The following is a 57,671-nucleotide window of genomic DNA, read 5'->3' as shown; positions in this document are numbered from 1 at the left end:
CACGGGACGTTCTGGCTCTAATTGAATTATAGCTCCGACCCTAATGGCAACTTCGTCCAGCTCAAGAACCTCTTTGGTGCTGGAACTGCCTACATCTAAATAGTATTCGCCCATGGCATCAATTGAAGCCACAACCGGTGGTTTACTATCAGCAGGCAATGACTCCGCCGCACCTTGAGGTAGATCGACCTTAACGCCTTGAGTGACAATTGGCGCTGTCACCATAAAGATAATCAACAGTACCAACATCACATCGATATAGGGCACCACATTAATTTCAGCAACCGGGCGACGGCGCTTCCTTTGGTAGCCTTGATGCATTATGCCTGTTCCTTCTCGCTATACGCTTGGCGGTGCAAGATGCTAGAGAACTCTTCCATAAAGTTGGCGTAAGACATCTCTATCTTTTCAACTTGAGTCGAGAAACGGTTGTAGGCGATTACAGCAGGAATAGCCGCAAATAGACCCATCGCGGTTGCAATCAATGCTTCAGCAATACCTGGTGCAACCATAGCTAGCGTGGCGTTCTCAACAGCGCCTAATGCGATAAAGGAGTTCATGATCCCCCATACTGTACCAAACAAACCGATATACGGGCTGGTTGAACCAATGGTGGCCAACAGTGGTAAATGCGTTTCGAGTTTTTCGAGCTCTCTTGAAAGTGACACACGCATTGCTCGGTAGCTGCCATCCATAACAGCTTCAGGGACGCGGCCATTAAGTTTGTTCAGTCTGGCGTACTCTTTAAAGCCAGTTACAAACAGTGCTTCAAGACCTGCATTACGATCTTGGCGTGCCGACAACTCTTGATAAAGCTTGTTGAGATCAACGCCAGACCAAAACTTATCTTCAAATTTAAGTGCTTCAGTTTTTGCTGCTGTTAATAATTTACGGCGTTGAAGGATCACCGCCCAAGAAGCAATAGACAAACTAAGCAAGGTCAGCATAACAAACTTAACTAAAAGACTTGCTTGTAAAAATAATCCAATAAACGAAATATCAGCTTCCACCGTTAAACTCCTGGGCAATATTTAGGGGAATGGCTTTGGGTCTCATACGCGATAATGCGATACAGGCAACTAATATTTCTGCCTCGCAATACGTAACGCCCTGCTCATCAATTAAACGCTGTTTAAATGTCAACGACGCTTTCTTAAGTTGTATGACCTCGGTTTCAACCATAAGGTTCTGTTCAAAACGCGCTGCTTTACAAAAATCGAGTGCTGCGCGCTTAACAACAAAGGCAATATCATCGGCGAGTAGTGCTGTTTGACTGACGCCCATGGACCTCAACCACTCCGTACGAGCGCGCTCAAAAAACTTCAAATAATTTGAGTGGTAAACAACACCACCGGCATCAGTATCTTCGTAGTAAACGGAAATAGGCCAACGAAACATAAAATAAGATCGCCAATTAATGAGACAAAATAAGAGGCCTACTATACCTAGCCAATATGCAATTGTGAATGGCGATATGTGATAAGCCTTAGCCATCTTCATAAAATTTTGTTAATAATCTTAAGGGATTATTACATCTGTCTTCAAAAGAGTTAAAAATGCGCACTTGCTCGGCATGTACTGGCTACCAACAGCCACAGGTAGAGTGATATTAATCTAGTGAGCACTTTACTGAAACACGACATATTCAGAGCATAAAAAAGGCAGCCTAAGCTGCCTTTTTCATTCAGTTGCATCTCACTTTATTGCGCGATTTTAGCCGGCACAGTCAAGCCAAAGTTGTGCCAAAGGAAACTATAAATATCGGCAAACTCATCAATCTTCATCGCTGTCGGTTTACCAGCGCCGTGGCCCGCTTTAGATTCAATGCGCATTATCACAGGCGCATCGCCTTGTTGCTTCTCTTGCATCATGGCGCCAAACTTAAAGCTATGCAGCGGCACAACTCTGTCGTCGTGATCTGCTGTCATCACCATAGTGGCTGGATAAGATTGAGCTTTAACATTGTGGTACGGCGAGTATGCATATAATGCTGGGAACTGTTCTGCATTATCGGCACTACCATACTCACTGGTCCAAGCCCAACCAATAGTGAACTTTTGGAACCTAAGCATATCCAGTACACCAACAGCAGGCAACACAGCAGCAAATAGTTCAGGACGCTGAGTTAACGCCGCCCCCATTAATAGGCCACCGTTACTACGACCATAAGCACCAAGCTTTGTGCTATTAGTGTAGTTCTGGTCGATTAAGTATTCAGCAGCGGCATAATAGTCATCAAATACATTCTGCTTTTTATCGAACATACCTGCTTGATGCCAGCTTTCGCCATATTCAGCGCCACCACGTAAGTTTGGCACTGCATAAACACCGCCCATATCCATCCAAGCTATATTGGCAGGACTAAAGCGTGGCGTTAATGAAATCGCAAAGCCGCCATAAGCATACAAAAGCGTCGGGTTATTACCGTCTTTCTTCATGCCTTTCTTGTATGAGATCATCATCGGTACTTTTGTACCATCTTTACTGGTATAAAAAACCTGCTCAGAAGTGTAGTTGTCAGGATCAAATGATACGGTAGGTTTTGAATAAAGTGTTGACTCACCCGTCTTAAAATCAAACTTATAAGTCGTTTGTGGCTGAGTGTAGCTATTAAAAACGTAGTAGAAGTAATCTTTACTACGCTTACCATAAGGGCCTGCAACCTTACCTTTTCCTGGCAGTTTTACATCTTGGCGTTTATCGCCATTCATGCTGTAAATGGTTAGCTTGCCTAGTACATCATGCAAGTAGCTGACGACGATATGATCATTAACAATCGCAATATTGCTGATTGGATCTTTCAGCTCAGGAACAATGGTCTTCCAATTGTCCTTGGCGCTGTTGTTAACATCAATGGCAATCACTTTCCCATTAGGCGCATGATAGTCAGTCTTGAAATAGAAAGTAGACTTGTCATTGCCAATAAAGCTGTATTCCGCTTCTAAATCAGGAATAAGTTCAACCACTTCTGCTTGTGGTTGTTTAAGCGACTTATAGAAAAAACGATTACGGCTGTCTGTTCCTTGAGAGATATAAAGCAATAAATAATCGCCTTTATCAGTCACTTCAATACCAAAACCCCAATCTTTGTTTTGCGGTCTTTCATAAACTAAAGTGTCTTGAGACTGCTCGCTGCCGATCTTATGGAAGTACACTTTTTGATTAAAGTTAACATCAGCAAGCGCGTTACCACCCTCAGGTGCATCATAACGAGCGTAATACACGCCGCTGTTATCACTGTTCCAAACTGCGCTAGAGAACTTGATCCAATCTAATTGATCGTTGAGCTTTTTGCCTGTCGCTATATCGACAAAGTGCCATGTCTGCCAGTCTGAACCCGACTTCGACACGCCATAGGCCAATGTTTTACCGTCGTCACTCACCGATGTACCCGAAAGCGCGATAGTGCCGTCAGCTGAGAAAGTATTTGGGTCGAGCAGCACTTTTTCATTGCCAGAAGCATCTTTCACAAACAAAACAGACTGTGCTTGCAGCCCGTTGTTGCGATAATAAAAAGTATTACTCCCCTTTTCATTCGGTGCAGAGATTTTTTCAAAATTCCACAACTCTGTAATACGGTCAACAATCGCTTGCTTGTTTTCAATGGCGGATAAATAAGCTTTACCCTCTTGCTGTTGTTGCTTCACCCATTGATGAGTCTTGTCTGATTCAACTTCTAAATAGCGATATGGATCTGCAACCGCTACGCCGTGAATAGTTTCAACGACGCTGTCTTGGTTTTGTATAAGAGTGTCAGTTGTAGACTCATCAACAGATGGCGTCTGACAACCTGCTAACGCTAAGCCAAAGCCGAGAGCCAATAACGGCTTTTTAGCTGATAAAGTATTAATTCGCATGGTTTGTATCCCTGATTCACCTATCCGTAGTCACACCTAACAACAATGTTTACTAGGTAGGCTTTTTTATTAAGCTGGCATTATTAGCCATTTTCAAAATGCACTATACAAATTAAAAAAAACCAGCGCAAAATTTTGTTGTCGCCCTAGTTTCATTTATGTCACTGTTCAGCCATTAATAATTTAGTAACATAGATTAATTTTATATTAAGTGAAATTATGCAGGAAACGTGATTAACGACTCACAAATACGCTAATAGGCTGCGAAAACCAGCAAACCCAGCCTTTTCCAGCATTAGCAAAACTAATCCATATATTAAATTATTCTAGTTTGTCAGTAATCAAATCTGGCTCTATAATTCGTCTCGTTTTCAGGAAGTGTCTGCCTGGCAGATTTGGAAACAAAGAACTCTTAAACTTTGGTGGTTATCCACGGAAGTTTCATCCCTGGTTCTTAGCTTGACTTCCTTCCTTCAATTTGTTGATTGCAAATCAAATATTTTTGCAGCCCGCTTACTTATGTAAGCGGGCTTTTTTTTACCTAAATTTTACTGCCACGATTAAAAATGCTTAAGGTATAAAAAAGCCCTGCAATAAAGGCAGGGCTTAACTAATTGATGCACCGAATGCTGGTTTACAGAGGTTTACTTATTCTAATCACCACGCGACGGTTTCTTGCACGCTCGTCAATGGTTTGATTTGAGGCCACATGTCGACGCTCACCGTGCCCCATTGTATGAATACGACTTTGGGGGATGCCGCTAGCGACAAACAGATCTTTAACCGAATCAGCGCGTTGCACCGACACCCGCTCGTTAGCGCTACGGCCACCATAGCTATCGGTATAAGCATCAATCAGTACTAAATCTACATTTTGATCGTAAGCTAAATACTCTTGTACTTTATTTATTTGTGCTTTGGCATAACGGGTCAGTTCAGTACCACCAGATTCATAGGTCAGCACCGTAAAGGCGATATCTTCGAAAGAGTATGGCAGTAATGATGATAGACACGATTTGAACTGCGCATATTGGCGTCTAAAATTCACCGCAGATAACCCCACGGCAATCTTATTGGTTTGGTTGTACCAATCGGCGTAATAGAAGGTCGGCTGCATGCCACTTTCAAGCTCTGCCAGCATTGACCATGCAGCATTACGCGGTACTTCGCCGCTAAAGTACTTTTGATAAGTCAGCTCAGTGATCTCTTTAGATACCACGCCCGGTCGCCATGCTGGTGCCATGCTCATTAATTTAGCTTGAGTCACTTGATCTGGTTTAACCCACATATCAAGGGTGAAATTGAGGTTATGGTTTTTACCAGCAATGCTGGTAAATACCGCTTTACCATAAGAGGGAATATCATGCTCCAAGCGACACATCACTGGATTATTACCACTTACGCGCCACTGAGACTCTTCTAGCGAAGCAACATATTGCTTGAGATCCGCGTTGGCAAAAAAAGGTAAGCAAAGTAATGATGCAAAAAGAACACTAAACCGCATAAAACCACTCTCCATAATTGGGTTACTTCTCTCTATCGGCAAAGAATTATCTTTCTTTAGCTTATAAATCCAGCAAACGCACATGACAGTCATTATCAGTTGCCCCATAATAGGCACCTGCTAACTTTTTGGATAATTTAATGACTGACATCTGCGAGCACAACAAACTGAAAAACCGCTTTAGAGGATATTTTCCGGTGGTTATCGATGTTGAAACCGCCGGCTTCAATTCAAAGACCGACGCGCTACTAGAAATTGCAGTCACTATGTTAAAGATGGATGATGATGGTGTGCTTCAACTAGACAAGACACTGCATTATCATATCGAACCTTTTGAAGGTGCAAATCTTGAGCCTGAAGCCTTAGCGTTTAATGGTATTGATCCAACGAATCCATTACGCGGTGCGGTTAGCGAAAAAGAAGCGTTTTTAGAGATTTTCAAAGAGGTCAAAAAAGCACAAAAAGCTTCTGAATGTCATCGCAGTATTATTGTGGCGCACAACGCCGCCTTCGATCACGGCTTTGTCAGCGAAGCCATCGAGCGTAATGGCCTAAAACGCACACCATTCCACCCTTTCGCCACTTTCGATACAGCCGCACTTGCAGGTCTTGCTATCGGCCAAACAGTGTTAGCGAAAGCCTGTGCAATGGCTGGCATTCCATTTGATAACCGCGAAGCCCATTCAGCCTTGTATGACACCGAGCGTACCGCAGAGCTGTTCTGCCTAATCGTAAATCGCTGGAAGTCACTCGGTGGCTGGCCATACATTGCCGATGAATCTAAGTCAGAAGAACTAGCGGAAACTGAAGTCAAACCTGAAGATTAATCGTAAGGTTCGCTTGTAATACTAGATACAAAAAAGCCGCAATCAATGCGGTTTTTTTATAATTGAATTTAGAGGAATAAATAGCTTTTATATAGAACAGAGTGAGCTTCACTACTGAACTAAATTGTCTTAAGCTCCACCACTCTCATAAACTTGTTACAGGGCTGAATGGCGGCACTTTTGGTAGATAGCACGGAGCAAATTTACCGTAAGAAAATACATTGGCACATTCAGTAAAATCATGAAGCCGATATAAATGTAATCGCTAATCCCGCTGATTTAACCATCCAAAGCAATTCAGCCAACCATCATTGGCCACAGTATAATCGTCAATTCGGAAAGCTCTAATCCCACAGAGAGTATGATTATCGGTAGCAAAATACTTAATAAAAGGGTGAATTGGTTTAATTTACTAATAAGCTAACCTAGTCCATTTAGGTGTTTGTTTGCTGTTTGCTGTTTGCTGTTTGCTGTTTGCTAACACGAAACCGAGTGGAATATTAATACAATCATCTCAAGTTATGGTTAAGCGTATTGACGAGTTAAAACTAAACTGACTGCAATCAGTGATAAGTTTACCAATGCTCGAATCAGCCAACGATACTCACCGTATGAAATAGCAAACTTCTTTGTAAGTAAAACAATAATACCCATTAAGGAAAACCATGGTGTAAAAAAGAACGTTAGTTGCCACTTAACCAAAGTTATCGCTAAATCGTGCAATGCTCCGCTCACAGCGAAAGTTAAAATAATGGCTAACCATAGAGGCAACCGTTCGCTTAATGGCTTCATTATGTTACGCGAAAGATAGTAACCCCAAATGGGGTTCCAATACTGCCAAAATAGATAGAACGAACTCGCACCTAACGAACGTTTCAACATATTAACCATTGAGCCTGATGCGCCAAGAGCCACGCCATTACGTTTTTTTACGTACTCTGATAGTGTAATCGTTCTATGCATGCCAACCTTATTTCTCTAATAATTTATTCATTAGTCGCTTGATCATGTTATTGGTAACTAAGTGCTTATCGTACAAGCTAACACTGCTAAAGCATGACTGTAAATTAGTCGTCTCTTTTTAAAAGTCAAAATTAACGTATTTGTTAGAAACAAAACACTCACAGATTCAACCCTGAGCCATTGCTATTTACTTAGCGACTTTAGAACAGAGTTTCATCTCTTCGAGTAAATCCCATTACTTGCCACGTAATACCAATAGGAATATGAAGTTGATCTACTCAGAGTGTTTTAGCGAACGAATTCAAGGCGGGTAATCCAAAAGAAGCCAAAAATGCTCCTTACCGGCGGGTTTTAGCAGTGGATCGAAGGGTAACCATCCATTAGCACCAAATCGCAGACACAAAAAAGCCGCGATTAAACGCGGCTTTTTTATCAACTAACAGCTAAACGCAGCGATTAAAGCTGATCAGCGTTGTCGCTTAGGTAAGAAGCAACACCTTCTGTAGATGCGTCCATACCTTTGTCACCTTTTTCCCAACCAGCAGGACAAACATCACCGTGCTCTTCGTGGAACTGAAGTGCGTCGATCATGCGAAGCATTTCGTCAACGTTACGACCTAGTGGAAGATCGTTAACCACTTGGTGACGAACTTGGCCTTCTTTGTCGATTAAGAAAGAACCACGGAAAGCAACACCAGCTTCTGGATGCTCTACGTCGTATGCTTTACAGATTTCATGCTTAACGTCAGCAACAAGCGTGTATTGAACTTGGCCAATACCGCCTTTGTCTACTGGAGTGTTACGCCATGCATTGTGTGTAAACTGAGAATCGATAGAAACACCGATAACTTCAACGCCACGTTTCTTGAACTCGTCCATGCGGTGATCAAATGCGATCAGCTCTGAAGGACATACAAATGTAAAGTCTAGTGGGTAGAAGAATACGACGGTTGGCTTACCCTTTATCGCTTCAGAAAGGTTAAAGGTATCTACAATTTCACCATTACCAAGTACCGCAGCTGCAGTAAAATCAGGAGCCGGACGGCCTACTAATACACTCATTTTATTTCTCCATCTATGGATTGCTAAAAACGCTTTTTCGTTTTAAATCTAAAGGCATTATAGGCAGTGTTTGACTTCATTCAAGCTATTTGAGAGCAATATCACTTTTTTGAATATTTATTCTGTTAACTGAACATTATGCAGCCAGCAAGTCCACATAGCCGGTAGTGGTATTCACACTTTGACAGCAATTAGCCCTACACTCAGTTCACAACTCGCATCCAAATCAATATATCGCCCTTTCACGCTGGACATCACGCTGGTTAACAGGCAAAAATAGTAGCAACTTTGAATATAAGAAAAAGATAAAGCTTATTATGAACGCAGTCGTTATTGCCGTTTGCTTGATGCTAGGATTGAGCCTTGCACGAGTGAACGTTGTTATTGCTCTTACCATTAGCGCATTAGTTGCTGGTTTGGTTGGCGGCATGGATCTACAACACACCGTAGACGCCTTTAATACCGGTCTAGGTGGAGGCGCTCAAATCGCCCTGAGCTATGCCTTGCTAGGTGCCTTTGCTGTTGCCCTATCTCATTCAGGTTTAACCACCTTAATTTCCCGTAAAGTGATTGGTGCACTTGGTGGAGAGCAATCTAAAACTAACTACAACCGTGTTCGTTGGGTTTTATTGCTGTCTATTTTGGCTATGGCAGTTTCATCGCAGAACTTGCTCCCGATCCACATTGCATTCATCCCAATATTGATCCCACCATTACTTCATGTGATGTCGAAACTGTCGCTCGATAGAAGGTTAGTCGCCTGTGTACTGACCTTTGGTCTAGTCACTACTTATATGATTTTACCCGTTGGCTTTGGCGGTATTTTCCTCAACGACATTTTGCTTGCTAACCTTAATACCAATGGTCTTGAAGCCGTACGCTCGCAGATCCCACAGGCAATGCTATTACCGGCATTGGGCATGATTTGTGGTTTGTTGGTGGCAGTGTTTATCTCGTACCGTAAACCTCGCGAGTACAAAGAGGAGCTTATTCTGACTGCTGAACCAGAAGAAGGCGTTAACCCGCGTAATATAGCAATTGCTGTTGTGGCAGTGTTAGCAACATTAGCAACTCAGCTATACACTGGTTCGATGATTTTTGGCGCATTGATTGGTTTTATCATTTTTAGCTTTTCTGGCGCACTAAAGCACGTAGCTGACCAAGATGTGTTTAACCAAGGTGTGCGTATGATGGCCAACATTGGTTTTATCATGATTTCAGCAGCCGGCTTTGCAGCAGTGGTGAAAGAGACGGGTGACGTCAGCACTTTGGTTAGCTCATTAGCCGATATTATTGGTGACAATAAAGCACTGGCTGCTTTCTTAATGTTATTGGTAGGCTTGTTTATTACCATGGGGATCGGCTCGTCGTTCTCGACCATTCCGATTATTGCCACTATCTACGTGCCACTCGCACTGACATTTGGTTTCTCAGTTGCAGCAACAATCGCACTGGTTGGCACAGCAGCGGCGTTAGGTGATGCAGGGTCGCCAGCTTCTGACTCCACATTAGGCCCAACGGCAGGTCTTAATGCCGATGGTCAACACGACCACATTAGAGACAGTGTTATTCCAACGTTTATTCACTACAACATACCGCTTCTGGTGTTTGGCTGGATTGCGGCAATGGTGCTGTAGTGACAAGTTAAAAATCGCAAACAAAAAAGGAGCCAATTGGCTCCTTTTTTAATATTTGTATTTTGAGTCAGTTCATTGGCTCAAAGCACATAGATTTGCTGTATTACTTAGTACCGAAGATCTTATCACCCGCGTCACCAAGACCCGGTAAGATGTAGCCTTGCTCGTTGAGGCAGTCATCGATTGACGCAGTGTATAGCTCAACATCTGGGTGCGCTTTTTCTAGTGCAGCAACACCTTCTGGAGCCGCAACAAGTACTAACGCTTTAATCGCAGTACAACCACGTTCTTTCAGTAGGTCGATCGTTGAGATCATTGAACCACCCGTTGCTAGCATAGGATCAACCACCAATGCGATACGGCTTGGCATATCACTTGCCAGTTTTTCAAAGTATGGCACTGGCTCAAGAGTTTCTTCGTCGCGGTACATACCTACAACTGAGATACGTGCACTTGGTACGTGCTCAAGTACACCGTCCATCATGCCAAGACCTGCACGAAGAATAGGTACCACAGTCACTTTCTTACCTTTGATTTGCTCAACTTCTACAGGACCGTTCCAGCCTTCAATAGTGACTTTCTCAGTTTCGAAGTCTGCTGTTGCCTCATACGTCAGTAGGCTTCCTACTTCTGCCGCTAGCTCACGAAAACGCTTAGTGCTTACGTCACCTTCGCGCATTAATCCAATTTTATGACGGACTAAAGGGTGCTTAACTTCAACGACTTTCATCTTGATCTCCTGATTTTCTAACGCATTTTTCACGGTAAATTTTAACGATTCTAGTAGATTTGTTCGCAGAGGAAAACTTAAAGTTTTAAAAAGGCGTTAAATCGTGAGCCTTGTCGCTAACTTTATTGAAAAACTATGCTTTCGAGGCTAGTCACAAGCTGTTAGAATAGCGCCGCATAAAATCCTATAACGATCTACCCGTACCCGAAGAGGATCTCCGTGAGCACTCCTACTACCCCACTAAGCTATAAAGATGCAGGCGTTGATATTGATGCCGGAAATGCACTAGTTAACAACATCAAGTCAGCAGTTAAACGCACCCGTCGTCCAGAAGTTATGGGCAACCTAGGTGGGTTTGGTGCACTTTGTGAGCTACCAACTAAGTATAAGCATCCAGTACTGGTTTCTGGTACTGATGGCGTCGGCACTAAGCTGCGCCTTGCTATTGATTATAAGAAGCACGACAACGTAGGCGTAGACCTTGTTGCTATGTGTTCAAACGATTTAATCGTATCTGGTGCTGAGCCGCTATTCTTCCTCGATTACTATGCGACAGGCAAACTTGATGTTGAAGTTGCCACTGCAGTGGTTAAAGGTATCGCTGAAGGCTGCGTACAATCAGGCTGTGCATTAATTGGCGGCGAAACAGCTGAAATGCCAGGCATGTACGAAGGTGATGATTATGACCTTGCAGGTTTCTGCGTAGGCGTAGCAGAAAAAGAAGAGATCATCGACGGCACTAAGGTGCAAGATGGTGACGCCCTTATCGCATTAGCTTCTAGTGGTCCTCACTCAAATGGTTTCTCACTAATCCGCAAGGTATTAGAAGTGAGCAAAGCTGATCCTGAGCAAGAGCTTGCAGGCAAGCCGCTTATCGATCACTTGTTAGAACCCACTAAAATATATGTGAAATCGCTGCTTAAATTGATTGAAGAGCACGATGTTCACGCCATGTCGCACATCACTGGTGGTGGATTCTGGGAAAATATCCCACGTGTATTACCAGAAGATTGCAAAGCCGTAGTTAAAAGCGACTCTTGGCAGTGGCCTGTGGTATTCAATTGGTTAATGGAAAAAGGTAACATTTCTGAATTTGAAATGTACCGTACCTTTAACTGTGGCGTGGGCATGGTTGTTGCCTTGCCAGCGGACAAAGTTGAATCTGCACTTAAGCTATTGAATGCTGAAGGCGAAAAAGCATGGCTGATTGGTGACATTGCCAAGCGTAGCGGTGATGAAGAGCAAGTGGAGATCTTGTAATGTCGCAGAGCTGCCGCGTTTTAGTATTAATTTCAGGTAATGGTAGTAATCTACAAGCCATCATTGATGGTTGTGATGACAACGTACAAGCCGAAGTCATTGGCGTAATAAGCAATAAGCCTGACGCCTATGGGTTGGTGCGTGCTCACCAAAATGAAATTGATACCAGCTGCGTCATCGCTCATAAAGGCGAAACAAGAGCTGACTATGACGAAAGACTTTTTAGTGCGATAGAAAAGTATCAACCAGACCTAGTGGTTTTGGCGGGCTTTATGCGCATTTTAAGCGACGACTTCGTCATGCGCTTTGAAGGTAAGATGATCAACATCCACCCTTCTCTGTTACCTAAATACACTGGTTTGCACACACATCAGCGCGCGATAGATGCTAAAGACAGTGAACATGGTGCTAGCGTGCACTTTGTCACCCCTGAGCTCGACTCAGGCCCTGTTATTTTGCAAGCGAAAGTGCCTGTCTATGAAGATGATTCTGTAGAGGGACTTGCAGATCGCGTTCATGAGCAGGAACATGCTATCTATCCACTTGTTGTAAAATGGTTTAGCCAACAACGATTGGAGATGGTAGCAGGCAAAGCGCAGCTTGATGGTAAGGTGCTTGCCGAACACGGCTACGCCACTGACTAACGCATATGCGCTGTTGAAACGCTATGCTTTAGTTCAAAGGCACTATTTCAGATAGTGCCTTTTTTATATTTTAAAATTGAAGAACATAGATGTACGGGTACGCGAAGGCACAACTTTAAATACCTCCACGTCAATAGCCGCTGCCATGTACCTGCTATTAATAATGACTATATCGCAAGCATGACTAAGATAATGATAAGACATAATAGTGTCAGTATTTTTTCTAACTTATTTCCCTTTCTTTTTCGATGCCAGCTAGCTTTATGTCGGCTTTTCATCTCTTATCCCCAAGTCCTTTTAGGTCGTAAGTTTACTAGTGAAACAATGCGTTAAAATTCAAATGTTTAAGCTCATCCCTGAAAACTCAAGCTTTAACAATGCCTTTAAGGCAAACATCGGCTATCTCAAAGTCGCACATTAGCCTAAATGATAAAATGTCACCGCGAAGCATCTTAGCTAAAAGCTAATATGGCATATTATTTTTACATTTTTAATCATTAACTCAAGTCCAAATGAATAAACAGTAATAAAATCTATCCCTGCCCATCAACAGTCAGCCATTTCACTTACAATGTCATGTCTCCTGCAGGTGACGTTAGCATTGCTTTTGCCTGCACCAGCTAACTAACCCAATTGCATTCAATGTTAGCTTTTAAGCACCATCTACAGATAAAGGAGTTATCTGCATCATTAGCAACTGGATAACGGTGATTCATTTTACTCCTTAGTATCCTAGATCTAGGTTAAGCCCCAGCTAGCCGTAACAAACCAGACAAGTATTTGCTACAAAGTTGATCTGCATCATGTTTATTAAACGCCCACGATTAACCGTGAGAATCAAAGAAGACACACCACAGAAACAAGCTCGCAACCAACTGTATTCATTTATTAAAAATTATTAAAGTCTATTCTAGAGCTCTCTAAAATGGGCGATATTTTACAGGATATACAGCGCTTTCTACGGGAAAGCCCTTAGCCCCTCTAGGTGCAAATACGGATAAAAAAAGCCTTTCTAAAGCCATATGGTTAGCTGCAGACAAACCATAAGTTTGCAGCGGAGCGGCTCTTAGCTCACTCCTCAAAGCAAACAACAACCCTAGATAAAGGCATCTTGATGAATAGAACAACTAAAACGGCATTATTAGTGACTGCACTTTTCTCAGCATCTTCTATTGCTGGCTATGAAGTACAAATCGATGAGAACTCAAAGTTAACCTTCGGCGGCTATTTCAAAGCCGACTTACGTAATGTCAATGGTGATCAGGCATATCGAGATTACTGGATAGGCACCAGTACTGGTGCGCCAGAGACCAATCAAACTAGCCTTCAAGCCAAAGAGTCACGCTTTAATGTAAAGTTTACCACTGGCGCAGTGACAGGGTTTCTAGAGTATGATTTCTACGGCGGTAGCGGTAATGCATTAGTGTCTAATTCATACACACCACGTATGCGCCATGCATTTATCTCTTACAAGAACTGGAAAGTTGGCCAGACATGGTCAACCTTCATGCCATTGGTATCGATTGCAGATGCACTCGACTTTGGTGGTGCACACGTTGGTCAGGTATTTATTCGTCAAACCCAGATCCGTTATACAAATGGTGGTCTAGAACTGGCGCTGGAAAACCCAGCCAACGCTACTGATGCCAATCAAAGCATTCCAGATGCTGTGGCTCGCTATACCTACAAAGGTGATTTTGGCCAAGTGGCTGTTGCCTTACTGGCGCGTACCTTTGATAACAATGGTGTAGCAGGCAATGCAGATGGTACGCAGTTTGCCTATAGCGTAAGCGGTAAAGTCTTCACCTTCGGTAAAGATGATTTCCGTTTTGCCTATAATGAAGGCGCGGCTGGTCGCTATATTTCGCCTGGCCACAACCCCGGCGACAAGGTCAATACTGATGGCAGTGGTGATCTGCTGACAACCCAAGCCTATACCGTCGCTTATCGCCACTTCTGGAGTGAAGCCTGGCGCTCTAGCATTTACTACGGCCACGCTGAAGTTGAAGACTTTAACGGTGTGAATGCCGATTCAGATCGTAACCACTACGCTATTAACTTGATTAAGCAGCTCAATAAGCAACTCAGTGTTGGAGTTGAAGTGGGTAACTACGATGCAGACATCTCTGCCACTGACAGTGCCAACTCTGATTACATCCAGCTTTCGGCCAAGTATGTGCTTTAACCTAAGTTCGTTAGCCAAAAGTTAAGCATGATACCGAGCATGCATGTGTCTTTTAGAAGTGAGGCAATGGTAGCAAACCATTCAGCGCAATGAATGGCTTTGCCATTTTGAACATTCATATTAAGAAAAAACGATTAGCATGCCTTAAGAGGGCAAATCTATGATGTTTCACCCGAAGCTTAACCCTACTTCGGGTGTTTTTAATTACTACAGCCAAATAAAAAAATCGCCTAAATCGTCTTAACGGTCCAAACCATGATCGATAGCATAACGCACCAAGCCCGCGGTACTGTCTATCATCAGTTTTTGTTTAATATTACGCTTATGGGTCTCAACCGTACGCACACTCACATCCATCTCCTGTGCAATACGTTTATTATTCATCCCCAGCGATATCAACCGTAACACCAACTGCTCTCGCTGAGTCACTAGAACTTGCTTACCACTGGCAAGCTCCTGCGACAAAGTATCTATCACGTCTGCACTGAAATAGCGCTTACCAGCGGCGACTTTCTTTATCGCTTCAATCAACTCTTTACCTGGCACATCTTTGAGAATATAGCCATCAGCACCGTAGCGCATGGTCGCCATAATATATTCTTTGTTGTCATGCATGCTCAACATCACCACTTTGCATGACATCTCCTGCTCTTTAATTAGCTCAAGCAGGTACATGCCGTCCATTTGAGGCATATTGATATCGGTTAGCACCAGATCAATTGGCATACTGTTGAGGATTTCTAATGCCTGCTTACCATTATCGGCTTCAGCCAACACCTCAATATCACTGTCTAGACTTAGACGATAACGCAACCCTTCGCGAAACAAGGGATGATCGTCTACCAGAAGTACGCGGATCATAATAGGCCTCCAGTAGCACTATCAGCTCGGTAACGTAACTCACTTTGAGGGATGCGGGCCACCAGCTTCACTCCTTTTCCAATTATTGAATCTACTTTGAGTTCACCGTTATAGAATTTCACTCTTTCATTCATATTCCTCAAACCTATTCCTTCAAACGGCGTCGATTTTCGCTCAAAACACTCGTAGTTAAATCCTTTACCATCATCGTGGATCTCCAACGTCAGCCATCCTGGTGTCAGTGCTAGCGATATCAACACATTCTTTGCTTCTGAGTGCCGCTCAATGTTGGTCAGCGACTCTTGTACTATGCGATAAAGCGCGCAGCTAAGTTCAGCAGAAAGGATTTTACGCACTGATAATCGCTGCACTTTGACGTCAATCCCCGTGCGCAGGGTAAACTCTCTGCCCAATTCGATTAACGCTGCACCGAGACCATAGTCTTCAAGAATGGCTGGGTGCAACTGATGGGAAATATTACGGATTTCAAGCATAATCTGTCGCGTCAGTGTTATCGATTTCTCCAGCTCCTTGGCAGAATCGTCGCCATACTCTTGCTTTAGCTGAGCAGTCTCCATGGCAAATAGCGCCGCGGCAATGGTTTGACTCACGCCATCATGCAGCTCTCTGGAAACACGTTTACATTCCTCTTCCTGAGTTTGATAAATTCGCTCGTTGAGCGTTCTAAGCTTAGCATTCGCGAGACGTTTCTCACCAACGCGCATAAAAATACCACCAATAAACACCGCACTGACGGCTAAAATGCCTATCGTTAGCGTCATTAGCGAAGTATAACGAATATGACTACTGATAGAGGTGCTCAATAATGCCGCTTCTTCATTGATATCATCAATATAGACGCCAGTTCCAAACATCCACTGCCACTGCCCCAACACTTCGGCATAGGCCATTTTTTGTCCCAATTCGCCGTCATTAGAGGGCTGATTGAATAAGTAGGTGAGATAGCCACCGCCCTTCCTAGCGCCTGAGATTAACTCTTGAATAAAGTGAACCCCGTTGTCATCGGCCAAGTCTAACCAGTTCTTACCTACACGCCACTCCTGATCGGGCAACACCAGACTCTTACCGTTAAGATCGTAAGCAAAGAAGTAACCATTTTTACCAAAGCGCATCTCGGCCAACATAGATTTAACTTCTTGCTCAACATCTTGTTTATCATCACTGTTATTTTGATGTAGATGCTTAATTGCGACATTGGCAATAGCCAAATAATTTTTAAGCTCTTCTTTGCGGTGATCAATAATGCTCTGTCGATATACGTCAACCACTTGTTGGGAGAGTTCTCGATACTGCATTTGTGTCACAAACAACACCAGCATTAGAGATAAAATGAGTGGAAGTACGGTGATAAGCTGTAACTTATGATTAATGTTCATCGCTGATTAATACTCCGCTATATTAGGGATCGCCCCCATAAACGGTGGCTATATTAACAGTTAATCAACGCAAAAATCACAGTAAATGCCCGCAAGTATCCGAGCCAGATCAAAGGAAAGGCAGATAACCTATCTTACCAATTACATTGCAAACGGCTAGAACTGTCATCAATATTTAAATATGTCGTTGGATTCATTAACAAACATAAAGTAAATGCCGCTTTACGCTTACAAGCAATGATTGCGTTCAGTTTTAACCATTATTTTAGTGTCATTTGCCACACTTCGATTGTACTTTTCCTGCCAGTGTTAACACTGTTCGGGGTTAATCGTTACAAAGTTGATCTATATCATGTCGCTACGCGGCAAAAAACCTCTCACAACAGTACAGCACCTTGCCCACTAACAAGAAAGCTATAAGTAACTGTAATTAAGTAATTAAAATCCTTTAAGTCGAATTAAGCAGCTGCAGAAGTTGCCAATTTTAGGATGAATAAATTGCCTTTTCTACGTGAAAACCCTTAGTAGCCTTAGGTGCAATCACCGATAAAAAAAGCCCTTATAAAACCATACCATTAGTTGCAAATGGACAGCTCGTTTGTCAGCCACGCCCTCTAGCCGTTTGCTTTAGGCAAGCTGCAGTAACTAACGAGCCAGCCGATCCACTATTAGCTATAAATAACTCTAAATACAAAAAGGTAATAAGAGGCCCTCATGAACTTAATTCAACTACTCGCGAGTTTAACGCCGGTGATCAGCGTAATGCTATTTTTAGTATTGCTGAAAATGCCTGCATCACGGGCTATGCCCATTTCAGCGGTCTTGACTGGCCTTGCTGCTGTATTTGTCTGGCAAATGGACACCACCTTCCTTGCAGCATCTGTGGTTGAAGGTTTGCTTGCTGCACTGACCCCCTTAAGTATCATCTTCGGTGCAGTGTTCCTACTTAATACACTGAAGTATTCAGGCGCGATGGATACCATTCGTGCAGGTTTTACCAATATCAGTGCCGATGCCCGTGTACAGGTGATCATCATTTGTTGGTTGTTCGGCTCATTCATTGAAGGCAGTGCAGGTTTCGGTACACCAGCAGCCATCGGCGCACCTTTGCTGGTGTTATTGGGGATCCCTCCGATTGCCGCAGCTGTTGTGGCCTTGATTGCTGACTCGGCCTCGGTATCGTTCGGTGCAATTGGTCTACCTGTGTTATTTGGTATGGAGCAAGGGTTAACTTCTGGCGGCGTCAACATGGCGGCAGAACAGATTGCTCAACATGGTGGCAGTTTTGCTGATTATGCGCAGTTTATCGCGATGCATATGATCACCATAGATCTAGTGACAGGCACCCTCATCCCGCTAGTGATGGTGTCACTATTGACTGGCTTTTTCGGTCGTAATAAGTCATTTGCAGAAGGTTTTGCCATTTGGAAGTTTGCGCTATTTGCAGGACTCGCATTTACGATTCCAGCTTGGGTCATTAACTTCGTTGCTGGCCCTGAGTTCCCATCAGTTATTGGCGCACTCGTTGGTATGGCGATCGTGATCCCTGTGGCTAAGAAAGGCATTATGTTGCCTAAGACGCCATGGAACGATTTTGCTGAAAACGACGGTCAGAAAGAATCTAAAATGGCTTCTACCGCTAAGTTCTCACAAGTAGCCGCATGGACGCCTTACATCATCATGGCCGCTTTATTAGTGCTGTCGCGTGTTATTGCGCCGCTAAAAGCATGGTTACTGAGCTTTAACATCAAGTGGACCGGCCTGCTAGGCACCGAGCTAGGTGCTGGATTTAAAACTTTATATGCACCTGGCGCGTTCTTTATTGCCGTGTGTATCTTAGGTTTCTTCCTGTTCAAAATGAACAAAAAGGCCATCAAAGAATCCATCACGGTATCGTGCAGTTCGATGATCCCGACCATTATCTCGCTGGGCGCGTCAGTGCCAATGGTAAAGATTTTCTTAAACTCAGGAACCAATAGTTCTGGACTGGCTTCTATGCCTGTCGCACTCGCCGATACTTTGGCTAGCAGCATGGGAGCTGTATGGTCCTGGGTTGCCCCGATTGTGGGTATTTTTGGTGCCTTCCTCTCTGGCAGCGCCACGTTCTCAAACATGATGTTCTCAGGCTTGCAGTATACCGTCGCCGACAGCATTGGCATGAACCAAGCTATGGTACTGGCACTGCAAGGTATTGGCGCCAACGCCGGTAACATGATGTGTGTGATGAACGTTGTTGCCGCTGCAACCGTTGTGGGTATGGCGGGCAGAGAATCTGAAATTATTCGTAAGACTATGCCGGTTGCCTTGGCCTACGCCATGACTGCGGGCACTATCGCCTTCCTTTGGGGTGGCTTCTAAAAAGTGATAGTCAATTAATCAGAGCCGCCTATTTCGGCTCTGGTTGAGCTTAATAATAACGAGTAAAGAGATATGTCCATGTCGATAAATTATAAAGCTGTAGTCAGTGATTTACGTAGCCAACTAGGTGAGAAGCCGGTAACGGATGAGTATGTTCGTCGTTTCGCTTGGTCAACCGATGCGAGCTATTTTAGAATTGTTCCAGAAGTGGTTGTTCATGCCGAAAATATGGATCAAGTTAAGCGCACTCTAGCGATTGCCCGTGAGCATAATGCACCCGTGACTTTCCGCGCAGCAGGCACCAGTCTAGCTGGTCAAGCTCTCGGTGAAGGGATATTGCTTATTCTAGGCCATGACGGCTTTAGAAAGATTGAAGTGAGCGAAGACGCGAATCAGATAACCTTAGGCTCTGCCGTCATAGGCTCAGACGCTAACGCAGTATTAGCGCCACTCAATCGAAAAATTGGTCCAGATCCTGCCACCATTGCCTCAGCCATGATTGGTGGTATCGTGGCTAACAACGCCTCAGGCATGTGTTGCGGCACCGCGCAAAACAGCTACCAAACCATCGCCTCTACCAAATTGTTATTTGCCGACGGTACTGAGCTTGATACCGGTTGTAAGAAGTCTAAAGTCGCCTTCAGCAAGTCTCATGGACAAATGCTTGAGCAAGTACACGAACTGGCACATAAAACGCGCCATAATTTAGCGCTATCTGAAAAAATTCGTAAGAAATTCTCAATCAAAAACACCACCGGCTACGGCATTAATGCCCTAATCGATTTTTGCGATCCTTTTGATATCATCAATCACCTCATGGTCGGTATGGAAGGCACATTGGCCTTCATCAACGAAGTCACCTACCACACGGTCAATGAAGCCAAGTTTAAGGCATCGGCACTAGCGGTATTCCACAATATGGAAGACGCATCTCGCGCCATTCCGCTCATCGATGGCGAAAGTGTTGCGGCGGCAGAACTTCTCGACTGGCCATCTATTAAAGCGGTTACCGGTAAACCAGGTATGCCAGATTGGCTATCAGAACTGCCACCGCTATCGGCTATCCTATTGATCGAATCTCGCGCCGATGACGCCGATACCTTAGATAGCTACACCAAAGATGTCATCACCAAACTGCAAGGGTTCGATTTTCTGCGTCCAATCAGCTTTACCGATGATGCTGCCGTATATGGCGAGTACTGGGCAATGCGTAAAGGTTTATTCCCCATCGTTGCGGGTGAGCGCCCTAAAGGTACCTCAGTTATTATCGAAGATGTGGCATTTGAGCTGGAACACTTAGCGGGCGCCGCCCATGACATTACCGCGTTAATGCACAAATTTGGTTACCCTGAAGGTTGCATCTATGGCCATGCGTTAGCGGGTAACTTCCACTTCATCATCACGCCTGCCTTCTCTACCCAAGATGATATCGATAATTTCCATGCCTTTATGGATGAAATCGCCGATATGGTGATCAATAAGTACGACGGTTCAATGAAAGCGGAACACGGCACAGGCCGCGCCGTCGCACCTTATGTTGAGATGGAATGGGGCCAAGATGCTTATCAGCTGATGAAAAGCATCAAGCAACTGTTTGATCCTCAGGGCATATTAAACCCAGGGGTTATCTTAAACGATGATCCTAAAATCCACGTTAAGAACATCAAACCTTGCCCAGTCGTCGATGACTTTGTCGATAAATGTTTAGAGTGTGGTTTTTGTGAAAAGACCTGCCCAACATCAGCGCTAAACCTCACTCCGCGTCAGCGTATTGCGACCTTACGTGAAATTGCCCGTTTAGAGCAAATTGGTGATCACCTTGCAGCCGATAGCATGCGCGCCGCGGCGAAATACGATGTTATCGACACTTGTGCCGCCTGTCAGCTGTGTACTATTGCCTGCCCTGTCGATAACAAAATGGGCCAGCTTGTACGTAAACTAAGAACCCCGTCTATTAGCAGCGGTCAGCAAAAATTCCTTGATTTTCAGGCCAATAACTTTGGCGCTGTCAATGGTGTGATCAGTGCTGGTTTCGATATGTTGGGTGTGATCCATAAGATCACTGGCAACGGTATTACCGCAACAATGATGAAAGCAGGCCGACTGCTCAGCAGTGAAGTGCCTTACTGGAACCCTTCTTTCCCTAAAGGTGGCAAGCTACCAAAGGTATCAGCGCCAATTCCGGGACAAGAAACCGTGGTTTATTTTCCGGCGTGTGGCGGACGTACGTTTGGACCGACACCTGTCGATACCGATAAGCGACCACTGCCAGAAGTTGTTGTCACGCTGCTAGAGCGTGCTGGCTATAACGTGATCACTCCACCTAAGACCCGCGATCTTTGCTGTGGTCAAATGTGGGAGTCAAAGGGAGACTTTAAAAATGCCGATGCTAAACGTCTCGAGTTGATTCAGGCTGTGTCAGCGATGACACAAGATGGCAAGCTGCCCGTTATCGTTGATGCCTTGTCATGTACTAAGCGCACGTTAGCGGGTGATCCAACCCTAACGGAGAAAGTAGAGATAGTGGATCTAGTTCAGTTTATGCACGATAAATTAATGCCAAAACTGACCATTAACAAAAAATCTCATGCGGCGTTGCACCTTGGTTGTAGCGCAAGAACCATGAACGTTGAACCGATAATGACTGCGATTGCCGATGCTTGTTGTCATCAAGTCATTCGTCCTGCCGGAATCGAATGTTGTGGTTACGCGGGTGAAAAAGGCCTTTATAAGCCAGAGATCAATGCCAGCGCGCTGCGCAATATTAAAAAACTGATCCCTGTAGATGTGAGTGAGGGTTATTACGCTAACCGTATGTGTGAAGTGGGTCTAACTGAACATAGTGGCATCCCTTACCGCCATTTAGCTTATCTGCTTGAAGAGTGTAGCCGTGGTTAAGCACCATTAAAAATTGCGATAAAAAAGGGGCTAATTCAGCCCCTTTTATATGCCTAGAAAAACCCTTAGTAGTTAATCGTGTATTCCACTGCTAAACGACGACCGTAACCTGAGAACTGGTTACGGTATACTTCCCAAACCACCTCTTTATTCATTTGCGACACTAACGGCTGATAATCTTCATTCAATAGATTATCGATACCAAAAGTAAATAAACCAATCTTGCCGATAAAAGAATGCGCTTATATATTGAACATTTTGGCTGATATTACAGAAATATTGCTACGAGATGCTGTTTTAAGAGAGCAAAGCTCAACTTTATAAAAAATGACAAAATAGCGAAATAAATTAAAAGCTGATGTATTTCGCTCTAAAACCCTCTAAGTCTGAATGATTACTCTAAAACATCGCTATTTTCACTATAGGCTGGCGCGTTTTCGATACAAGATGCAATATCGAGTAACACTTTCTTCAACCGCTAACTCTTGTCAACATAGGCGCCTTTCCGCCATTATTGCATCTATAGAACAACAAAATCTCAACACAAAAGTCTAAAACAACAATAACAGGACATATAAATGCGCGCTTTACTTCCAGTTTGTGCCCTTGCGCTACTCAGTGCTTGTAGCCAACATACGACAGATGTTGTCACACCAGAAAAAGTCACCTTTGATGAATCAAGGTTCCGCCAAGATATTAAAACCCTTGCATCAGATGAGTTTGAAGGCCGCGCGCCAACAACAAAAGGCGAGCAACTAACATTGGATTACCTTAGCAAAGCATTTGCTGAGATGGGCTTAGATAAGCCAAATGGTAAAGATTATCTGCAAGCAGTACCTATGGTGACCTATACCGCTTCAGAGCAGCAATCAATACAGCTCGGTGATATGCAATTACAGCATCGTAAAGATGTGGTAGTTGGCAGTCGCCACGATGTAAACAAGGTTGATATTGCCAATGCTCCACTGGTATTTGTGGGTTATGGCATCAACGCACCTGAGTATGATTGGAATGACTATCATGATCTCGACATGGCAGGAAAAATCGCGGTCATACTGGTGAACGATCCCGGCTTTGCTCTACCTGAATCAGGAAAATTTAACGGCAAGGCAATGACCTATTACGGACGCTGGAGCTATAAATTTGAAGAAGCGAGTCGTCAAGGCGCACTCGGTGCCATCATTATTCACGACACAGAGCCTGCTTCCTACCCTTGGTCTGTTGTCGAGAATAGCTGGACTGGTGCGCAACAGGATTTAGTCCGCAGTAAAGAAGAGCAAGCAAAGTGGATTGAGGTTGAGGGCTGGATGACACTTGACGTTGCCACTAAACTATTTGATAAAGCAGGCCTGTCGCTAAGTACTGTGTCTGACCGCGCAGCGAGCAGTGCAATTAATATCCCGCTAAATCAAACCGCTTCCATTGCATTCGAGAATAAAGCTGAATATGCCAATAGTTATAACGTGGTAGCAACGTTGCCAGGGCAAAGCCGCAGCGATGAGCACATTCTGTTTACTGCTCATTGGGATCACATTGGGTTAGACCCGAGTAAAGATGGCGATCAGATCTATAACGGTGCACTCGATAATGCATCAGGAACTGCTGGCATCTTAGAGATTGCTCGTCAATTTGCTAAACAAGCAAAAAATGGTAATCCATTGGCCCGTTCAGTGACTTTTGTCGCCACCACAGGCGAAGAGCAAGGTTTACTCGGCTCACGCTATTATGCAGCCAACCCAATATATCCATTAGACAAAACTGTGGCGGTATTTAACTTAGATAGCACTAATATATATGGCCGCACCACCGACTACACTATCGTAGGTAAAGGCAAGTCTGAACTCGAAAATTACTTAATCGCCGCAGTCGAGACTCAAAATCGTACAGCCAAGAGTGAAAAGTACCCAGAATCAGGCGGCTTTTTCCGCTCAGATCATTTTAGTTTCGCTAAATACGGTGTACCTGCAGTATTTGCTGGTGGCGGAAGTATTCCTGTTGATGAAGCGACTGCTGAATATAAAGCCATGATGAAACAACAGATGAAAGGCTGCTATCACAGCGTATGTGATGAATATCGTGAAAATTGGGACTTAAGCGGAGCGCTGGAAGATCTAGCCGTTTACTATGATGCAGCGGCCGTATTGGGCAACAATAGTGATTGGCCGGGCTATTTCAGTGGTACTGAGTTTCACTCATTAAGACCTGCAAAATCAGATAAACAGTAAAACAACAGATTACAAATAATAAAACGCTCAAAAGTCATCCACTTTTGAGCGTTTTTGTTTAAAGAGAAACGACTCGCCCCATTACACTAAATACAAACACTGATTAACAGCGGCAAGCAGTATTGTGAAAAACATCACTTAATCCAATAATTTTGGGTAAGTAGTGATTTTACAATGAGTGCATTGGTATTTATCCACTAAACCCCACGCCACAAGCCACGCAAATAGACAATTGTCATAAATGCACACCTTAAAATGAATTATCTGCATTTATGAAATGAAAAAAACTTAAAAACCCACATCAAAAACACCTAAATACTGACAATTCACCATTATCGAGTTTGTAAGTTATCTATTTCAGTGGCAGAGTAACAATCAATTGAGATTAAGACTGACATTTTTTGGAGTGACCTATGTGTTCAATTTTCGCTATTTTAGATATTCAATCAGACTCGACGCCGCTGCGCCAAGTCGCTCTGGAAATGTCAAAGCTACTGCGTCATCGTGGACCAGACTGGTCAGGGATCTACAGCAGTGATAAAGCTATCCTTGCCCATGAACGTTTAGCCATTGTTGATATTGAACACGGCGCTCAGCCGTTGCTAAGCCAAGACGAAACTATCGTGTTAGCCGTTAACGGCGAGATCTATAACCATAAAGAACTTAAAGCTGAATTGGGTGATAAATACAGCTACCAAACCAACTCAGACTGCGAAGTGATAATAGCGCTATATCAAGAATACGGTACTGAATTTTTAGACAAGCTCAACGGTATTTTTGCCTTTGTGTTATACGACAAAGCCAAAGACACCTATTTAATCGGTCGCGATCACATGGGGATTATTCCGCTTTATACTGGGCGAGATGCAGAAGGCAACTTCTATATCTCTTCTGAAATGAAAGCCCTGATGCCAGTCTGTAAAACTGTTGAGACCTTCACTCCCGGTCATTACCTATCCAGTAAAGTGGGTGAATTAACACATTACTATCAACGTGACTGGCGCGAATTTGCTGCGGTTCAAAGCAACCCTGCCAGCAGTGAAGAAGTGCGAGATGCACTGGAAGCAGCCGTTAAACGTCAGTTGATGTCTGATGTTCCTTATGGCGTATTACTGTCTGGCGGATTAGACTCATCTGTTATTTCGGCGATCACCCAAACCTTTGCTAAGCGTCGTATTGAAGATGACGGTGAAACCAGCGCTTGGTGGCCGCAGTTGCACTCATTTGCCGTCGGGCTTGAAGGTGCACCGGATCTGATTGCTGCGCAAAAAGTGGCTGATGCTATTGGTACTATTCATCACGAAATTACCTTTACCTTCCAAGATGGCATCGATGCGATTAAAGATGTGATTTACCATCTTGAAACCTACGATGTCACGACCATTCGGGCAGCAACCCCTATGTACTTAATGGCGCGAAAAATTAAAGCCATGGGCATTAAAATGGTATTGTCTGGTGAAGGTGCTGATGAGCTATTTGGCGGTTACTTATATTTCCACAAAGCGCCAAATGCACAGGCATTTCATGAAGAGTTAGTGCGTAAGTTAGATAAATTACACCTGTTTGACTGCTTACGTGCCAACAAAGCCATGGCAGCTTGGGGACTAGAAGCCCGCGTGCCCTTCTTAGACAAAGAGTTTATGGATGTAGCAATGCGCACTAACCCAGAAGCTAAAATGTCTAAAGACGGCAAAATTGAAAAGCACATTTTGCGTGAAGCCTTTGAGCACAAATTACCGAAAGAAGTAGCTTGGCGTCAAAAAGAACAGTTTAGCGATGGTGTCGGTTATTCTTGGATTGACGGTCTTAAAGATCATGCTGCAGCTAAAGTTGACGACTTACAGCTAGCCAACGCTAAGTTCAGGTTCCCATACAACACGCCTGAGACTAAAGAAGGTTATTTCTATCGCACTTTCTTTGAAGAACTATTCCCGCTTGCGAGCGCGGCTGAAACGGTACCAGGTGGTAAATCTGTAGCTTGCTCAACCCCAGAGGCACTAGCTTGGGATGAAAGCTTACAAGGTATTATTGACCCGTCAGGTCGTGCAGTGCAATCAGTCCACGACAGCGCTTACTAATACCAACTAGAGAAAGTCGGTCAGAGCAGCATCAAAAAAGCCACTCCCTAAGAGTGGCTTTTATAAATCAAGAGTTTATAACCATTCAATTAATCATCTTAATATAATGCTGCTTATTAATATCAACTATTTCCATCGTTACGCTACTCACAGAATTGGTAATGAGTGAAATAGCCTCAAATACTCGCTCTAGTAGCAGCGCTTTTTGCTCATCTGTTCGACCAGGCATAATGGCCGTATGGATGTGCACAAAGGTATTTTCTTGATCTTCACCAACTCGAAAGTGTTCAACCCCATGGGCGCGAGTTTTCACCGCTTGCGGCTCAAATAGTTGCGAGTCAATCAAAGCTTGGTGGGTCGCCTCGACCAAGGCTTCGATTGAAATAACGTGCTTTAATGGTTTAGCGTATTCAATAACACAATGTGGCATGTTCAGCCCTTCTTCTTTTAGTTATATCGCGTTGGCTACTCAGACCAAATCGCATATTCGTTGCCATTAGGATCTAAAAAGTGAAATCTTCTTCCGCCAGGAAATTCGAATACCGGTTTACTGATAGTACCGCCAGCATCGGTGACTTTTTGCAAGGAATTAGCGAGCTCATTTGAATAAATCACTAACAAAGGAGAGCCCTTTGTTAACGTAAAATCTTGCTCGGATAGATAGAATCCGCCAGTTATTCCAGCGTTTAGAAAACAACTATACTCAGGTCCATAATCGACAAATTCCCAACCGAACACTTGGCCGAAAAAATCTTTTGTCGATTGGATATCCTTAACAGGCATTTCCAAATAATTTATTGTGTGGTGTAGGCTCATCCATTGCTCCCAGTATCTAAAAATACTCTTATTGTATAAAACCATAGCACGTTCCGTATGCTCTCTGTAAATTTTACCCATAAAAAAGGGAGCCTTAGCTCCCTTTAGAATTTATAACCAGTACAACCATTAGCCTTGAACCAGCGCCGCGACTAAACCAATTAAGCCACCAAAAATACCACCCCAAACCACTAACCAACCTAAGTGTTTCTTGATCATGTCCTGCACTATCTCTTTGACCATTTGTGGTGTTAATTCATTTAAACGTTGGTTGACAATATCCTCTATTTTCACTCGCATATCATCGATAACATTGCTCTGTTCCAGCTCAGCTTTAAGTAACTCATAAAATTGATCGGATTGAGAGATATCGCTAAGCGATGTTTTCATTTTTTCCATAAACGGCTCACGCAACGGTTCAATCGCATCGGTACCGCCAAACATCGATAACATGCCACCGAGTGAGGACTGAGAAACAGTGCTGACTAACGCGTCAAATGCAGGAGACAGATCTAACTTCTCAATCACAGGTTGCAGGTCGATATGCTGCTCAGCATTCCCCTGCTGCGATAGAAATCGCTCAATATTTTCTTCAGTAAAAAACTGCTTCATCATCAGATGAGCAATCCCTTCTTTAAATTCTTCAAAGCGAGATGGCACCACACCAGAACCGTAGAGGCCCGGGACTTTTTCAAACAGCATGTGAATAGCGAGCCAGTTAGTGACCGCACCTGAAAGTGCAAACAAACCAACAGTTAGAAGAACAGGCTGCGCTAATAAGTAGCCGGCTAATACTGCGAGTGCAGCAATCAAATTGGTAACAACACTTTTATTCAAGCTAATTCCCCGTAAGCATGATCGAAAACGGGCTATGTTACCTCCAGGCAAACTCACTAGGCAATAGAATTATGCTATTACGACCAAATCTGCCACAGGGGTAACAATGGGAAAATACCATTAGCTACCTAGATCTCTTTATCAATTTAATAGCTAAACAATTCATTCACAGCACCTAAAATATGCCGATTGACTTCAACACTTTAGACTATGTAAGACATTTTAGAGAGCCAAAACTGTGCAATATTAGCTCTTAAGGCTAGGTTAGAAGCTACACTTGTTTGAGCAGTTCCTAGCAAGGAAACCCAATGAAACCCACCTCTGTCAATTCAGGCTCATTAAGCTGGCATGAGTTAACAGCTAGCAGTAGTAAAGAGGCCATGGCCTTTTACAGCCAAGTGTTTGGCTGGAAATTTAAAACCATTGTTGTAGCCCACGCGCCCTACCATATTATTATTAACGACGGCGTTGATATTGGTGGTATCGCACAAAGCCCAGCACCAGCCATGCCCAGTAATTGGACTGGATACATCACGGTAGAAAACGTTGATGCTATTGCCGAAAAGGCTCATGAGCTAGGTGCAACCATTCTATTTGGCCCTGAAGATATCGTTGGCATTGGCCGTTTTTGCTGGCTAAAAGATCCTCAAGGAGCGATTATCGCCGCAATTAGTTATCTTGCACTATAAGGGGCTAGCCTCGTTTTACTGAGCGAAGATCTTTATATTCAAATGGCAATACATGAATTTTTGCATACTCAAATCCATCTAAAAATGCTTGTTGCTGAGCTTTTACAACCGCTTCAGGTTCACCACAAAGAAACACTCTATTGTGCCGAGTAATGGGATGCTCACTTGCTGCAAGCTCAAAGGGTTGGATTTGTTGACAGCGCAAACCCGTCAAATCAACTTGAGCCGCTGCTGTAATACAAGCCCGATAGTGGACGTTTTGATGGGCTAGCATTAACGACAAACATCGCTTTTGCAGATAAAGTTCTTCAACTGTTCGGGCACCGTGATAGAGGTATATCTCAGCTTGATGTGACATCGCTAACGCTTGTTCAACAATTCCCAATGCAGCGCCAATACCCGCTCCATGACCAATCAAAATCAGCTTATCTTGTTGATACTCGGCCTTATAAACACATTGCCCTAAGGGCCCTTGAATAAGCAGTTGTTCACCATTGCTGGCAGTATTAAATAACCAACCACTAAATTGGCCATTGTACTTTCGAGTAACATGCAGCTCAATGACATTGCCGTCGACTTTAGCGATGGCATAACTACGCGTCAGACCGTCATAGCGTCTAAGGTTAATATATTGCCCTGCTAGACAATTGAGGTTTTCAGAAACCTTCACCACGACTTTCATCATGTTATCCGTCATGAATACTCGTTCAACTAATTGGGCAGATACAAACAGGTCTTGCTCAAGCACCGTTTTCAGTTTAAGCCCTTCAGCAGGGATACACTGGCATGCGCACAGATAATGGTTCGCCTTGAGGCGAGCACTTAAGCCTCGCTGAGAACCCGTGGACAGATCCCCACCAACATGTTGTAGCAAACACGTTTTACACGCTCCTTTCTTGCAGGAGTAGTTGAGTGAATTGCCACTGCGAATAAGGGTCTCAAGTACCGATTCATTTTCATCGGAATCAAAAGCTTGGCCATCTAAAAAGAAAGTTGTCATGGGCTAACGTTGTTTCTCAATTAATAACAAAAAATAATATGATCTCAAGCGCATTTCTATAATAATGTAGCTAAAATTATAGGAGTCTATTTTTGCTTTGTAACGCTTTTGTAACCGCCAAAGGTTTCTACTCCTTGGGTTACGGGCTAGCAAAAATGAGCGACTCATTCATTAAAGAAGAAGTAAGGTCTGTATGACTATCGTCCCAAGATCACTTGTTGGATTTAGAGATAAATTTCGCCAACTACCTCGCTACCAGCGTCTACTCTCGTTCGCTGCTGCACTGTACCTTGTGTTTACCGCAATCTTAGGGTTACTAATTCCCTACATTGCAGTGAAAAAAGTGCCACAACAGCTGTCGAGTATGTTGCAACGCCCTGTGATCTTGAACGATGTTCGAATCAACCCCTTTACTTTAGAAGTGGCTATTGAGCAATTTCAAATTCAGGAAAGTAAGACTACCCTAAACAGCGACGAATTTTTTGGATTTGAACAACTTACTTTTGAATACCGCTTTTGGCACTCTATTTTTAATACCGCTTTTAGTATTGCTGATGTGACATTGCTGAACCCTACACTGAATGTTGAGAGACTCAAAACCGAAGACTCATTAACTTTCAATTTTAGCGATATATTAGACACTCTGGCAAAAAATAGCAGCCCAGCAGAGGAAACACCTGAGACTGCAACAGGCTTGCCTCACTTTATGGTTGAGAATTTGGCGATTGTTGATGCAGATCTTAACTTTATCGATAACATCACCGAAGGCAAGTTACGCTACCCCCAAGTAAACCTGAACATTAAGTCATTTGACTCACAAAATGCATTATCTGTGTCGATGCAAAGCAAACAGGGAGTACAAAACAACCACTACGCTATCCATCTTGTGGGCAATAATGGTGGAGAGATTGCGACTCAAGGTATTGTGCAACTCGAACCACTTTCTATTGTGGGTGATATTCAATTGACCGATATTCAATTGCCACAGTTTTGGTCTTTTGTTGATAAGCAATTTATTGCTAATTTAGCCTCTGGCAGATTAAGTGTCGACAGTCAGTACCGTCTAGAAGAGAAGAGTGACTATTTCCAAGTCACCAGCAATGAAGGCTTAATCAAGTTCGAAGACCTTACGCTAATAGATGACAAGGCAACGGTTGCCAGCTTACCTATCTTTGCTATAGAAGGGATAGAGTTTGATCTGCATCAGCAATCCGTTAGCGCCGCTAGAATTCGATCTCAGGGCTTAGTTGTCAACGCTACCCTCAATCAAAAAGGCAGTAACCTCGAAAAGCTATTTGAGCCAAAGTTGGCGGCCACTCCCGAAACTAAGCAACAACAAAACGACGTTATTGATAAAGCTGATAAGGAGACACAAAGCTTACCTTGGACCGCGGTATTAAACGCTGTCGACATCGAAAACTACCAAGTGAACCTAACTGAAAAAATTCTCACCCAAGGGACTCTTTGGCAGATAAGTGACCTTAAATTACACACAGATAAAATCAATGCCGACCTATCCACCCCCATCGATTACCAACTGTCGCTTAATATCAATCAGCAAGGCACCTTATCCGCAGATGGCAGCATTGATATTAAACAGCAAAATGTGTTGAGCCAATTGCAGTTATCAAATCTCGGTTTAAGCCAATTTCAAGATTACCTTAGCCCATACATCAATATCGACTTAAAGCAGGGATTACTGTCAACTGAAGGCAGCTTAAAACTCAACAACGAGGCAGATCAACTTAGCTTTAATGGTGCGTTGAATATTAGCGACCTGCTTGTAAAAGACACAGTGCAAAAGGAGACATTGCTAAAATGGAAAAATGTCGATATTAATGCCATTGGTTTCGATAAAGCGGCCAATAGCGTTGAAATAGACCACATAATGCTAGAACAGCCTTACGGTCGTATCATTATTGCTGAAGATAAAAGCACCAACTTTGGCGAACTGATGGTAACTCCTACAAGCACTGAGTTAAGCCAATCTACTGCGGAAAAGGCTCACGCTGCCACTAGCGTAAAAGTCGTCAAGCCAAACACGCATAAAACAGAGCAAGCAGCCACCACAGCAATGGCTATTAGTATTAATAAAATCAGCATTAACGATGGTTCGACCTTCTTCGCCGATAATTCATTAACCCCTAACTTTGCCGCCAGTATTGAGCAGCTTAATGGTCAAGTCACTAAACTGTCTTCTTCAAGTAAACAAGCGGCATCAGTAGACATAAAGGGCAAGATCGATCGTTACGCACCGGTGACGCTAAAAGGTGATATCAACCCGCTACTGGAGCAGCCATTTTTAGACTTGGCCCTTGGTTTTAAGCATGTCGAACTCACCTCTGTAAACCCGTATTCAGGAACTTACGCGGGTTATTACATCGATAAAGGTCAGTTATCGCTAGATTTAAACTACCGTCTTGAGAACAATCAATTGGTCGGTGATAACCATTTAGTGGTTGATCAACTCGAACTGGGCAAGCCCAGTGACAGCAGCTTAGCCACCACATTGCCAGTGACTTTAGCGATTGCCCTATTACAAGACCGCCATGGAGTGATTGATCTAGGTCTACAGGTTTCAGGCGACTTAGATGAACCTAGCTTTAGCTTTGGTAGTATTGTGATGACCGCCTTTACCAATGTTATCACCAAAGCCGTAACTGCGCCGTTCTCGCTATTGGCAGGTTTGTTAGGCGCTGACGACGATGAACTCGATAAAGTCAACTTCGACGCTGGCAGTGGTGAGTTAAATGACCAGGCTAAAGAGACTTTAAGCCAATTAGCCAAAGGCTTAGCTGATCGACCTATGCTTAAACTCAATGTTGAGGGTGCGGTCAATGTTGCCGACGACAACCGCGCCTTATCTGAAGTGCAACTCGCTCAGAAATTAGCACAGCTTGCTCAACTTGAAATAGAGCAACTGCCAACCGATTTAAGTGCCAGCACATACCCAACAACAGGTGCGCTATCGGATGCGTTAAAGTTACTGTATGAAACTGAACTCGCCAGCCCTGCAGTTGATGTTAAAACTGCTATTGAAGCAGAACACCAAGGTGATAATGCTCTGACAGATGAACAGCTGACGACTCGCTGGCATATTGCATTGTATAATTTCAGCCTAAGCGCGCAGCGGATCTCTGATGATGCACTCGGTGATTTAGCCCAGCAACGGGCAAGCGCGGTTAAGACTTTCTTAGCAGATAATAAAACCATCGCGCCTGAAAGAGTATTTTTACTCGATAGCCGAGTAAATTTAAACACCGGCGCCAGTCAGGCGTTACTGACGTTGACCGCCAATTAATACCGTTTGCAACAAGCTAATACCCATGTTCGCCAACGAGTAACAGCTGATTGAGTCGTACATCTAAGGCACCTAGTAAGGTGCCTTTTTATATTAATACCTATATGTGTCACGAAAAGAGTTGGTAAAAAATAATCATAATTTTCAGTAGACTACTGTTTATTTGCTTGGTTCTCAAAGGTATTATTTAAAGCTAAGGACAATACTTTTAAAGGAATAACGATGAACTTAGCTTTTATTAGCCACCCCACAACACCTAATGCACTGCGCGCTATCAGCGCTTTACTGACAGCGGTTGCTAAAGAAAAGCCTAACGTCGGTTACATCGCCTCTCAACCGGATCCTGACCGTGAGTTCTTTACACAAACACAGCGGCTTTACCGGTCTCTCAATGCGCAGATGAGTGTCTATTTAGAACTTGAATCTGGCTTTAGCCATGAGGCGCTTAATGCACTATTACGCTGTGATGTTATTCACTTATCAGGTGGAGATACTCAGCGTTTCTTGCAAGCAGTAAAGCAGCGTAAGCTCATTGCCGTATTACAAGCCTTTGTAGAAAATGGCGGGGCCATCGTTGGTGTCAGTGCTGGTGCCATGTTATTAACTCCATCCATAGCCAGTGCAGCACTTTGCGGCGATGAGGTATCAGAAGAGGAGTCAGCGCTGAGTGCAGTTAATCTCGTCGATTTTCAATTTGTGCCCCATGTTACCGAGGAGCAATCAAATCAATTGCATTTTAAGCAGCAACTAAGCGAATTAAAAAGTCCCTGTTACTTGTGTTCAGACAATGACGCTGTGCTACAAATGGGTAAAGAGTTGTTACTCTACGGCACTCCAACTCTGTATAAAAATCCCGCTAAGTAAACGATTTCTAATCAAAGCTGTTAACGCCGCAATGCATAGGGTAAAATCTTCGCGAATCAAAATACATTAAGGGTAGTAAATGTTTGTTATTCGTTGGGTACTAGGTCGGATCATTTTGTTTTTAAACTTTATTTTTGCGCCAAAAAAGCTAAAGCGTCCTATCGCTGAACAGCAGAAGATAGATGATGCCACTAAAAATATGACCATCTATGAATACAAAGCTTGTCCGTTTTGTGTAAAGGTACGCCGCTCATTACGTCGCCAAGGGCTCAACATTGTGACTCTTGATGCGAAGCAGGAACCCCATAAAAATACCCTTCTAACTGAAGGTGGTAAGCTACAAGTTCCTTGTTTAAAAATTGAAGATGCTGGCCAAGCGACTTGGATGTATGAATCATCTGAAATCATCGGTTTCTTAGATAAGAAGTTTGCTTAAACGTAAAGCATTAAGTCAGTCCCATAAAAAAGGTAGCCAATGAGCTACCTTTTTTAGCGTTATAACCCGTACTTCACGATTGTAATGTCTAAGTCCTCGAATCCGCTTCATCATAATCTCGCACAGCACTTTTTAGATCAGAAAGATCTGAATTACAAAGATAGTGCTTTAGTGCATTAAACTTCACCTCAGACCAATCATAGATCTTCAAAGCTAACAGCTCAGAGATGGTACTCTCCTCAAAATGATACTTCACCAACTTAGCAGGACTACCTGCAACAACACTGTATGGGGCGACATCTTTAGTCACCACACTGTTTGCAGCAATAATAGCCCCTTCACCTATTGTGACTCCGGGCATTATCATTGCTCGCATGCCGAGCCAGCAACCATCATGGATATGAGTATCGCCCTTCCCCACATAAGCCTCATCAATAAAATCCATAAAGGGATAGAGGCAAAACCAGTCAGCTCTATGGGTATGACTACCGCCCATTAAGATGATGACCTCAGCGCCAATGCAAATATAGTTACCGATTGAGAGTTTGTCGATATGCCATCGAGGTTCCCACTGACGACTGACTTCATCGCCATGTAGATAACGAACCACAGAGTGTTCAAAGCCATTATCCCAACAGTCACTGTAGTAACTGTAACAGCCCTTAATGATAATATTTTTATTGCTGACCACTTCATTCAGCAGTTGATATTTGGACCAGTGTTTATTTTTCATTGAAAGCTTTTTATTCCGGCGCTGAAATACAAAATCTACAAGCTGACAACAAGCCCGCACTCACTTCTGCTGCAAAAAGTGTCCTCGCGAACCAAAATACTGCGTCAGCATCACTAAAGCGTTTACTGTTTGTTAAACAAAAATTTCCTCAATAGCTTAATAATAAAAAAGATTGCCCCTATAGCCGCACCAGCATGGATTGAGAACACCATATAAAAGTCATGTGGCATAGTCCTCAAATGATATATCTGATTGTGCTTCCCGCGAATGACTCCCGTCGAGTAAGCATCAATTAACACTGACGAAAAATAGATAACAGCCATAAAACATAAAAATATAACCATCCATGCAACCTGACTCTCTTCATTGTCATTAATTGGTTCTGGCTTAGGTTCGGCGTCAGGGTTTTGCTTTCTGTACGCTATCTGCTGCATTAACGCATTATATCTCTGCGGGTAACGCAGTTTATTGATATTTTCTTCAACATCATATAGTTCAGCTAATGCACATTGCTTATAATCAAGATCCATAAGACACTTTTCGATTTAAATTATTTGCAGAGATAAGTTCTTTTTCCCATGATGCCAAAGAAAGCGACCGCCCAGGGAATACTATTTTAGAAAAAGGCCACTGCTCTTGTAGCCAATTTAAGACTGCTTGATGCAGGGCTGATTCCAGCTCAAGACTATCGTCTCTGATCCAGAAATATACAACACAATCATATTGAGGTAATTGACTTGGATCGATATAAATGGAGCCTAAACACCTATTTTTTGCACTGTTAAATACTGAGTAAGCAAATGCAACGTGTGATTCAAACTCTTGTTTATGAAGGCGTAAACTTTCAGTATTTTCATCCAGCGTCATATCACTTTTAGGCCACATGTATTGCGAACCAAACATACCTTGCAGTCTCAAGTGGCTGGACATTACCGCTTCGTAATCTAACTCTGAAATAGTATCTTCGAGCACTCTAAAGTGGAAATACTGACAATCAAATGTTTTCGGTACTACAAAATCTTGAGGGATAAATAGGGCTGGCACAATCAACATCGTCCATATTAGTGTAATGTCCCATTAACGGACGGCATATTCTAAAATAGATAAAAAACAAACTATTGCTTAACTATTAGTATGTTAGCAAATATGTCATTAATTGAATAGAACTGAAAAGCAAGGGAATGTCAATGGCAGTTATTTTGCAGGTTTGAATAACCAAGCAATAAATTCAACACAGAGCACAGCGAACTATGCTCTGTGGCTTGTTTTAACCCGCTTTATTAATCATGCCCTTAAGCACAATATCGTGATAGCTGACTAAACCAACAATTTTGCCTTGCTCAACCACTGGCGCTTTAGTGATGCCGAAGCGATCAAATAAACGCGCGCAGTACCTCACATCCATATTGCCATCAACTGACAAAACAGGCTTCACCATGATCTCGTAGATATTGACTCGCTCTGGCGCTTTATCTTTTGCCAACACTTTCTTCGCTATGTCACTCATTAGCACCATGCCGTACTCATCATCGTCATGACGTTTGTTAACAAACAATACATTGACCTTATGCGATACCGCTTGCTCTATTGCCTCTGCTACCGTTTGCAGTCCATCTACCATGGCATATTCTTGGCCCATTACATCATGATTTCTGACTGGATTTTGCTTGCTCATATTTGATCCTCTATATCATGGCTCAACTGTTGTACTTGGTGCGCAACACCTACGGCATCTTCAACATCTATTTGAATGGCGATGCCCTTTCCTGAATCACTATCAAATTCACCCACCTCACTAACGGTTTCCAAAATGGCACGGCTTAGGTGCTCTTCAACCAGTAATAGTACGACATCACGTTGAATATCAAGCGATAGACCCATAAAGGTCTTCTGCTTTTTCAGCCCCTCACCGCGCGCATGATTAATCACTGTGGCGCCGGTTGCCCCCTTACTGCGAGCAGCAGCGAGGATCGAGTCTGTGCATGCATCATCTATAAAGACAATTATGAGTTTAAAGCGCATTATTCCGCTCCTTTTGAGTTCTATTTTTAAATTCGACCAATTGGGCATAACCCATCACGGTGATCATTGGAAATAAGCTTGCAAAAGCAATCAAGCCAAAGCCATCAATCAAGGGGTTACGACCATCAACATTGGTGGCAAGACCTAAGCCTAGCGCTGCAACTAATGGCACAGTCACCGTTGAGGTTGTTACTCCACCAGAGTCATAAGCTAAGGGCACGATCATTTTTGGGGCGTAAAACGTCTGAATAACCACAATCACATAGCCGGCCATAATGTAATAATGGATAGGATCACCAACCACAATTCGAAAGCAACCAAGAGAGATCCCAAAAGCAACCCCGATAGCAACTGAGATCCGCAATCCTTGGATGCCAATACTGCCACCAGAGACTTCATTTGCCTTAATTGCTACCGCAATTAACGAGGGCTCAGCTATTGTGGTGCTAAATCCAATCGCCGCGGCGAAGATATATACCCAATAATAATCTTGCCACGCATTAACCGTGATTGACGGATCATCAGCATGGATAAAAGCCGGTGAAGTAAGCTGCTCCGCCATCGCCTCGCCAATCGGAAACAGCGCCAACTCAAGCCCAACGAGAAAAAAGCTTAGCCCTAAAATAACGTAAACAAACCCGGCGGCAACTCTGCGCCAATTAGCAACAGGTCTTTTTAATACCCCGAGTTGAAAACCAAACAAAATCACCGCGATAGGGATCACATCTCGCGCTGTCAGCATCAAGGTTTCGAGTACTTTGCTTAGCATCTCCATTACAGCACCACCATTCCGTAAATAAGCACAAAGATCATCGGCATCAAACTCGCAAATGCGATTAAACCAAAGCCGTCTAACATAGGGTTTCTGCCTTTAATCACGCTAGCTAAACCCACGCCTAACGCAGTAACTAAAGGTACAGTAATGGTGGATGTGGTCACGCCACCAGAATCATAAGCGATACCGATGATATTCTCTGGTGCAAATGAGGTCAGCACCATCACTAGAATATAGCCGCCAATGATAATGTAATGGATAGGCCAACCTTTTAAAATTCTGACCACACCGAGCAAAATAGCTAGCCCGACTGACAAAGCGACGGTTAACCTTAGTCCCATGGCATAACTGTCCATGGCTTCTTCACTTTGGACTATCGCGCCAGCGTCAGCGGCAACTTCGGCAGCTTCATTGGCGACCGCGGTTAACGCTGGTTCTGCCAGCGTGGTGCCAAAACCTAATGAAAACGAGAAAATGACTAGCCAAAAGACACTGCCCTTTCTTGCTAACGCTTGTGCGAGTGATTCGCCGATGGGGAACAACCCCATCTCCAAACCAAATACAAAGAAAGTCAGCCCTACCACTATGAATATAAGGCCAATAAGAATAGAAAAAAGGTTATCTGGGGCTTGTTGCAAGACAAATATTTCAAAAAAGCTAACCACTAAAATAATAGGAATTAGATCTTTAAAGCTATTTAACATCGCTTTTAACAACTGCATGATTGAAGCCATACTCACTCCTTTGGGGCTACTGTTCCAGTCTGCCAAAACCGCCAGAAACCACAACAAGTGATTAACACTTTTATCCACATCTGTGACATAAGTCATAGAGTTATAAGAGACTGAGCTAAATACATTATCGTTAAAATGCGCTAGGGAAGATTTAACACTCTGTTTGCACTTTTCTCCTTCAGACTTAAGCGAAATAAAACCACCGCCATAAAGTGACTTTCGCTAATAGAGTCGATAGGCTGTTAGCAGTTATCCTAAAGGTTCGCTTATGACAAAGACTTTTACACAGCAAGGTGGCTGCTTATGCGGCGCAATCAGGTACCAATTAACCGCTAGCCCTTTTGCTGCAGATTATTGCCACTGTCGACAATGCCAAAAAAGTACCGGTTCTGTGCTTGGAGCTTGGATGGATTTTAATATCGATGAGATCAGCTGGTTAACCGGAGCGGTGACTGAATACCACTCTTCAGAATTTGTGCGGCGTGGTTTTTGTCATCAATGTGGCTCACAGATTAGTTTTAGGGATACCCGTTATCCGAGCTATTTTACCTTATCCATCGTGTCGCTTGATGAGCCGAATACAGTTCAGCCAACGTACCATATTCACACTGACAGCCAACTTAAATGGCTAGCATTGAACGATAGCTGTACTCGCTACCCTCAATCGAGAAGCTAAATATTGGTATTGCCCAGATCACGAACTTAACCAATTTTCACTTAATAATGGCATTCGCTATTACCTATCAAACAGCTAATTACTGCTTCCAGAGATAAGTTCTATCAGAATAGTCATAAAGCCATTCAGGGCGGTAAACGACCAATATTGTTATCGCCATTCCGTTTAGTAACGCTTCTGGAAATCCGAGTAAAGGAATGAGTATTAGATAGTTATCTGTAAGGTATAACCAATCATAATCTGTACTCAAATTTAGCCATATTGCCCAGCTAACAATGTGAACCAACATAGATATAAAAGCGTTGATAAATGCGCCAAAGAAAATATAGATAAACAGGTGATGAGGCAGGAATTTAAAGCATTGACTGTAAAAAATAAAGCAAACAAATAGCGGAACACACACGGCAAAAATCGCATAAAGAGCAAAATCTAACGGCTGCTTTAACACAAATATTGCAAAGAACAGTACAGGCAATAAAGCGATGATACTGGCCAGACGCCAACCAAACATAAGCATTAATACTACCAGCCCCAGGAAATGCACATGGATTTGGGCTGTGACACTGGCATTGATTAACCAAAGAGCATTGATTGCGAATGTGGCAATAAATACCCGAGATTGTTTTTTACCTGATGCTACCAGTTCAGAAAACTGTTCTTGTGGCCAAATGAGCCAGTACCAAAATACCAGTAGTACGGTTGCAATAACCCCTGCAAGGCTAGAGTTTAAGTTGATAGTATCGACGAGTTGTTGTAAAAATTGCATCAGCTATACACTCCCTATGCAGACAACCGAATGTAAAACATTTTAAAGCTCTGCTAACTTGCTTCAATATACGTTATGCTGGCAATTAGAAACCAATTTTTAACATAAAAATAATAATGAAAAAAATTTCTCTTTTACTTATTTTACTACTCTCTGCCTGTAGCGGCACACCTGAACTCGAGCCTGAAGAGTTTGCAGGCCAGCTTAGCGACTCATTTAGAACCGATATAAAAAGCAATGGCCTTAAGCTATTTACCTACCGTGCCAAGCTCGTGATAGACAGCAATGCTCAGCAGGCACTTCCCCATGAGCAGCGAGCAAAACAAAAAAAACGTTCAAGGAAACGTTATCAAGGGCCAGATCTAACTGCTTGGACACAAAAAATAGAGCATGGTCTTAGTCAGACAATCGAAATGACAGGCTACTGCCGCGAAGGTTATATAGAAATCAGCCGTTCTATTCAGTATGACCGAGGCAGTATTCGCGGCGAGTGTAATGAAGGTGCAACTGAGCTTGATATCGCAAAGTTTGATTCTTAAAGACAACAAAAAAGGGCTTCGTTTGAAGCCCTTTTTATAGCAAAGCAACTATTGTTAAGCGGTCAGTTCATCCCCTTTAGCCCCAAAACTCACCTTACCGAAATCCTCCAAAATAGCGTAACAAGCTGGCACCATAAATAGTACTAATGCGGTTGAAGCAAAGATACCAAATACCATGGAGATCACCAGCGGTTGCAGCACCTGTGCTTGTATACTGGTTTCGAGCAACAAGGGTAACATGCCCGCTGCGGTGGTTAATGAGGTAATAAATACCGCTCTAAAGCGTTCTTTACTGGCGCTGACGACCGCTTGGTGAACAGTCTGGCCCTCATCAACATGAAAGCGAATATATTGCACCAGTAGTATCGAATCATTAACCACCACGCCAGACAGCGCGATAAAGCCCATTATTGATGGCATACTCATCGAAAACCCAAGCAATAAGTGACCCCAGAACACGCCAATTAGCCCCAGAGGGATCACCGCCATCACAATAAGTGGTTCCAGGTAGCTCTTAAACTGCAAACTTAAAATAGCGAACACCCCTAACAGTCCCAGAATAAAGCCTGACACCATTGAGCTTTGAGTCGTTGCATTCTCTTTGACTTCACCTTCAAAGCTGACTCGTACACCTGGATAGCGCTCTATTAGCTCTGGCAGTAGCTCATCTTTAAATGCAGTATTGATCTCACCGGCATTAGCCAAATGGGTATCAACTTCACCTGTAATGGTGACAAAACGCATACCATCAAGGCGTGAGATCTTGACGTAATTACGTTGCCAAGCGAAATCAGCCACTGCAGATAATGGTACTTGATCACCAGAAGCGCTCAAGGTAATAGGGAAGTTAGCTAAATTCTCAAGCTTAGCCGCATCACTTTTATCAAGTTGTACGTCAATCTGAATACTCTCTGGGCCGACTTGAATGTAATCTGCCGTTTGGTGAAAATATGCGCCGCGTAACTGACTTGCTAACATCATACCGTTAACGCCATATGCTTCTGCCCCCGGCTTTAAAGTCATCAAAATCTCAGACTTACCTGGACGCATACTGTCCATCACGCCAGACACACCGTTAAAGCCACTGATATATTGTTGAACATCAATCGCAGCCGCTTTCAATTGGTGCAGGTCATCACCGCGTAAACGGATATCTATTGCCCGACCAGCAGGCCCCATAGAGGGCTGTTTGTACACTATCGCAATAGGATCAACCAGTTCACCAACTGTAGCCTCCCATTCACGGATAAAAGTATTAAGCAATGTTTGCCGTACTTCCGCACTCAACAGATCCACTTTTACCGTGGCAACATGCGCGCCAGTCTCATTGGCATCGGCATTAAAATTAAACCGCTCAGTGATATGTTGGATCAGCGGCTCGCCATCTTCATCTTTACTGTATTTATCATTAAGTAACTGCGCAGCATTAACAATTTGTTCAACCACATGCTCAGTTTGGGATAAAGTCGAACCTGGAGGTAATATCACCCGCGCTTCGACCACATCACCATCGAGTTCAGGAAAGCCAATAAACTTAACCACGCCACCAGCCGCAAGAGACACAGATAACAGCAATAGGCTTATGACTGCTCCCATAAAGGCGTATCGCCATGCAATCACCCACTCAACTGCAGCGACAAGATTGACGGTTCTGAAATGCTCGAAGCGGCGGTTAAATTCGGCTTTAAAGCGACTGGTTTTTCGCTCCTTACCTTGAGCTGCATGGGCTAAGTGATTGGGTAATATCAAAAATGCTTCAACCAAACTCACGGTTAAGATCAGCAACAAGGTTTGCGGCACGACCCGAAGCACTTTCCCCATATCTCCTTCCATAAAGGCGATACTGGAGAAGATAAATACTGTGGTTAAAAAGGAAGATATCACTCCAGGTAACACTCGCTTTACGCCTTGGATCACCGCTTCAGTTTTATTTAAGCCGCGCTCGATATGCGATGCTATCGACTCCGCGATAACAATGGCGTCATCCATCATGATGCCGATTGCCATCAAAAAGGCCACTAACGTCATGATATTAATGGTTAAGCCAACTTGTGCCATAAAAAACAAGCTACCCATGAATGCAACAGGTAACCCCATCGCAACCCAAAAAGAGTAACGAAAACTAAAGAATAACCACATGCAAAGAAATACGAGTAACACCCCTTGCCAACCATTCTTGATTAACATGGTTAGTCGGTCCCACAATAGCGAACTCATATCATTAGAGGTGCTAATGCTCACGCCATCTGGCGTACGCAGCTTTTCTGCATCTAAAAATCCAATCACTTCCTCTTTGAGGCGCAAAGAGTCTTGAGATTTATTTTTAAATACCGTCAATATCGCCGCTGGTTCACCATCGAAACGAATATGGTCTTCGTCAAGCTCAAACCTATCGGTCAGCTTGGCAACATCACGAAGCCGCACCACGCCTCCTTCAGCATTCGAGCGGATAACGATATTGGCGAGCTTGTCAGCTTCGACTTCTCGTTGATCGAATCGAATTAGGATATTCTTGCTGGCAGTCTCTAAGGTACCACTGGGTAACTGCACATTTTGTTGCTCAATCTGCGTGGCGACATCAGCCACACTCATGCCTAAACGTTTGAGAGCATCAAGCGAGATCTCGACCAACAACTGATGCTGAGAAAAGCCGGCTATTTCTACCTGACGAATGCTGGTATCAAGCTTTAAGCGTCGTTTAAAGTCTTCCGCATAGGCTTTGAGTTCTGGTTTGCTAGTCGCTGCAGATAGTGCGATATCGATGATCGGTTCATTAAAATCTAACTCCTCAACAATAGGAGGTTCTATTTCAGCAGGGAAATCCTTAATCGCAGAGATTTTAGTCTGAACATCGACAAGATTTCGTCCCAGATCCGCTTTATCATCAAGCTTGAGGGTCATTTGTGCCACGCCCTCAAGCGCATCACATTTGGTTTCAATAATGCTGCCTAAGCTATCAACAGCATCTTCCATACGCAGACAAAGGTTCTCTTCAACATCTTGCGGAGACGCGCCGGGCAATACCACGCGAGCGCTAATATAGCTTGGTGAAAATTCTGGAAAGGTTTCCCGTTTAAGCTCAGGTAACGCTTTAATACCCAAAATAATCAACGCCAACATCAATAGATGTGTTGCTGTTGGGTGACGAACAAAAAAGGCGATCACTGTGTTAGCCCCTTATTGTCACCAGTGGCATCAGCGCTATCACTCTGACGACGTAAAGCCATGCCAGTTACAGCCGGAATAATATCCGTCAGCACCAACTGCATATTGTCATAAAGCTCGCCCTGCACAGCTGCTTGGCCCTCTTGACGAAACAAAACCTGTACCTTGATAAGCTGTAAACTATTGTCGCTGTCCATCAGGTATAACTTATCGCCATGAAGTGCCCGCTCTGGCACCATCCAGTAGTCTTTAGCATTGCCCTTAATGCGGGCACTCACAAACATACCGTTAACTAACGGCGGCGCCTGACCAATTTTAAGCTCTCGATATTGTTGTTCAACTTGCAGTACCACGCTGACCGTTGCCAAAGTTGGATCAACCGTTTCACCTATACGACTTATTTTGGCCGGCCACTTAAACACATATGCAGCACTTTTAAGCGTTACTTCTGCGGTTAAGCCAAGTGCTTCAGCGTTGGGCAGTTGCTTGTCAAAAATAGCTGGCTTATCGACAGTTTTCATTAAGGTCATTAGATCAGCTAAAGATAGCTGTGCTTCCACTTCCATGATTTCGGTGCCGTTGATTCTTGCTAGCACTTGCTGTGGTGCCACCACTTGATTATTTTCAACGTTAACTTCAGATACCCGTCCTTCAAATGGTTGGCGGATCTCCGTTTTATCGAGTTGGCTTTGTGCTTCCTCTTCCCTTGAAACAGCTTGTAATAGCTGTGCGCGCAACACATCTGTCTCATTCGGCATTAGATTGAGACTATTATTGAGATCTTGGATCTTCTGTTTCTGCGCTAATACATTTTGGCGTTCGCCATCAAGCTCTGACTGGGAGATGAGATTTTTCTTTCGTAGCGTCTCTTTACGCTTTAGATCGGACTTAACCAATTCATAGCGGTTAGTCTCAATATCGAGTGATAGCTTAAGGTTTTCCAGCTGCAGAGCTTTACCTTGTAACTGCCCTTCCAGCGCTTTTCTATCAGCCTGGGCTTGGGCAAGACGAATTTGATAGTCGAGTGGGTCAATCGATAACAGCAGCGTGCCTTCGGGTAACATTTTACCGACAGCTAAATCTGGGTGTTTATAGATGATTTTTCCGCCCACTTCAGGAAGCAATTGCCATTGAACTTTAGGTGCAACACGGCCAAACGCATCAACCTGAGCGATGACAGAGCTTTGATTAAGTGGCACAACGTCAACCAATTTGCTCTGCTCAGACATCTCTTCTAGTGGCGGATGTCCCTTAAATGATATCACTGCAAAAAGTGTTACCACACCAACAGCCAAAGCAGGAAAAAAATACCAACGCTTACCTTTAATTATGTCCATCAGTCTTGCTCTCCAAATAACCCCTGCTCTAGCAGTTTTATGTTGTGTTGCGTCAATTTTGTGTAAAAGTCGCTGTCGAGTTTAAAGCCGTGTAACTCAGCCATTGGGGCTGGAATGATGTAAGGAAACAGCATCAAACTCATCATCGACATTTTGACTAACATGGGATCCGTGCCGGTACATTTTTCGAGTAATGGTTTAGGCATGGGGATCAAGTTAGCCAAAGGGGAAAACAGCTTAAATACCACCGCTTTAACTTCCATCGAACCTTCAGAGTTCATTAATCTAAACAAAAAGCGTGGAAACTCGGGGGTGACACTCATCGTTTGGTGAAAATCATTGATAATATCTGCCATTATCGATTTTGTATCGGCAGTTCGAATTCGCTTACTGCGCTCTATCACCGGCTTTAAATGCTCAACCATCATGGCCTCAAACAGGCCTAATTTATTACCAAAATAGTAACGGATCATGGCCATATTTACGCCTGCTTCGTCGGCGATTTGGCGGATACTAACCTTGTCAAAATCAGAGGAGAGAAAACAGACTCGGGCAGCGCAAAGAAGCGCTTCTCTAACTTGAGTAGCTGTTTCTGTTTGATTTATTGCTGTTGTCATTACATCAGACTTGGTGTTATTCACTTGAATAACACTAAGTCTACTTGCTCAATACTACTTTTGCATGGTTTATTGTTATTCAAAAACTACGCTTTCGAATAGCCGCTACAAGCAAATGATTACAGCAGTTTGAAATTGATTTGATAAAGTTGCTCTATTTCAGGATAGATCTCTCTGATGAGAGTTTTGAGCTCTGCAAGTGTCATATTCTCCTGCTCGGCATGCAACTGATTGAGATCGTCAAACTTGACCCAAGCAACCGACAAGATTTCAAGCTGGCCATAACAGTGACTCGTTTCCAAGTTAGCCACATGCACTGTTTGCCCTGCCTCAAAATAAGACTCGCTGTGATCTCGCAAAGTTATTGTCTTTTTGCCCGCTAGAATGTCAGATTCAAATCGTTGGAAAAAGGTGATGGTTTGCATATTGTTCTCAAGCCAATAGTTAAAAGAGGAGACTAACAATAAATCAGTCTCTAGGTTAACTTTAATCTACAACTAGCGAGTTGAGTCACGATTATTTTTAAGCTATTGGATCTAGCACTAAGCGATAGAGTGCATTAGGTAATTGCAATTAGGTGAAAGCTTATCGAATTAAAATGAGTACGGTGGCATCGTGAGGCACTTTAGGGTAAAATCCGCTTCCGATTTCAAGCTCAGCGTCTATTGCGCTAAACTTATCTTAGATTGACGTTATCGTAGAGAACCCATGAACAGAAAACAGAAAATGATCAAATTGTCGGCTAAGCGTGCTAAAGCTCGTCTTAATAAGCACACTCCGCCTACGATCAAAAAATACGTATCTAAGGCTGAGCGTGCGGAACAACAAGCAAAGCTTGCCGCAGAAGAATTAGCTAAACAGAATGAAGCAGCAACTGAAGTTGATGCACAAGCGAGTGACACAGACAGTGCACCCGCAAGCTAATTAGCCATATTTTGTTGGGCTTATTTGGTTGACGACTCTTCGCCTTTTACACCGATAAGCTCAGTAATTTCATTACTCGCCTCACAATCTTGCTCTTCCGTCACCATCGCCATATTGGCACATGATGATGACATCGGATTTTGGCTACTCAAGCTAAGCTCTTCATCAAATTCACTCGCAGCTTCAGTTTCTGCCACAGACACTGTTTGTAGATCACTCTCGGTTTCAAACTGGCCTCGAACCTTCTCCACTAAGCGATAAGCCACAAGTACGCCAAGTACACCAAAGATGATAGAACCTATTGCTTGCCCTATAAGTACGCCGTAAACCCCACCCCATTGCGCGCCAAAATACACAAAAGGGATAATACCAATTGTGGCTTTACCCACATTAAACAGCGTCGAGTATTTGGCTTTGCCTAAGTTGTTAAACGAGGCATTAGCAACAAACAGGATCCCTGAGAAGATGAAAAATACCGCAATATAACTACAGAAAAATAGAATAAGCTCTGCTGCATCACCCTGCATATCAAACACACTCACAATTTGATTGCGGGTTAAAAATAGTAATAGCGAAACCACTAGCACATAAACACTACAAAATTGAATTGCACGGGTAAGTGACTCTTTTACTCTGCCAAACTCCTGAGCACCATAGTTCTGCCCCACAATGGGACCAACCGCTCCAGATAGCGCGAATATCATACCAAAAGAGACAGGAATTAAGCGGCCTAGGACTGCCCAACCAGCAACATAACTATCCCCAAAATCAGCAATAGCACGTGTCACCACGGCGTTACCAATTGGGGTTGCAACATTGGTTAACATTGCAGGGCCAGCAATGGCAAAAATAGGGTTTAGGTCGGCGATGAAATGATCTAAGTTAAAACGGCCAAACAATTTATGCTTAACAATCACTCCTCTAGCGGCCACAACAAACACTGCTAGACGTGCCAATACTGACGCAACTGCAGCTCCTTCGATCCCCATGGCAAACATAAAGATAAATATAGGGTCAAAAACCGCATTAACCCCGCCACCAATCAAAGTTGATATCATAGACAGCTTGGCGTCACCCACTGCTCGCAGTGCGCTACCTAGCGCCATTGCCAAACAAATAAGCGGTAATGAAGGTACCAAAATATAGAGATAACCCGCGGCTAACTCGGCAGTTTTCCCAGTAGCCCCCACCAGCGACAACAGTTCTGGGATAAACAAAAATACAATAACCGCAACCACAACACTCACCAGTAATGTCACTACGGCGCTATTAAGTAATAATCGCTTGGCTTTTTCCACCTCTTTAGCACCAATGGAACGTGACACCAATGCACCAAGGGCAATCGATAAACCAATACCAATTGAGGTCGTAAAAAATGAGATTGTGCCAGCATACCCCACTGCGGCGGCGAGCTCTTGCTCACCTAATAAACTGAGGAAAAAGATATCTAACAGGTCAACCACAAATAGCGCTGAGATCCCCACCGCAGCAGTTGAGCTCATCACCAAGATATGGCGCAGTATCGATCCTTGTATAAACTTGGCAACTGCCATAAAACCTCTTAATCCATTTGACTAACTGAGCTGCACATTAAACGCGATGTGCAACATTCTATTGGCGGGGGTGACTCCATCATTGAGTCAAGTCGCCAGCACTAAATATCGGCTTCTAGCTCGCTACCGCATTTATCACAGTACAGCGCATTGGTTTCATGACCCACTTTTAAGCAATTACTACAACGGCGTAAATCTTTGTGTTTACCTATCTCTTGTGAGATCTCAGCGGTTAAAATCCCTGTCGGTATCGCAATAATCGAATAGCCAAGCAGCATGGTAAATGCGGCAATCGCCTGGCCTAAATTAGTTCCAGGGGTAATGTCACCATAACCTACCGTTGTAATTGTCACTATCGTCCAGTAGATAGATTTAGGGATTGATGAAAAGCCATTATTAGGCCCTTCAACAACATACATAATAGAGCTTAACACCACGACGATTAAACTGACTGAAAAGAAAAAAATAAATACTTTTCGGCTCGATTGCATCATCGCTCGAAGTAGCAGATTACCTTCACTTAAATAGCGTAACAACTTGAAGACCCTAAAAATCCTAAACAGCCTTAGTACTCTGATCACCATAGTAAAATTGGCACCTGGGAATACCAAAGCTAGATATGTCGGCAACACTGAAAGCAGATCGACCACCCCATAGAAGCTCTTAGCGTACTCCAATGGTTTTGCAGAGCAATACAAACGCAGCAGGTATTCGACAGTAAATATAATGGTGAAACACCACTCTAAGATAATGATTATCTCGCCGTACTGCTGGTGAATATGAGCAACGGTATCTAAAAAGACCAACATGACGCTCAAAATAATACAAACAATGAGACTAATATCGAAAAAGCGACCTGCGGGGGTGTCTGTTCCAAAGATTATTCGGCGAAGTTTAAGTTTAAATAAGCTTTCCGAGTCAGTTTCTGTAGCCATCTATAGCGCCGTTCCTTGCTGTGAAGCCGCTTAACATTCAACTGACATACGCTGAATTATCAAGGTATTAAATTGGGTGATATGAATAGTGTGACACGCAAACAAGCTGAGCTCAAAAATAATCTTAAACATCTACGTCAACAATCGCGAGATTTTGAGGTAACATAAGCCTAATTTCTACATGCTAAGGGCATTAGGCTCAGGGTTGTAAATGCAGGTTTTCTTGTCAACAATTGTTTCGTTATTACTGCTGTTTAGTGTTTTCCAAGCTAATGTAGCCCATGCCAGTGGTAAAGCTGATTTGGTCGTCGTCACTAAATCTGAATCAAGTTTGTCGCTGCTACGCGAAGGTAAAGTGTTAAAGTCTTACCGCATTGCCATGGGTGATAACCCCGTTGGGCATAAACTAACAGAAGGCGATCAACGCACACCAGAAGGACGTTACTTACTGGACTATAAGAAGTCAGACAGCGCTTATTACCGCTCTATTCATATCTCCTACCCTAATGATGAAGATCGCTTACGCGCCAATGCTCTGGGCATAGAGCCCGGCGGTCAGATCATGATCCACGGTGAAAATCCAAATTCGAGCCTGAGCCCGATTGAAGCACAGCAATACAATTGGACTGATGGCTGTATTGCCGTAACCAATGCAGAGATGGATGAGCTTTGGCGTGCTATTGATGAAGGCACTCCAATTGAGATCTGGCCATAACGCTCCGCAGCTCACTAAATTAAAACGTTAGATTAAAACAGTAGGCCCGTTTACCAAGCGGGCGTCAGCAGAGTAAAATTAATGACCTATGAGCAACTAACCAGCAGTTGGCCAGCCTTTAGCCAATCTATTATTCAGTTTATGAGCGAGCTTGGCTTGGATAAACTGGCACTTGAATGCGACCATACTGCGCTGCGAGTCAATAGCACCCAAACTGCACAGCAGTTACAACATGAGTTTGCACAGCATGGCACAATCATCTCAAACAACATGATTAATGGCCGTCCTATTTTAATCATTGAACTAAGCCAGCCTTTACTGCTTGGTGATATGACTATCGATTGCGTTGAACTGCCCTTCCCTGGCGAGAAGTCCTATCCGGCAGAAGGTTGGGAACATATTGAGTTGGTTTTAAAATCAGATGCTAAAGAGTGCGAAACTCTCAGCCAAGATCTGTTAGCGGCATTACCAAGCCTAAAGCCAGTGCTAGCTGGTGAGACCCAAGTGAAAGTTAAGATGAGTTCACCAAAAGGCGATAAAGAGCGCTTGGCTAACCCGACCATTGCCTTTAAAAAATCGGGTATTTGTATCAAGGTTCATTCTCACGGCATAAAAGCGGTTATCGCCTCTGAAAGTGAGCAGTAACAGCGCTAAAAACGCAAAGCAGCTACGATAAAGTTGCTGCTTTTTTATGGCAGAAATTACTGCTTTATCATCTGCCTAAAACTTAAAAAAGACATAAACACAAAAAACAGCGGGTCACTCCAACCTAATCCAACAAGAATGCCTGTGAACGCGGCCTTCAGAGTAATAAAAACACCGATAAGATTGGTAAGGAATAAGGCGATAAATAACTTTTTAGCCAAGGCTCCTTTATCGATGTCTCTAAGCAAAAAACAGATAGTGGCGATACCAGCTAAAAATATACTCGTATGCTGTGACAAAAACAGTGCATACTGATCATTGATCTCTACACCATAAATTGGCCACATCTGTGTTGGAATAAAAAACAATGCCAAAGCAAACAGCGCGTAAATCACAGCATGTAAAGTTAAAATTTGACTATTATTCATCGCCTTTCCTCTGCAGCTATTTTATCCGATTGGACCATTGTTAATTGCAGACAGCGCGGAATTCACTGCGAAGATCCGGCCCCGAATATTTTCAATGCCCATTTTACTCAATCGTGCTGAATGCATTGTTAGATATGCTCCGGCTGACTTTTCATCTTCAAATAAGTAGATCCCACCGCCCAATTTTTCTGACCCACTTTCAGTCCAAATTTTCCAGATCATCCCAGGCTCATGATTAATCGATTCGGCTAACTCTTTAAGCATGCTCGCCATCTCACTGCCAAATGGACCGCTATAATCAAAATCGACTTGTAGTAATGTATTCATAATCTCTCTCCAAAATTGTGTCGTAACAGACAAGTTACTCGCTAGATAACGCACTATCAGTGCCGAATTACTTGCGATAACGACTATAATACTTATAAAATTTGGACATAAAAGTTCATAATGCTGCCAGTTAATGTAGGCAAAATAGACCATGAGATTAAAAACAACATTAGAGCAATGGCTCACGCTGTCTGAAATAGATAAAGCAGGCAGTATTCAAGCTGCTGCAGTAGCCTTAAACAAGAGCCATACAACGCTCATTTATGCCGTTCGTAAATTAGAAGAGCAGCTAGGGGTGACACTGCTTAAAGTTGAAAAGCGCAGAGCCATATTGACTGATGACGGAAAGTCATTACTTCGAAGAGCTCAAACCATGCTTGAGCAAGCCAAAGTTTTGGAGGAGATAAGTAACCAGCTAGTTCAAGGTGTTGAATCTGAACTAACCATTGCAATTGATCATCTATGCAACCGCAACTGGTTATATGCGCCAATGGCGCTGTTTTTCGAACAAAACCACAGTACCTCGGTGCAAGTGATAGAAACCTCACTGTCTAAAACTCAACAGATGGTCACCGCTGAAAGTGCTGACATTTCAATTATTACCCTGCCAATAACCAACCATCCGTCAGAAGCTTTTGGCGTGGTAAGCATGCTACCTGTGGTCGCTAAAAATCATCCGCTAGCAACTAAAAACCAACCTTGTTTAGCCGATCTCAGCAGTAGTAGACAAATAGTGGTGCGCGATCTGGGTCGGCAAGATAAGCAAGATGTCGGTTGGTTAAAGTCTAATCAGCGCATCACCGTCGATAATTTTGACCATGCAGTGCAAGCCATGTTGCAAGGACTCGGTTATTGTCGGTTACCACAACATGTTATTAAGAATATTCCCAGTAATAGCGCTGTAGTATTACAAGTAGAGCATGCGCAGCAATATCAAGTGCCACTGCATATCACGCTGCCTAAAGGCGCAAAATCGGGACCGGCGGCAAAATACCTGTACCAGTTGCTGCTAGAGTCAGTTAATACTCGAAGGTAGAAACACGAGCTATTTGATTATATACATACCCTCGCTTGCAGGTCGGCTCAACTTAAAACCAAACTTAGTGTAAAGCTCTGGAACATCTGCCATTAAGGTGATGTAAGCACCTTTAAAGGCTGCATTTTCAAGGTAGTCCATAATGCTTTGCATGATGAGTCGGCCAAAACCCTGCCCTTGAAAATCAGGATCGACAGCAACATCAACAATATCAAAATTTAACGCCCCATCACCCACCACCCGCCCCATAGCAATGGTGCGCTCAGCAGTGCAGATATGCACACCATAAAGGCTATTAGGCAATGCCTGTTTTGCAGCCTCTAGCGGCCGAGGTGTTAAGCCTGAGATTAGCCGTAAGCGCACAAAATCGTCGGCATTAACAACCTGCTCAATAATGGTATAACTGTGATTGGTCATTTAAGCACTCTTAGCTAGCATTGCAATTTTCAAGCTACTTTAGCATAAGAGTTTAGCGATTGGCCGCAAAGAAAAAAGCGCGCCCTGTAGACGCGCCTATTTTAAATGCTTAACCGACTAAAGACTCATGGTTAATGCTTGCTGCTGATAACTAAGCCTTGCCATCTGTCCTTGATCAACAAGCTCGAGTGCCTTGAGTTTAAAAGGGGCTTTCAGGCCTGAACGCTTAATAGCAGCGGCATCTAAATCAAGTGATATTGTCGATGAGTCGGCTGTTAACCAAGCAGCAGATTGACTCGTTAAAATGAGTATATCTTTGCCTGTCATATCTGTGCCGGTGAGGGCAGCATTGACACCAAAACGACCCTCTTGCTGTAGCTCAACCGCAAAAGTTAACTGCAAAGGCAGCCCATCCAGCCACTGACTTTCCACATTACTGCTTAGTTTCGCACTGGCGACAAACTGCTTAAAAGCGGTTTTGACTGTCCTATAAACGGCTTGGCCATTCACTTGAGTTTGCACATTAACTTGGATCTCGCTCAAACCGGCATTGCTAGAAGGCATGTTCGATATCGTCGGCAACGTTGCCTGCCACTGGCCATTTACCTGCTCGACCGCCAATGTCTGAATATTGCCATTGGCGTGCTTTAAACTGGCTTGTGGCTGCAACGCTGTTTGGCTATTACTTAACTGCAAAGTAAACGGCATTGTCAGTTCATCACTAGCGACGCGATTGTTGGCTGACAGCTTTAGCTTATAAGGCGAGCCTTTCTCTTTAACATTTAGCAGGTATTGACCACTTTCCGGTAACGGCTGTGCTACCGTTAGTTTATAGGTACCAGCTGTTGCACTGCTCGATAACGTCAGCGCACTTGAATGGTCAGCAAGCCCTGCCGTTGCTAGCGCGTCAGCATCCGTTAGCGATTGTATGTAAGACGCCTTGTTATCTGCTTTATCACCCACCTTCTGTAATTGAAGTTGCTCAGGTGATATCGACCGGCCTTTAATTATGGCGCCAGAACGATTATCAGCCCTTGGCGCAACGCGGATAATGCTTGAAGGTTGGCTTATCGCAAGCTTAACCCCTTTGTTAAGCTCTGCTCCAGACACTGTCATCCAAAACTCATCACTTTCGCTGCGGGTATTTGATTGTGGTAACGCTAAAGCCTGTTGATTAGGCATTGAATTAACAAAACCGATCTTGTCTTTACTGTTGTTAATCGCATCTAAAGTCGGTACTTGAATATTGCCAACTGTTATATCCCCAGCTTGCACCATTGCCAACGTAAACTGCTTACTCACAACTTGCATATTCTGTTCAAGCTCAGGGGTTTGTTGCTCCTCGCTTTGACAGCCAGCAAGCATAAATCCAGCGGTGATAGACACCAAGGCGTTCGTTAATCTGTTCATTGGTGGCTCCTAAATATGATCGCGAATGAGACGGTGAAGGTTAAAACAAGCGCGTCGGCTTTGCTGGTGACTGAGTGGCTCACGCCCTGCCGTGCGCTGTTTGTCAGTAAACCAAACCGTTCCAGCTGCGCTTTGCGAGCGGCACTCCAAGAAACCATCAGAGCAATCATCTAGCCAATTCTGTGTGGTTTCTAACGCCACTTGATACTGATAACCGGCGCAGTAACTATCCCCGTCCCAAATGGCTGAATCCACGTCAGAACCGACTACCACTTCAAAAGGGCTACTTAGCCCTGGGCGTCCTGTAGTGCCATGTAACCAAGTATTGTTGTAATGTTGCATCCAGCTCACTTGCTGCTGTTTAACGGCATTGCTACCATAGCCAAGTAACCACCCCAGAGAGGTTTCAAACACATTGCCTTGGTTAACAGCGTCAGCCAATGGCGTACCACCGCTAGAAGGTGCTAGGGCTACGACCCGTTTAGTGACATTGATAATATTGGGGTAACGACTATCCCAAGTAGGGTTCGAGAGCAGCCAACGCACCACATTTCCGCCGTTTGAGTGCGTGATCATAGTGAGAGAGTTAATCTGCTTGTCGCTAATAAAACTCGACAACTGCTGCGCTAAACATCCCGCAGCGGCCTCTTCCCACATGTATTGGTCAAAATCACAATTAATCACTACGTAATTATCAGGCTCATTGATCCCTTGCCTGACGGTATCAACAAACTCCGCACTCCAATAATCGTTAAGCGCATCGGTCTGATGACCTGTTCCATGTATAAACGCAACCCCAGTTGCACTGTGCACCAAGGGGCTAGTTGCGACCAACACCAGTAAGGTGAGTTGTTTTAAGATCTTCATTTATTATCTCTATTATTGTTTGAATTGTTATTGTCTGAATTATTTTGAGAGTTCAGAGATCTGACCTCTTTCGCCAACCTAACGATTAGAAAATGAGCTATCAAGACAAATTTTAGGCACGTACGTACCAGATAAACAGATGATTTAATGATGATTGTTTAAAACAAAAAGCAAACAATACAACCAGTGCTTTAGCAAGCACTAAATTAACAATGCCATTGTTTGAATTGCAGTTAAAATAATTTATAAATTAATTTAAGCAGAGGTAACTCTGGCAGTGTTTTATGTGGAGAAAGCAACCTAAGACATGATAATAGAATTTTAATAATTACTGTTTCAGCATTAAATAACGCCCAAGTCGCCTCAAATTAACTCATGAGGCGACACCGAGATTGATACGGTAAATTACAAATTCAGTAGGTAATCCAAACCGCCAGTTATTGCAGCTACTTGAGCAATAATGCAGTTTTCATCATCAACTAAGGGGCTATCTGGGTAGACTTCAGTAGTGGTCACATATTTAGCGCCACTTAGCCCTGCGCATAATCCTAACGCCTTGGTTGCATAATTGATTACCCCAAACTGAGCCAGCTCAACCCCTATAAGCTTACCGCTGTCATCAGCTGGCGCAATATGGGTCACTTGCTCAACTTCAGTAATAATGGCTTTTTGAAAATCAGCTTGAGGATGAATGGTGTCGCCCACCAGATAAAAGCCATCGGGGATATTCCAATTATCATGCACACTAGCATCGCGAGCAGCTAAAGCTGGTCTAAACTCGCTGTTATCAGTATCGGTGGTTTCATGTAGATCAATATGGGCAAATATTTGCTCGTTAATCGGCGCCAGATAAGCTAATAACGCAGCAGACTCTTCAGCAGGACTGTCGCTATAGAATGAGCGATTAGGGTCAATCGCACTTGAGTTCCAGCGATTTATCGTCTCATAGCCCCAAGGGCTCACACAAGGAATAAGCACGATATTAAAATGTTCGGCATAAGCTTGCGCTTTGGTTTCCATAAAGCGGATGGCACCTTGCACACCGCTAGTCTCGTAGCCATGGACCCCACCTGTCACCAAAATAATCGGCTTCTCAGCCTGCCAGTCACGAGTTTTCAGTGCGTACAACGGGTACTTAGCTTCATCAACAGACAAAGCGCCATACTGCTCTAGCGTGAACTTTTCACCCAAAGCCAACACTTTCGTTAATACTTGCTCCTTGTAAGAGCGTTTAACAGACTGTAAAGCAAGCCAAGCAGACTTATCGGTATCATTCCATTTCTGGCCAGGTGTACCTATTGGGTAATGTTCAGCAGCGTTCATCGATTTTCCTTTTTAAGCTAGGCTATACACAAATTATTATTGGGGTTAGACAGTGTATTGAGACTTGGTAGAGAGCATCGAATCATAAACATCGCAGCCTTTGAATTCAATCACAGCGTTATGAATGTTATATAAAACAGCTCAGTTATTTTTATTTAAAAACTCTAATACCACCCGGTTAAACAATTCTGGCTGTTCCCACTGAACGGCATGGCCAGCTTCTGGTACCAACAGAGTCTCACTATGGGGTAACTCCCGCGCGGCCGCGCGCATCATCGACGGCGGCTGATATAAGTCTGCCCCGCCAGCAATAAACAAGCTGGGTATGTTAGCTGCGCGGATTTTCTCCCAAGTAATTGTACTTTTCGCTGGCTGACCATGCCTAACACCATCCCCGCGTGACTTCTTCTCCATTGCAATCCACTGCTTTACGCCCTCCGGATGCGCCCAGCGATAAGATGGGCCAAGCTCTTTAAATTCAGCTGGCAAATCGTTAAAACTCTCTGGCAAGATGGAATCCAATCGTTGATCAATATTGTTATCCCATAATCCAAAGAGGCTACAAACAATTGTCATACTCAGCAGTTTTTCCGGGTAAGAGACCACATAATCTGAAACGGCAAAGCCACCCGCAGCTAATCCAAGAATGTGAAATTTATCGACATTTAAATGTTCGACTAACGCATTAAGGTCGTCAGCATAATTACCAGTATCGCTTTCTGAACCCGCTGGAGACCCAAAATAGCCACGTCTCGAATAGGCGATAGTTCGATATCCCGCCTTTGCAAAAGCCGGTTGCTGATAAGGCCAAGTTAACGCACTCCCCCTGCCGGGATGCAAAAGAATAACCACTGGGCCGTCACCGCCGGTATCCCAATAGTAAAGCCCCGCTCCAGAAGAAAGAGACAACACCCCTTCATTGACAGCCGCCTGTTTAGGAACAGCTAGGTACTTGGCTTCAATTTTGCTGTTATTAATTTCTACGCTAAGCGCCTGCGCGCTCCATGACGCACAGTGGCTGGCTGCTATAACAGCAAGTGTCACTATTTTTATCAGCGCCTCGCTTTTTTTACTGCGAACTTTATTTAATCCTTTATTCATCCCATCTCCCTGAACGCATAATCAATTGCCAGCCATTGTTAATCGCCGCGTTCAACATGCAAGTGCACCATTACAGCTAACTCATTGAAGAGACAGTCATCCTGAAGCTTCTGCTAATGTTTATGTGCGACCATAACACAGCAAAGGACTCCAAGATGACTTATACCCACCTTAGCATGTCTGACAGAAAAGCTATT

General features: G+C 43.6%; 55 protein-coding genes (1 of these 55 running past the window's edge). 19 read left to right on the top strand and 36 right to left on the bottom strand.

The window, feature by feature from the left end; genetic code table 11:
- The 5 genes from tolR to AB4135_RS11360 all read right to left on the bottom strand — a co-directional run.
- Window positions 1-321, bottom strand: the 5' portion of a protein-coding gene (tolR, locus tag AB4135_RS11380; RefSeq protein WP_020911971.1) for a protein TolR. 117 nt of this gene lie to the left of the window's left edge; 321 of the gene's 438 nt are visible here — the first part of the coding sequence; its start codon is at window positions 319-321; the stop codon falls past the left edge of the window.
- Window positions 321-1,010: a protein TolQ gene (gene tolQ / locus AB4135_RS11375; protein ID WP_220736217.1), complete on the bottom strand. Its 690-nt coding sequence runs from the start codon at window positions 1,008-1,010 to the stop codon at window positions 321-323. The genes tolR and tolQ overlap by 1 nt, the downstream gene beginning before the upstream one ends.
- Window positions 1,000-1,398, bottom strand: coding sequence for a tol-pal system-associated acyl-CoA thioesterase (gene ybgC, locus AB4135_RS11370; protein WP_371992955.1), 399 nt, complete (start codon window positions 1,396-1,398; stop codon window positions 1,000-1,002). Before ybgC ends, tolQ begins: the two co-directional genes overlap by 11 nt.
- A 302-nt stretch (window positions 1,399-1,700) precedes the next feature.
- A complete protein-coding gene (locus tag AB4135_RS11365) occupies window positions 1,701-3,857 on the bottom strand; it encodes a prolyl oligopeptidase family protein (protein ID WP_371992953.1) in 2,157 nt (718 codons plus the stop codon).
- Between the two features lie 634 nt (window positions 3,858-4,491).
- The gene (locus AB4135_RS11360) at window positions 4,492-5,361 is read right to left on the bottom strand and encodes an OmpA family protein (protein WP_371992952.1); all 870 of its coding nucleotides are present in this window, start codon (window positions 5,359-5,361) and stop codon (window positions 4,492-4,494) included.
- 140 nt (window positions 5,362-5,501) lie between these two features.
- Between AB4135_RS11360 and rnt the strand changes: the two genes are divergently transcribed.
- On the top strand, window positions 5,502-6,188 hold the full coding sequence (rnt, locus tag AB4135_RS11355) for a ribonuclease T (RefSeq protein WP_371992950.1): 687 nt from the start codon (window positions 5,502-5,504) through the stop codon (window positions 6,186-6,188).
- Between the two features lie 525 nt (window positions 6,189-6,713).
- On the opposite strand, the gene AB4135_RS11350 is transcribed toward rnt, so the two are convergent.
- On the bottom strand, window positions 6,714-7,151 hold the full coding sequence (locus AB4135_RS11350; protein ID WP_371992948.1) for an acyltransferase: 438 nt from the start codon (window positions 7,149-7,151) through the stop codon (window positions 6,714-6,716).
- 456 nt (window positions 7,152-7,607) lie between these two features.
- Window positions 7,608-8,213, bottom strand: a complete 606-nt coding sequence (locus AB4135_RS11345; RefSeq protein ID WP_248975337.1) for a peroxiredoxin — start codon at window positions 8,211-8,213, stop codon at window positions 7,608-7,610.
- A 317-nt stretch (window positions 8,214-8,530) separates the two neighbouring features.
- Here AB4135_RS11345 and AB4135_RS11340 point away from each other — a divergent pair, with 317 nt between their 5' ends.
- The gene (locus tag AB4135_RS11340) at window positions 8,531-9,850 is read left to right on the top strand and encodes a Na+/H+ antiporter family protein (protein ID WP_371992946.1); all 1,320 of its coding nucleotides are present in this window, start codon (window positions 8,531-8,533) and stop codon (window positions 9,848-9,850) included.
- Window positions 9,851-9,953: 103 nt separating this feature from the next.
- Here AB4135_RS11340 and upp read toward each other — a convergent pair whose 3' ends face one another.
- Complete coding sequence (upp, locus tag AB4135_RS11335; RefSeq protein WP_371992944.1) at window positions 9,954-10,580, bottom strand: uracil phosphoribosyltransferase; 627 nt, start codon at window positions 10,578-10,580, stop codon at window positions 9,954-9,956.
- A 219-nt stretch (window positions 10,581-10,799) separates the two neighbouring features.
- Here upp and purM point away from each other — a divergent pair, with 219 nt between their 5' ends.
- The 3 genes from purM to AB4135_RS11320 all read left to right on the top strand — a co-directional run bounded on the left by purM (window position 10,800) and on the right by AB4135_RS11320 (window position 14,669).
- Window positions 10,800-11,840: a phosphoribosylformylglycinamidine cyclo-ligase gene (purM, locus tag AB4135_RS11330; protein WP_220736225.1), complete on the top strand. Its 1,041-nt coding sequence runs from the start codon at window positions 10,800-10,802 to the stop codon at window positions 11,838-11,840.
- Complete coding sequence (gene purN, locus AB4135_RS11325; protein ID WP_371992942.1) at window positions 11,840-12,484, top strand: phosphoribosylglycinamide formyltransferase; 645 nt, start codon at window positions 11,840-11,842, stop codon at window positions 12,482-12,484. Before purM ends, purN begins: the two co-directional genes overlap by 1 nt.
- Before the next feature lie 1,114 nt (window positions 12,485-13,598).
- Window positions 13,599-14,669: a DcaP family trimeric outer membrane transporter gene (locus AB4135_RS11320; RefSeq protein ID WP_371992940.1), complete on the top strand. Its 1,071-nt coding sequence runs from the start codon at window positions 13,599-13,601 to the stop codon at window positions 14,667-14,669.
- 240 nt (window positions 14,670-14,909) lie between these two features.
- Here the strand turns inward: AB4135_RS11320 and AB4135_RS11315 are convergent, their stop codons facing one another.
- Together AB4135_RS11315 and AB4135_RS11310 are read right to left on the bottom strand one after the other, a co-directional pair.
- Complete coding sequence (locus tag AB4135_RS11315; protein ID WP_371992938.1) at window positions 14,910-15,530, bottom strand: response regulator; 621 nt, start codon at window positions 15,528-15,530, stop codon at window positions 14,910-14,912.
- A complete protein-coding gene (locus AB4135_RS11310) occupies window positions 15,527-16,927 on the bottom strand; it encodes a cache domain-containing protein (protein ID WP_371992936.1) in 1,401 nt (466 codons plus the stop codon). Before AB4135_RS11310 ends, AB4135_RS11315 begins: the two co-directional genes overlap by 4 nt.
- 714 nt (window positions 16,928-17,641) lie before the next feature.
- On the opposite strand from AB4135_RS11310, the gene AB4135_RS11305 reads away from it, so the two are divergent.
- Together AB4135_RS11305 and AB4135_RS11300 are read left to right on the top strand one after the other, a co-directional pair.
- The gene (locus AB4135_RS11305) at window positions 17,642-19,285 is read left to right on the top strand and encodes an L-lactate permease (RefSeq protein WP_371992935.1); all 1,644 of its coding nucleotides are present in this window, start codon (window positions 17,642-17,644) and stop codon (window positions 19,283-19,285) included.
- 78 nt (window positions 19,286-19,363) lie between these two features.
- Entirely contained in the window at window positions 19,364-22,183 is a 2,820-nt protein-coding gene (locus AB4135_RS11300) for an FAD-binding and (Fe-S)-binding domain-containing protein (RefSeq protein ID WP_371992933.1), read from the top strand.
- 65 nt (window positions 22,184-22,248) lie between these two features.
- On the opposite strand, the gene AB4135_RS11295 is transcribed toward AB4135_RS11300, so the two are convergent.
- A complete protein-coding gene (locus tag AB4135_RS11295) occupies window positions 22,249-22,371 on the bottom strand; it encodes a hypothetical protein (protein WP_371992931.1) in 123 nt (40 codons plus the stop codon).
- A 390-nt stretch (window positions 22,372-22,761) separates the two neighbouring features.
- Between AB4135_RS11295 and AB4135_RS11290 the strand changes: the two genes are divergently transcribed.
- A complete protein-coding gene (locus AB4135_RS11290; RefSeq protein ID WP_371992929.1) occupies window positions 22,762-24,408 on the top strand; it encodes a M28 family metallopeptidase in 1,647 nt (548 codons plus the stop codon).
- 413 nt (window positions 24,409-24,821) lie between these two features.
- Window positions 24,822-26,486 carry an asparagine synthase B gene (gene asnB / locus AB4135_RS11285; RefSeq protein ID WP_371992927.1) on the top strand — a complete coding sequence of 555 codons (1,665 nt, stop codon included), beginning with the start codon at window positions 24,822-24,824 and terminating at the stop codon, window positions 26,484-26,486.
- A gap of 85 nt (window positions 26,487-26,571) precedes the next feature.
- On the opposite strand, the gene AB4135_RS11280 is transcribed toward asnB, so the two are convergent.
- The 3 genes from AB4135_RS11280 to AB4135_RS11270 form a co-directional block, all read right to left on the bottom strand.
- Window positions 26,572-26,916, bottom strand: a complete 345-nt coding sequence (locus AB4135_RS11280; protein WP_371992925.1) for a 5-carboxymethyl-2-hydroxymuconate Delta-isomerase — start codon at window positions 26,914-26,916, stop codon at window positions 26,572-26,574.
- Between the two features lie 35 nt (window positions 26,917-26,951).
- Window positions 26,952-27,302 (bottom strand): VOC family protein, encoded by a 351-nt coding sequence (locus AB4135_RS11275; RefSeq protein ID WP_371992923.1) that lies wholly within the window; start codon window positions 27,300-27,302, stop codon window positions 26,952-26,954.
- A 129-nt stretch (window positions 27,303-27,431) separates the two neighbouring features.
- Window positions 27,432-28,139, bottom strand: coding sequence for a DUF445 family protein (locus AB4135_RS11270; protein ID WP_371992922.1), 708 nt, complete (start codon window positions 28,137-28,139; stop codon window positions 27,432-27,434).
- A gap of 308 nt (window positions 28,140-28,447) precedes the next feature.
- On the opposite strand from AB4135_RS11270, the gene AB4135_RS11265 reads away from it, so the two are divergent.
- Complete coding sequence (locus tag AB4135_RS11265) at window positions 28,448-28,828, top strand: VOC family protein (protein WP_371992920.1); 381 nt, start codon at window positions 28,448-28,450, stop codon at window positions 28,826-28,828.
- Between the two features lie 4 nt (window positions 28,829-28,832).
- On the opposite strand, the gene AB4135_RS11260 is transcribed toward AB4135_RS11265, so the two are convergent.
- Entirely contained in the window at window positions 28,833-29,828 is a 996-nt protein-coding gene (locus AB4135_RS11260) for a 2Fe-2S iron-sulfur cluster-binding protein (RefSeq protein WP_371992918.1), read from the bottom strand.
- A 193-nt stretch (window positions 29,829-30,021) separates the two neighbouring features.
- On the opposite strand from AB4135_RS11260, the gene AB4135_RS11255 reads away from it, so the two are divergent.
- From AB4135_RS11255 to AB4135_RS11245, 3 genes are all read left to right on the top strand, one after another.
- Window positions 30,022-33,129 (top strand): DUF748 domain-containing protein, encoded by a 3,108-nt coding sequence (locus AB4135_RS11255; protein WP_371992916.1) that lies wholly within the window; start codon window positions 30,022-30,024, stop codon window positions 33,127-33,129.
- Window positions 33,130-33,351: 222 nt separating this feature from the next.
- Entirely contained in the window at window positions 33,352-33,993 is a 642-nt protein-coding gene (locus AB4135_RS11250; protein ID WP_371992914.1) for a Type 1 glutamine amidotransferase-like domain-containing protein, read from the top strand.
- Between the two features lie 79 nt (window positions 33,994-34,072).
- Window positions 34,073-34,429 carry a glutathione S-transferase N-terminal domain-containing protein gene (locus AB4135_RS11245; protein WP_248975318.1) on the top strand — a complete coding sequence of 119 codons (357 nt, stop codon included), beginning with the start codon at window positions 34,073-34,075 and terminating at the stop codon, window positions 34,427-34,429.
- 88 nt (window positions 34,430-34,517) lie between these two features.
- Here the strand turns inward: AB4135_RS11245 and AB4135_RS11240 are convergent, their stop codons facing one another.
- The 7 genes from AB4135_RS11240 to AB4135_RS11210 form a co-directional block, all read right to left on the bottom strand.
- Complete coding sequence (locus tag AB4135_RS11240) at window positions 34,518-35,162, bottom strand: CatB-related O-acetyltransferase (protein WP_371992912.1); 645 nt, start codon at window positions 35,160-35,162, stop codon at window positions 34,518-34,520.
- A 122-nt stretch (window positions 35,163-35,284) separates the two neighbouring features.
- Entirely contained in the window at window positions 35,285-35,692 is a 408-nt protein-coding gene (locus AB4135_RS11235) for a hypothetical protein (protein WP_371992911.1), read from the bottom strand.
- Window positions 35,682-36,215: a hypothetical protein gene (locus AB4135_RS11230; protein ID WP_371992910.1), complete on the bottom strand. Its 534-nt coding sequence runs from the start codon at window positions 36,213-36,215 to the stop codon at window positions 35,682-35,684. Before AB4135_RS11230 ends, AB4135_RS11235 begins: the two co-directional genes overlap by 11 nt.
- A gap of 214 nt (window positions 36,216-36,429) precedes the next feature.
- A complete protein-coding gene (locus tag AB4135_RS11225) occupies window positions 36,430-36,837 on the bottom strand; it encodes a CBS domain-containing protein (protein ID WP_371992908.1) in 408 nt (135 codons plus the stop codon).
- The gene (locus tag AB4135_RS11220; protein ID WP_371992906.1) at window positions 36,834-37,184 is read right to left on the bottom strand and encodes a P-II family nitrogen regulator; all 351 of its coding nucleotides are present in this window, start codon (window positions 37,182-37,184) and stop codon (window positions 36,834-36,836) included. Before AB4135_RS11220 ends, AB4135_RS11225 begins: the two co-directional genes overlap by 4 nt.
- Window positions 37,174-37,959 carry a DUF1538 domain-containing protein gene (locus AB4135_RS11215; protein WP_371992904.1) on the bottom strand — a complete coding sequence of 262 codons (786 nt, stop codon included), beginning with the start codon at window positions 37,957-37,959 and terminating at the stop codon, window positions 37,174-37,176. The genes AB4135_RS11220 and AB4135_RS11215 overlap by 11 nt, the downstream gene beginning before the upstream one ends.
- Window positions 37,959-38,693: a DUF1538 family protein gene (locus AB4135_RS11210; RefSeq protein ID WP_371992902.1), complete on the bottom strand. Its 735-nt coding sequence runs from the start codon at window positions 38,691-38,693 to the stop codon at window positions 37,959-37,961. The genes AB4135_RS11215 and AB4135_RS11210 overlap by 1 nt, the downstream gene beginning before the upstream one ends.
- A gap of 268 nt (window positions 38,694-38,961) precedes the next feature.
- Between AB4135_RS11210 and AB4135_RS11205 the strand changes: the two genes are divergently transcribed.
- Window positions 38,962-39,369, top strand: coding sequence for a GFA family protein (locus tag AB4135_RS11205; protein WP_371992900.1), 408 nt, complete (start codon window positions 38,962-38,964; stop codon window positions 39,367-39,369).
- 79 nt (window positions 39,370-39,448) lie between these two features.
- Here AB4135_RS11205 and AB4135_RS11200 read toward each other — a convergent pair whose 3' ends face one another.
- Complete coding sequence (locus AB4135_RS11200) at window positions 39,449-40,138, bottom strand: energy-coupling factor ABC transporter permease (RefSeq protein ID WP_371992964.1); 690 nt, start codon at window positions 40,136-40,138, stop codon at window positions 39,449-39,451.
- A 113-nt stretch (window positions 40,139-40,251) separates the two neighbouring features.
- Between AB4135_RS11200 and AB4135_RS11195 the strand changes: the two genes are divergently transcribed.
- A complete protein-coding gene (locus AB4135_RS11195; protein ID WP_371992898.1) occupies window positions 40,252-40,674 on the top strand; it encodes a hypothetical protein in 423 nt (140 codons plus the stop codon).
- Window positions 40,675-40,728: 54 nt separating this feature from the next.
- Here AB4135_RS11195 and AB4135_RS11190 read toward each other — a convergent pair whose 3' ends face one another.
- The 4 genes from AB4135_RS11190 to yqfB all read right to left on the bottom strand — a co-directional run bounded on the left by AB4135_RS11190 (window position 40,729) and on the right by yqfB (window position 46,218).
- The gene (locus tag AB4135_RS11190; RefSeq protein ID WP_371992896.1) at window positions 40,729-43,839 is read right to left on the bottom strand and encodes an efflux RND transporter permease subunit; all 3,111 of its coding nucleotides are present in this window, start codon (window positions 43,837-43,839) and stop codon (window positions 40,729-40,731) included.
- A complete protein-coding gene (locus AB4135_RS11185) occupies window positions 43,836-45,176 on the bottom strand; it encodes an efflux RND transporter periplasmic adaptor subunit (RefSeq protein WP_371992894.1) in 1,341 nt (446 codons plus the stop codon). Before AB4135_RS11185 ends, AB4135_RS11190 begins: the two co-directional genes overlap by 4 nt.
- Window positions 45,176-45,793: a TetR/AcrR family transcriptional regulator gene (locus AB4135_RS11180; RefSeq protein WP_371992893.1), complete on the bottom strand. Its 618-nt coding sequence runs from the start codon at window positions 45,791-45,793 to the stop codon at window positions 45,176-45,178. The genes AB4135_RS11185 and AB4135_RS11180 overlap by 1 nt, the downstream gene beginning before the upstream one ends.
- 119 nt (window positions 45,794-45,912) lie before the next feature.
- The gene (yqfB, locus tag AB4135_RS11175) at window positions 45,913-46,218 is read right to left on the bottom strand and encodes a N(4)-acetylcytidine aminohydrolase (RefSeq protein ID WP_371992891.1); all 306 of its coding nucleotides are present in this window, start codon (window positions 46,216-46,218) and stop codon (window positions 45,913-45,915) included.
- 283 nt (window positions 46,219-46,501) lie between these two features.
- Here yqfB and AB4135_RS11170 point away from each other — a divergent pair, with 283 nt between their 5' ends.
- Window positions 46,502-46,717 carry a DUF2986 domain-containing protein gene (locus tag AB4135_RS11170; RefSeq protein ID WP_248975305.1) on the top strand — a complete coding sequence of 72 codons (216 nt, stop codon included), beginning with the start codon at window positions 46,502-46,504 and terminating at the stop codon, window positions 46,715-46,717.
- 20 nt (window positions 46,718-46,737) lie between these two features.
- On the opposite strand, the gene AB4135_RS11165 is transcribed toward AB4135_RS11170, so the two are convergent.
- Together AB4135_RS11165 and AB4135_RS11160 are read right to left on the bottom strand one after the other, a co-directional pair.
- On the bottom strand, window positions 46,738-48,270 hold the full coding sequence (locus AB4135_RS11165) for an MATE family efflux transporter (protein ID WP_371992889.1): 1,533 nt from the start codon (window positions 48,268-48,270) through the stop codon (window positions 46,738-46,740).
- Window positions 48,271-48,371: 101 nt separating this feature from the next.
- Entirely contained in the window at window positions 48,372-49,205 is an 834-nt protein-coding gene (locus AB4135_RS11160; RefSeq protein ID WP_371992887.1) for an ion transporter, read from the bottom strand.
- A 211-nt stretch (window positions 49,206-49,416) separates the two neighbouring features.
- On the opposite strand from AB4135_RS11160, the gene AB4135_RS11155 reads away from it, so the two are divergent.
- Both AB4135_RS11155 and AB4135_RS11150 read left to right on the top strand, forming a co-directional pair.
- On the top strand, window positions 49,417-49,920 hold the full coding sequence (locus tag AB4135_RS11155; protein WP_371992886.1) for a murein L,D-transpeptidase family protein: 504 nt from the start codon (window positions 49,417-49,419) through the stop codon (window positions 49,918-49,920).
- 81 nt (window positions 49,921-50,001) lie between these two features.
- Window positions 50,002-50,565, top strand: coding sequence for a VOC family protein (locus AB4135_RS11150; RefSeq protein WP_371992884.1), 564 nt, complete (start codon window positions 50,002-50,004; stop codon window positions 50,563-50,565).
- 56 nt (window positions 50,566-50,621) lie between these two features.
- Here the strand turns inward: AB4135_RS11150 and AB4135_RS11145 are convergent, their stop codons facing one another.
- Together AB4135_RS11145 and AB4135_RS11140 are read right to left on the bottom strand one after the other, a co-directional pair.
- On the bottom strand, window positions 50,622-50,993 hold the full coding sequence (locus AB4135_RS11145; protein ID WP_371992882.1) for a hypothetical protein: 372 nt from the start codon (window positions 50,991-50,993) through the stop codon (window positions 50,622-50,624).
- A gap of 21 nt (window positions 50,994-51,014) precedes the next feature.
- Window positions 51,015-51,320 (bottom strand): monooxygenase, encoded by a 306-nt coding sequence (locus AB4135_RS11140; RefSeq protein ID WP_371992880.1) that lies wholly within the window; start codon window positions 51,318-51,320, stop codon window positions 51,015-51,017.
- A 151-nt stretch (window positions 51,321-51,471) separates the two neighbouring features.
- Between AB4135_RS11140 and AB4135_RS11135 the strand changes: the two genes are divergently transcribed.
- A complete protein-coding gene (locus AB4135_RS11135; RefSeq protein ID WP_371992878.1) occupies window positions 51,472-52,356 on the top strand; it encodes a LysR family transcriptional regulator in 885 nt (294 codons plus the stop codon).
- A 9-nt stretch (window positions 52,357-52,365) separates the two neighbouring features.
- Here AB4135_RS11135 and AB4135_RS11130 read toward each other — a convergent pair whose 3' ends face one another.
- The 5 genes from AB4135_RS11130 to AB4135_RS11110 all read right to left on the bottom strand — a co-directional run bounded on the left by AB4135_RS11130 (window position 52,366) and on the right by AB4135_RS11110 (window position 57,474).
- On the bottom strand, window positions 52,366-52,773 hold the full coding sequence (locus AB4135_RS11130) for a GNAT family N-acetyltransferase (protein ID WP_371992876.1): 408 nt from the start codon (window positions 52,771-52,773) through the stop codon (window positions 52,366-52,368).
- 117 nt (window positions 52,774-52,890) lie between these two features.
- A complete protein-coding gene (locus AB4135_RS11125; RefSeq protein WP_371992874.1) occupies window positions 52,891-54,183 on the bottom strand; it encodes a DUF4785 domain-containing protein in 1,293 nt (430 codons plus the stop codon).
- Between the two features lie 9 nt (window positions 54,184-54,192).
- The gene (locus tag AB4135_RS11120; protein WP_371992872.1) at window positions 54,193-55,050 is read right to left on the bottom strand and encodes a hypothetical protein; all 858 of its coding nucleotides are present in this window, start codon (window positions 55,048-55,050) and stop codon (window positions 54,193-54,195) included.
- Between the two features lie 405 nt (window positions 55,051-55,455).
- Window positions 55,456-56,373: a M14 family metallocarboxypeptidase gene (locus AB4135_RS11115; protein WP_371992870.1), complete on the bottom strand. Its 918-nt coding sequence runs from the start codon at window positions 56,371-56,373 to the stop codon at window positions 55,456-55,458.
- Between the two features lie 141 nt (window positions 56,374-56,514).
- Window positions 56,515-57,474 (bottom strand): alpha/beta fold hydrolase, encoded by a 960-nt coding sequence (locus AB4135_RS11110; RefSeq protein ID WP_371992868.1) that lies wholly within the window; start codon window positions 57,472-57,474, stop codon window positions 56,515-56,517.
- Window positions 57,475-57,671 lie beyond the last annotated feature (197 nt).

Source organism: Shewanella sp. 10N.286.54.B9 (assembly GCF_041468565.1).
GTDB lineage: Bacteria > Pseudomonadota > Gammaproteobacteria > Enterobacterales > Shewanellaceae > Shewanella.
Note: the sequence above shows the minus strand (reverse complement) of the source record. Positions and strands in the feature narration are given on the sequence as shown.

Bases quoted from the DNA above. Each gene is read 5' to 3' on its own strand.
- ybgC (WP_371992955.1), bottom strand. From the start codon at position 1,398: ATGTTTCGTTGGCCTATTTCCGTTTACTACGAAGATACTGATGCCGGT.
- AB4135_RS11365 (WP_371992953.1), bottom strand. From the start codon at position 3,857: ATGCGAATTAATACTTTATCAGCTAAAAAGCCGTTATTGGCTCTCGGC.
- AB4135_RS11360 (WP_371992952.1), bottom strand. From the start codon at position 5,361: ATGCGGTTTAGTGTTCTTTTTGCATCATTACTTTGCTTACCTTTTTTT.
- rnt (WP_371992950.1), top strand. From the start codon at position 5,502: ATGACTGACATCTGCGAGCACAACAAACTGAAAAACCGCTTTAGAGGA.
- AB4135_RS11350 (WP_371992948.1), bottom strand. From the start codon at position 7,151: ATGCATAGAACGATTACACTATCAGAGTACGTAAAAAAACGTAATGGC.
- AB4135_RS11345 (WP_248975337.1), bottom strand. From the start codon at position 8,213: ATGAGTGTATTAGTAGGCCGTCCGGCTCCTGATTTTACTGCAGCTGCG.
- AB4135_RS11340 (WP_371992946.1), top strand. From the start codon at position 8,531: ATGAACGCAGTCGTTATTGCCGTTTGCTTGATGCTAGGATTGAGCCTT.
- upp (WP_371992944.1), bottom strand. From the start codon at position 10,580: ATGAAAGTCGTTGAAGTTAAGCACCCTTTAGTCCGTCATAAAATTGGA.
- purN (WP_371992942.1), top strand. From the start codon at position 11,840: ATGTCGCAGAGCTGCCGCGTTTTAGTATTAATTTCAGGTAATGGTAGT.
- AB4135_RS11320 (WP_371992940.1), top strand. From the start codon at position 13,599: ATGAATAGAACAACTAAAACGGCATTATTAGTGACTGCACTTTTCTCA.
- AB4135_RS11315 (WP_371992938.1), bottom strand. From the start codon at position 15,530: ATGATCCGCGTACTTCTGGTAGACGATCATCCCTTGTTTCGCGAAGGG.
- AB4135_RS11310 (WP_371992936.1), bottom strand. From the start codon at position 16,927: ATGAACATTAATCATAAGTTACAGCTTATCACCGTACTTCCACTCATT.
- AB4135_RS11305 (WP_371992935.1), top strand. From the start codon at position 17,642: ATGAACTTAATTCAACTACTCGCGAGTTTAACGCCGGTGATCAGCGTA.
- AB4135_RS11300 (WP_371992933.1), top strand. From the start codon at position 19,364: ATGTCGATAAATTATAAAGCTGTAGTCAGTGATTTACGTAGCCAACTA.
- AB4135_RS11290 (WP_371992929.1), top strand. From the start codon at position 22,762: ATGCGCGCTTTACTTCCAGTTTGTGCCCTTGCGCTACTCAGTGCTTGT.
- asnB (WP_371992927.1), top strand. From the start codon at position 24,822: ATGTGTTCAATTTTCGCTATTTTAGATATTCAATCAGACTCGACGCCG.
- AB4135_RS11280 (WP_371992925.1), bottom strand. From the start codon at position 26,916: ATGCCACATTGTGTTATTGAATACGCTAAACCATTAAAGCACGTTATT.
- AB4135_RS11275 (WP_371992923.1), bottom strand. From the start codon at position 27,302: ATGAGCCTACACCACACAATAAATTATTTGGAAATGCCTGTTAAGGAT.
- AB4135_RS11265 (WP_371992920.1), top strand. From the start codon at position 28,448: ATGAAACCCACCTCTGTCAATTCAGGCTCATTAAGCTGGCATGAGTTA.
- AB4135_RS11260 (WP_371992918.1), bottom strand. From the start codon at position 29,828: ATGACAACTTTCTTTTTAGATGGCCAAGCTTTTGATTCCGATGAAAAT.
- AB4135_RS11255 (WP_371992916.1), top strand. From the start codon at position 30,022: ATGACTATCGTCCCAAGATCACTTGTTGGATTTAGAGATAAATTTCGC.
- AB4135_RS11250 (WP_371992914.1), top strand. From the start codon at position 33,352: ATGAACTTAGCTTTTATTAGCCACCCCACAACACCTAATGCACTGCGC.
- AB4135_RS11245 (WP_248975318.1), top strand. From the start codon at position 34,073: ATGTTTGTTATTCGTTGGGTACTAGGTCGGATCATTTTGTTTTTAAAC.
- AB4135_RS11240 (WP_371992912.1), bottom strand. From the start codon at position 35,162: ATGAAAAATAAACACTGGTCCAAATATCAACTGCTGAATGAAGTGGTC.
- AB4135_RS11235 (WP_371992911.1), bottom strand. From the start codon at position 35,692: ATGGATCTTGATTATAAGCAATGTGCATTAGCTGAACTATATGATGTT.
- AB4135_RS11230 (WP_371992910.1), bottom strand. From the start codon at position 36,215: ATGTTGATTGTGCCAGCCCTATTTATCCCTCAAGATTTTGTAGTACCG.
- AB4135_RS11225 (WP_371992908.1), bottom strand. From the start codon at position 36,837: ATGAGCAAGCAAAATCCAGTCAGAAATCATGATGTAATGGGCCAAGAA.
- AB4135_RS11220 (WP_371992906.1), bottom strand. From the start codon at position 37,184: ATGCGCTTTAAACTCATAATTGTCTTTATAGATGATGCATGCACAGAC.
- AB4135_RS11215 (WP_371992904.1), bottom strand. From the start codon at position 37,959: ATGGAGATGCTAAGCAAAGTACTCGAAACCTTGATGCTGACAGCGCGA.
- AB4135_RS11210 (WP_371992902.1), bottom strand. From the start codon at position 38,693: ATGGCTTCAATCATGCAGTTGTTAAAAGCGATGTTAAATAGCTTTAAA.
- AB4135_RS11205 (WP_371992900.1), top strand. From the start codon at position 38,962: ATGACAAAGACTTTTACACAGCAAGGTGGCTGCTTATGCGGCGCAATC.
- AB4135_RS11195 (WP_371992898.1), top strand. From the start codon at position 40,252: ATGAAAAAAATTTCTCTTTTACTTATTTTACTACTCTCTGCCTGTAGC.
- AB4135_RS11185 (WP_371992894.1), bottom strand. From the start codon at position 45,176: ATGGACATAATTAAAGGTAAGCGTTGGTATTTTTTTCCTGCTTTGGCT.
- AB4135_RS11180 (WP_371992893.1), bottom strand. From the start codon at position 45,793: ATGACAACAGCAATAAATCAAACAGAAACAGCTACTCAAGTTAGAGAA.
- yqfB (WP_371992891.1), bottom strand. From the start codon at position 46,218: ATGCAAACCATCACCTTTTTCCAACGATTTGAATCTGACATTCTAGCG.
- AB4135_RS11170 (WP_248975305.1), top strand. From the start codon at position 46,502: ATGAACAGAAAACAGAAAATGATCAAATTGTCGGCTAAGCGTGCTAAA.
- AB4135_RS11165 (WP_371992889.1), bottom strand. From the start codon at position 48,270: ATGGCAGTTGCCAAGTTTATACAAGGATCGATACTGCGCCATATCTTG.
- AB4135_RS11160 (WP_371992887.1), bottom strand. From the start codon at position 49,205: ATGGCTACAGAAACTGACTCGGAAAGCTTATTTAAACTTAAACTTCGC.
- AB4135_RS11155 (WP_371992886.1), top strand. From the start codon at position 49,417: ATGCAGGTTTTCTTGTCAACAATTGTTTCGTTATTACTGCTGTTTAGT.
- AB4135_RS11150 (WP_371992884.1), top strand. From the start codon at position 50,002: ATGACCTATGAGCAACTAACCAGCAGTTGGCCAGCCTTTAGCCAATCT.
- AB4135_RS11145 (WP_371992882.1), bottom strand. From the start codon at position 50,993: ATGAATAATAGTCAAATTTTAACTTTACATGCTGTGATTTACGCGCTG.
- AB4135_RS11140 (WP_371992880.1), bottom strand. From the start codon at position 51,320: ATGAATACATTACTACAAGTCGATTTTGATTATAGCGGTCCATTTGGC.
- AB4135_RS11135 (WP_371992878.1), top strand. From the start codon at position 51,472: ATGAGATTAAAAACAACATTAGAGCAATGGCTCACGCTGTCTGAAATA.
- AB4135_RS11130 (WP_371992876.1), bottom strand. From the start codon at position 52,773: ATGACCAATCACAGTTATACCATTATTGAGCAGGTTGTTAATGCCGAC.
- AB4135_RS11125 (WP_371992874.1), bottom strand. From the start codon at position 54,183: ATGAACAGATTAACGAACGCCTTGGTGTCTATCACCGCTGGATTTATG.
- AB4135_RS11120 (WP_371992872.1), bottom strand. From the start codon at position 55,050: ATGAAGATCTTAAAACAACTCACCTTACTGGTGTTGGTCGCAACTAGC.
- AB4135_RS11115 (WP_371992870.1), bottom strand. From the start codon at position 56,373: ATGAACGCTGCTGAACATTACCCAATAGGTACACCTGGCCAGAAATGG.
- AB4135_RS11110 (WP_371992868.1), bottom strand. From the start codon at position 57,474: ATGAATAAAGGATTAAATAAAGTTCGCAGTAAAAAAAGCGAGGCGCTG.